General features: G+C 64.3%; 53 protein-coding genes (1 of these 53 cut by a window edge). 32 read left to right on the top strand and 21 right to left on the bottom strand.

The genetic code is table 11. The features are described from left to right. A protein-coding gene (locus ACS5Q0_RS17170) for a fumarylacetoacetate hydrolase family protein (RefSeq protein WP_473127869.1) crosses the window boundary here: on the bottom strand, positions 1-537 show its 5' portion. It extends 483 nt beyond the left edge of the window; the window shows 537 of its 1020 coding nt (coding positions 1-537); it begins with the start codon at positions 535-537; its stop codon lies beyond the left edge, outside the window. 74 nt (positions 538-611) lie between these two features. On the opposite strand from ACS5Q0_RS17170, the gene ACS5Q0_RS17165 reads away from it, so the two are divergent. Beyond that, positions 612-1700: a TRAP transporter substrate-binding protein gene (locus ACS5Q0_RS17165; RefSeq protein WP_473127909.1), complete on the top strand. Its 1089-nt coding sequence runs from the start codon at positions 612-614 to the stop codon at positions 1698-1700. A gap of 77 nt (positions 1701-1777) precedes the next feature. On the opposite strand, the gene hmgA is transcribed toward ACS5Q0_RS17165, so the two are convergent. Next, positions 1778-3145, bottom strand: coding sequence for a homogentisate 1,2-dioxygenase (gene hmgA / locus ACS5Q0_RS17160; protein WP_473127868.1), 1368 nt, complete (start codon positions 3143-3145; stop codon positions 1778-1780). A gap of 94 nt (positions 3146-3239) precedes the next feature. Here hmgA and ACS5Q0_RS17155 point away from each other — a divergent pair, with 94 nt between their 5' ends. The 5 genes from ACS5Q0_RS17155 to ACS5Q0_RS17135 all read left to right on the top strand — a co-directional run bounded on the left by ACS5Q0_RS17155 (position 3240) and on the right by ACS5Q0_RS17135 (position 7600). Continuing rightward, on the top strand, positions 3240-3740 hold the full coding sequence (locus ACS5Q0_RS17155; protein ID WP_473127867.1) for a MarR family winged helix-turn-helix transcriptional regulator: 501 nt from the start codon (positions 3240-3242) through the stop codon (positions 3738-3740). Continuing rightward, positions 3737-4363 carry a maleylacetoacetate isomerase gene (gene maiA, locus ACS5Q0_RS17150; RefSeq protein WP_473127866.1) on the top strand — a complete coding sequence of 209 codons (627 nt, stop codon included), beginning with the start codon at positions 3737-3739 and terminating at the stop codon, positions 4361-4363. Before ACS5Q0_RS17155 ends, maiA begins: the two co-directional genes overlap by 4 nt. Before the next feature lie 87 nt (positions 4364-4450). Next, positions 4451-5566 carry a 4-hydroxyphenylpyruvate dioxygenase gene (hppD, locus tag ACS5Q0_RS17145; RefSeq protein ID WP_473127865.1) on the top strand — a complete coding sequence of 372 codons (1116 nt, stop codon included), beginning with the start codon at positions 4451-4453 and terminating at the stop codon, positions 5564-5566. Between the two features lie 503 nt (positions 5567-6069). Then, complete coding sequence (locus ACS5Q0_RS17140; protein ID WP_473127864.1) at positions 6070-7317, top strand: porin; 1248 nt, start codon at positions 6070-6072, stop codon at positions 7315-7317. Between the two features lie 109 nt (positions 7318-7426). Beyond that, the gene (locus tag ACS5Q0_RS17135) at positions 7427-7600 is read left to right on the top strand and encodes a hypothetical protein (RefSeq protein ID WP_473127863.1); all 174 of its coding nucleotides are present in this window, start codon (positions 7427-7429) and stop codon (positions 7598-7600) included. Positions 7601-7757: 157 nt separating this feature from the next. Here ACS5Q0_RS17135 and ACS5Q0_RS17130 read toward each other — a convergent pair whose 3' ends face one another. Next, the gene (locus ACS5Q0_RS17130; protein ID WP_473127862.1) at positions 7758-9794 is read right to left on the bottom strand and encodes a lytic transglycosylase domain-containing protein; all 2037 of its coding nucleotides are present in this window, start codon (positions 9792-9794) and stop codon (positions 7758-7760) included. A gap of 182 nt (positions 9795-9976) precedes the next feature. Here ACS5Q0_RS17130 and dapA point away from each other — a divergent pair, with 182 nt between their 5' ends. Genes dapA through ACS5Q0_RS17115 form a run of 3 tightly spaced genes read left to right on the top strand, consistent with a single transcriptional unit; the run spans position 9977 to position 11921 of the window. Beyond that, positions 9977-10861: a 4-hydroxy-tetrahydrodipicolinate synthase gene (gene dapA, locus ACS5Q0_RS17125; protein WP_473127861.1), complete on the top strand. Its 885-nt coding sequence runs from the start codon at positions 9977-9979 to the stop codon at positions 10859-10861. 7 nt (positions 10862-10868) lie between these two features. Further along, complete coding sequence (gene smpB / locus ACS5Q0_RS17120) at positions 10869-11342, top strand: SsrA-binding protein SmpB (protein WP_414471563.1); 474 nt, start codon at positions 10869-10871, stop codon at positions 11340-11342. 48 nt (positions 11343-11390) lie between these two features. Continuing rightward, positions 11391-11921 (top strand): glycine cleavage system transcriptional repressor, encoded by a 531-nt coding sequence (locus ACS5Q0_RS17115; RefSeq protein ID WP_473127860.1) that lies wholly within the window; start codon positions 11391-11393, stop codon positions 11919-11921. A gap of 67 nt (positions 11922-11988) precedes the next feature. Here ACS5Q0_RS17115 and ACS5Q0_RS17110 read toward each other — a convergent pair whose 3' ends face one another. Both ACS5Q0_RS17110 and pyrE read right to left on the bottom strand, forming a co-directional pair. Continuing rightward, positions 11989-12645 (bottom strand): LabA-like NYN domain-containing protein, encoded by a 657-nt coding sequence (locus ACS5Q0_RS17110; RefSeq protein ID WP_473127859.1) that lies wholly within the window; start codon positions 12643-12645, stop codon positions 11989-11991. A gap of 241 nt (positions 12646-12886) precedes the next feature. After that, positions 12887-13471: an orotate phosphoribosyltransferase gene (gene pyrE / locus ACS5Q0_RS17105; RefSeq protein WP_473127858.1), complete on the bottom strand. Its 585-nt coding sequence runs from the start codon at positions 13469-13471 to the stop codon at positions 12887-12889. Between the two features lie 301 nt (positions 13472-13772). Here pyrE and ACS5Q0_RS17100 point away from each other — a divergent pair, with 301 nt between their 5' ends. Beyond that, positions 13773-14594 carry a LuxR C-terminal-related transcriptional regulator gene (locus ACS5Q0_RS17100; protein WP_473127857.1) on the top strand — a complete coding sequence of 274 codons (822 nt, stop codon included), beginning with the start codon at positions 13773-13775 and terminating at the stop codon, positions 14592-14594. A 42-nt stretch (positions 14595-14636) separates the two neighbouring features. Here the strand turns inward: ACS5Q0_RS17100 and ACS5Q0_RS17095 are convergent, their stop codons facing one another. The 3 genes from ACS5Q0_RS17095 to rpoZ all read right to left on the bottom strand — a co-directional run bounded on the left by ACS5Q0_RS17095 (position 14637) and on the right by rpoZ (position 18104). Continuing rightward, the gene (locus ACS5Q0_RS17095) at positions 14637-15335 is read right to left on the bottom strand and encodes a gamma-glutamyl-gamma-aminobutyrate hydrolase family protein (RefSeq protein WP_473127856.1); all 699 of its coding nucleotides are present in this window, start codon (positions 15333-15335) and stop codon (positions 14637-14639) included. 6 nt (positions 15336-15341) lie between these two features. After that, complete coding sequence (locus ACS5Q0_RS17090) at positions 15342-17513, bottom strand: RelA/SpoT family protein (RefSeq protein ID WP_473127855.1); 2172 nt, start codon at positions 17511-17513, stop codon at positions 15342-15344. 186 nt (positions 17514-17699) lie between these two features. Further along, a complete protein-coding gene (rpoZ, locus tag ACS5Q0_RS17085; protein ID WP_473127854.1) occupies positions 17700-18104 on the bottom strand; it encodes a DNA-directed RNA polymerase subunit omega in 405 nt (134 codons plus the stop codon). Between the two features lie 409 nt (positions 18105-18513). Here rpoZ and fabD point away from each other — a divergent pair, with 409 nt between their 5' ends. The 8 genes from fabD to gmk all read left to right on the top strand — a co-directional run bounded on the left by fabD (position 18514) and on the right by gmk (position 25226). After that, positions 18514-19461, top strand: coding sequence for an ACP S-malonyltransferase (gene fabD / locus ACS5Q0_RS17080; protein WP_473127853.1), 948 nt, complete (start codon positions 18514-18516; stop codon positions 19459-19461). A gap of 13 nt (positions 19462-19474) precedes the next feature. Beyond that, positions 19475-20212, top strand: coding sequence for a 3-oxoacyl-[acyl-carrier-protein] reductase (gene fabG / locus ACS5Q0_RS17075; protein ID WP_473127852.1), 738 nt, complete (start codon positions 19475-19477; stop codon positions 20210-20212). A gap of 78 nt (positions 20213-20290) precedes the next feature. Continuing rightward, a complete protein-coding gene (locus tag ACS5Q0_RS17070) occupies positions 20291-20455 on the top strand; it encodes a hypothetical protein (RefSeq protein WP_473127851.1) in 165 nt (54 codons plus the stop codon). Next, positions 20448-20684 (top strand): acyl carrier protein, encoded by a 237-nt coding sequence (locus tag ACS5Q0_RS17065; protein WP_009764365.1) that lies wholly within the window; start codon positions 20448-20450, stop codon positions 20682-20684. The genes ACS5Q0_RS17070 and ACS5Q0_RS17065 overlap by 8 nt, the downstream gene beginning before the upstream one ends. A gap of 66 nt (positions 20685-20750) precedes the next feature. Then, positions 20751-22013 carry a beta-ketoacyl-ACP synthase II gene (fabF, locus tag ACS5Q0_RS17060; RefSeq protein ID WP_473127850.1) on the top strand — a complete coding sequence of 421 codons (1263 nt, stop codon included), beginning with the start codon at positions 20751-20753 and terminating at the stop codon, positions 22011-22013. Positions 22014-22109: 96 nt separating this feature from the next. Next, on the top strand, positions 22110-23516 hold the full coding sequence (gene mltG, locus ACS5Q0_RS17055; protein WP_473127849.1) for an endolytic transglycosylase MltG: 1407 nt from the start codon (positions 22110-22112) through the stop codon (positions 23514-23516). A gap of 167 nt (positions 23517-23683) precedes the next feature. Beyond that, entirely contained in the window at positions 23684-24571 is an 888-nt protein-coding gene (locus ACS5Q0_RS17050) for a YicC/YloC family endoribonuclease (RefSeq protein ID WP_473127848.1), read from the top strand. A 4-nt stretch (positions 24572-24575) separates the two neighbouring features. Further along, complete coding sequence (gene gmk, locus ACS5Q0_RS17045; protein ID WP_473127847.1) at positions 24576-25226, top strand: guanylate kinase; 651 nt, start codon at positions 24576-24578, stop codon at positions 25224-25226. A gap of 87 nt (positions 25227-25313) precedes the next feature. Here the strand turns inward: gmk and rsmA are convergent, their stop codons facing one another. The 5 genes from rsmA to lptF are packed head-to-tail and all read right to left on the bottom strand — an operon-like array spanning position 25314 to position 31957. Beyond that, complete coding sequence (gene rsmA, locus ACS5Q0_RS17040) at positions 25314-26171, bottom strand: 16S rRNA (adenine(1518)-N(6)/adenine(1519)-N(6))-dimethyltransferase RsmA (RefSeq protein WP_473127846.1); 858 nt, start codon at positions 26169-26171, stop codon at positions 25314-25316. After that, entirely contained in the window at positions 26168-27184 is a 1017-nt protein-coding gene (gene pdxA / locus ACS5Q0_RS17035; RefSeq protein ID WP_473127845.1) for a 4-hydroxythreonine-4-phosphate dehydrogenase PdxA, read from the bottom strand. The genes rsmA and pdxA overlap by 4 nt, the downstream gene beginning before the upstream one ends. After that, positions 27184-29670, bottom strand: a complete 2487-nt coding sequence (locus ACS5Q0_RS17030) for an LPS-assembly protein LptD (RefSeq protein WP_473127844.1) — start codon at positions 29668-29670, stop codon at positions 27184-27186. The genes pdxA and ACS5Q0_RS17030 overlap by 1 nt, the downstream gene beginning before the upstream one ends. A gap of 38 nt (positions 29671-29708) precedes the next feature. Next, the gene (gene lptG, locus ACS5Q0_RS17025; RefSeq protein ID WP_473127843.1) at positions 29709-30794 is read right to left on the bottom strand and encodes an LPS export ABC transporter permease LptG; all 1086 of its coding nucleotides are present in this window, start codon (positions 30792-30794) and stop codon (positions 29709-29711) included. 2 nt (positions 30795-30796) lie between these two features. Further along, positions 30797-31957, bottom strand: coding sequence for an LPS export ABC transporter permease LptF (lptF, locus tag ACS5Q0_RS17020; RefSeq protein WP_473127842.1), 1161 nt, complete (start codon positions 31955-31957; stop codon positions 30797-30799). Positions 31958-32145: 188 nt separating this feature from the next. On the opposite strand from lptF, the gene ACS5Q0_RS17015 reads away from it, so the two are divergent. The 5 genes from ACS5Q0_RS17015 (at position 32146) to ACS5Q0_RS16995 (ending at position 36709) form a co-directional block, all read left to right on the top strand. After that, positions 32146-33639 carry a leucyl aminopeptidase gene (locus ACS5Q0_RS17015; protein ID WP_473127841.1) on the top strand — a complete coding sequence of 498 codons (1494 nt, stop codon included), beginning with the start codon at positions 32146-32148 and terminating at the stop codon, positions 33637-33639. A 61-nt stretch (positions 33640-33700) separates the two neighbouring features. Continuing rightward, entirely contained in the window at positions 33701-34153 is a 453-nt protein-coding gene (locus ACS5Q0_RS17010) for a DNA polymerase III subunit chi (RefSeq protein WP_473127840.1), read from the top strand. 84 nt (positions 34154-34237) lie between these two features. After that, positions 34238-35803, top strand: a complete 1566-nt coding sequence (locus ACS5Q0_RS17005; RefSeq protein ID WP_473127839.1) for a S10 family peptidase — start codon at positions 34238-34240, stop codon at positions 35801-35803. Between the two features lie 3 nt (positions 35804-35806). Continuing rightward, on the top strand, positions 35807-36187 hold the full coding sequence (locus tag ACS5Q0_RS17000; RefSeq protein WP_473127838.1) for a hypothetical protein: 381 nt from the start codon (positions 35807-35809) through the stop codon (positions 36185-36187). Positions 36188-36199: 12 nt separating this feature from the next. Continuing rightward, entirely contained in the window at positions 36200-36709 is a 510-nt protein-coding gene (locus ACS5Q0_RS16995; RefSeq protein ID WP_473127837.1) for a hypothetical protein, read from the top strand. 7 nt (positions 36710-36716) lie between these two features. On the opposite strand, the gene ACS5Q0_RS16990 is transcribed toward ACS5Q0_RS16995, so the two are convergent. Together ACS5Q0_RS16990 and ACS5Q0_RS16985 are read right to left on the bottom strand one after the other, a co-directional pair. Beyond that, entirely contained in the window at positions 36717-37952 is a 1236-nt protein-coding gene (locus tag ACS5Q0_RS16990; RefSeq protein WP_473127836.1) for an MFS transporter, read from the bottom strand. 2 nt (positions 37953-37954) lie between these two features. Next, the gene (locus ACS5Q0_RS16985) at positions 37955-39832 is read right to left on the bottom strand and encodes an ABC-F family ATP-binding cassette domain-containing protein (protein ID WP_473127835.1); all 1878 of its coding nucleotides are present in this window, start codon (positions 39830-39832) and stop codon (positions 37955-37957) included. A gap of 124 nt (positions 39833-39956) precedes the next feature. On the opposite strand from ACS5Q0_RS16985, the gene ACS5Q0_RS16980 reads away from it, so the two are divergent. From ACS5Q0_RS16980 to ACS5Q0_RS16970, 3 genes are all read left to right on the top strand, one after another. Then, complete coding sequence (locus ACS5Q0_RS16980) at positions 39957-41318, top strand: nucleotide sugar dehydrogenase (RefSeq protein WP_473127834.1); 1362 nt, start codon at positions 39957-39959, stop codon at positions 41316-41318. A 75-nt stretch (positions 41319-41393) separates the two neighbouring features. After that, positions 41394-42080, top strand: coding sequence for a Crp/Fnr family transcriptional regulator (locus ACS5Q0_RS16975; protein ID WP_473127833.1), 687 nt, complete (start codon positions 41394-41396; stop codon positions 42078-42080). Positions 42081-42180: 100 nt separating this feature from the next. Next, positions 42181-42537, top strand: a complete 357-nt coding sequence (locus ACS5Q0_RS16970) for a VOC family protein (protein ID WP_473127832.1) — start codon at positions 42181-42183, stop codon at positions 42535-42537. 57 nt (positions 42538-42594) lie between these two features. Here ACS5Q0_RS16970 and ACS5Q0_RS16965 read toward each other — a convergent pair whose 3' ends face one another. Beyond that, positions 42595-43275: a TetR/AcrR family transcriptional regulator gene (locus tag ACS5Q0_RS16965; RefSeq protein WP_473127831.1), complete on the bottom strand. Its 681-nt coding sequence runs from the start codon at positions 43273-43275 to the stop codon at positions 42595-42597. Between the two features lie 141 nt (positions 43276-43416). Between ACS5Q0_RS16965 and ACS5Q0_RS16960 the strand changes: the two genes are divergently transcribed. Together ACS5Q0_RS16960 and ACS5Q0_RS16955 are read left to right on the top strand one after the other, a co-directional pair. Further along, a complete protein-coding gene (locus ACS5Q0_RS16960; RefSeq protein ID WP_473127830.1) occupies positions 43417-44631 on the top strand; it encodes an HlyD family secretion protein in 1215 nt (404 codons plus the stop codon). A 17-nt stretch (positions 44632-44648) separates the two neighbouring features. Beyond that, entirely contained in the window at positions 44649-46241 is a 1593-nt protein-coding gene (locus ACS5Q0_RS16955) for a DHA2 family efflux MFS transporter permease subunit (protein WP_473127829.1), read from the top strand. A 194-nt stretch (positions 46242-46435) separates the two neighbouring features. Here ACS5Q0_RS16955 and ACS5Q0_RS16950 read toward each other — a convergent pair whose 3' ends face one another. From ACS5Q0_RS16950 to ACS5Q0_RS16935, 4 genes are all read right to left on the bottom strand, one after another. Next, positions 46436-46930, bottom strand: a complete 495-nt coding sequence (locus ACS5Q0_RS16950) for a DUF2267 domain-containing protein (RefSeq protein WP_473127828.1) — start codon at positions 46928-46930, stop codon at positions 46436-46438. A gap of 304 nt (positions 46931-47234) precedes the next feature. Beyond that, complete coding sequence (locus ACS5Q0_RS16945; RefSeq protein ID WP_473127827.1) at positions 47235-48329, bottom strand: HlyD family secretion protein; 1095 nt, start codon at positions 48327-48329, stop codon at positions 47235-47237. A 20-nt stretch (positions 48330-48349) separates the two neighbouring features. Then, a complete protein-coding gene (locus tag ACS5Q0_RS16940; protein ID WP_473127826.1) occupies positions 48350-49918 on the bottom strand; it encodes an MFS transporter in 1569 nt (522 codons plus the stop codon). A gap of 154 nt (positions 49919-50072) precedes the next feature. Beyond that, positions 50073-50501 (bottom strand): MarR family winged helix-turn-helix transcriptional regulator, encoded by a 429-nt coding sequence (locus tag ACS5Q0_RS16935; RefSeq protein ID WP_473127825.1) that lies wholly within the window; start codon positions 50499-50501, stop codon positions 50073-50075. 226 nt (positions 50502-50727) lie between these two features. Between ACS5Q0_RS16935 and ACS5Q0_RS16930 the strand changes: the two genes are divergently transcribed. From ACS5Q0_RS16930 to ACS5Q0_RS16920, 3 genes are read left to right on the top strand one after another with little or no spacing between them, the layout of a single operon-like run. Continuing rightward, positions 50728-51897: an ABC transporter ATP-binding protein gene (locus tag ACS5Q0_RS16930; RefSeq protein ID WP_473127824.1), complete on the top strand. Its 1170-nt coding sequence runs from the start codon at positions 50728-50730 to the stop codon at positions 51895-51897. A gap of 2 nt (positions 51898-51899) precedes the next feature. Next, the gene (locus ACS5Q0_RS16925) at positions 51900-52805 is read left to right on the top strand and encodes an ABC transporter permease (RefSeq protein ID WP_473127823.1); all 906 of its coding nucleotides are present in this window, start codon (positions 51900-51902) and stop codon (positions 52803-52805) included. Then, positions 52802-53602 (top strand): ABC transporter permease, encoded by an 801-nt coding sequence (locus ACS5Q0_RS16920; protein WP_473127822.1) that lies wholly within the window; start codon positions 52802-52804, stop codon positions 53600-53602. Before ACS5Q0_RS16925 ends, ACS5Q0_RS16920 begins: the two co-directional genes overlap by 4 nt. Positions 53603-53804: 202 nt before the next feature. On the opposite strand, the gene ACS5Q0_RS16915 is transcribed toward ACS5Q0_RS16920, so the two are convergent. Continuing rightward, positions 53805-55604, bottom strand: coding sequence for an AsmA family protein (locus ACS5Q0_RS16915; protein WP_473127821.1), 1800 nt, complete (start codon positions 55602-55604; stop codon positions 53805-53807). Positions 55605-55801: 197 nt separating this feature from the next. Here ACS5Q0_RS16915 and ACS5Q0_RS16910 point away from each other — a divergent pair. Continuing rightward, positions 55802-55924 (top strand): CoA-transferase (locus tag ACS5Q0_RS16910; protein ID WP_473126343.1); only part of this gene is annotated, 123 nt, incomplete at its 3' end.

Here is a 55924-nt window from a genome sequence, read left to right as displayed (position 1 = left end):
TTCACCGGGGATGAGGTTTCTCAGGGAGACGTCGTTGACCAGAACGACGAGGCGGATGGCCTGTGCCGCTTCCTCCCGGGTCGCGCCCATGGGCACGTCCGCCGTGATCACGGCGATCTCCGCCTCGAAATCGATGCCGTGCGCTTCGTCGAGGGCGGGAATCGGATCACGCGGCCCGAGAAAGGAATCCGAGCCGCCCTGGTACATGAGCGGATCGGTCCAGAAGGAGGCCGGCATCTCCGCTCCCCGGGCTTTGCGCACCAGCTCTACGTGATTCACATAGGCCGATCCGTCCGCCCACTGGTAAGAGCGGGGCAGGGGTGAAGCGCAGTCATGCTCGTGAAACCGGAAAGTGGGCACGGACCCGTGTTCGAGCTGTTCCGCGAGATCGCGCAGGCGTGGCTCGACTTTTTCCCAATCGTCGAGGGCTTGCTGAAGCGTCGGAACAATGAAAAATGCGTCCGTCGCGCGGGTCAGGTCCCTCGAGACGATTACGAGCCGGCCGTCACGGCCCTGTTTGAGCGAGGAAAGCTTCATAGCCACCTACCTGGTTGTTCGTGGTTTATGGAGCTTGCAACGAAAGAGTCTGCTGGGAAACGCCAATGACAACGATGAAGAGAAGAAATTTCCTGACGGGGGCCGGCCTTGCGGCTGCGGCCACGACGGTGGCGGCTCCCGCCATTGCGCAATCGATGCCGGAGATCCGTTGGCGTCTCACCTCGAGCTTCCCCAAGTCGCTCGACACGATTTTCGGCACGGCTCAGACCTTCGCCAAGTACATGGCGGACGCGACCGACGGCAAGTTCCAGATCCAGGTCTTTGCCCCGGGCGAGATCGTGGGCGGCCTCCAGGCGATGGACGCGGTGGAGAACGGCTCGGTCGAATGCGCCCACACGCCGACCTATTATTACATCGGCCGTGAGCCGGCGCTCGGCGTCGCCACCGGCCTGCCGTTCAGCCTCAATGCGCGCCAGTCGCACGCCTGGTGGCACTTCGCCGGCGGCAAGGAGATCATCAACGAGATCCTGGCGAAATACAATTGCACCTCGCTGGTCTGCGGCAATTCCGGCGCTCAGATGGGCGGTTTCTTCCGCAAGGAAATCAACTCCGTCGACGACCTGAAGGGCCTCAAGTTCCGCATCGGCGGTCTCGGCGGCCAGGTGCTCGCCAAACTCGGCGTCGTTCCGCAGCAGATCGCGCCGGGCGACGTCTATCCGGCGCTGGAGCGCGGCACGCTCGACGCGGCGGAGTTCGTCGGCCCCTACGACGACGAGAAGCTCGGCTTCCTGAAGGTCGCGAAGTACTACTACGCTCCCGGCTTCTGGGAGGGCGGCGCCATGCTGCACCTCGTCATCAACAAGCAGAAGTGGGACGAGCTGCCCAAGCACTATCAGGCCATCATGTCCAACGCCGCCGAGGCCGCGAACAACTGGATGCTGGCGAAGTACGACGCCGTGAACGGCCAGGCTCTGCGCCGGATGGTCGGCGGGGGCGCGGAGCTGCGCACCTTCTCGCAGGCCATCATGGAGGCCTCGCTCAAGGCCGCCAACGAGCTCTATGAAGAGCTCTCCGCGAAGAACGCCAACTTCAAGAAGGCCTACGACTCGATGGTCGCGTATCGCAACGATGTCCTGCCCTGGTGGCAGCTCAATGAATACGCCTTCGACACCTTCATGATCCGCACGCGCGGCCGGTCGTAAGTCTCGAAAGACTTGGACGCGACAGTGAGGCCGGCGCTCTGCGCCGGCCTTTTCGTTGTGCGGGGTCACGATGTCTCTCACTTCGGCGCGCACACGTTCGGATCGAAGTGCTTCTTCAAGTCTTTCCAGCAATCGATGTAATTGTCCTGACGCGTCGGCGATTGCGCTGCGTATTTCGTGACGCGCTGCGGGAAGCGCGTCTCGAACATGAAGGCCATGGTGCCGGTGAGCTTCACGGGCTGCAGCGCGACGTTGCTCGCATGCTCGAAGGCGACGGCGTCCGGCCCGTGCGGAAGCATCTGGTTGTGAAGCGACATGCCGCCCGGAACGAAGCCTTCGGGCTTCGCGTCGTAGACGCCGTAGATCAGTCCCATGAACTCCGACATCAGGTTGCGGTGATACCAGGGCGGGCGGAAGGTGTTTTCGGCCACCGCCCAGCGTTCGGGGAAGATCACGAAATCGACATTGGCCGTGCCGGGCGTCTCGGACGGAGCGGTGAGCACGGTGAATATCGACGGATCGGGATGGTCGAACAGGATCGCGCCGACGGGCGAGAAATGGCGCAGGTCGTATTTGCAGGGCGCGTAATTGCCGTGCCAGGCCACCACGTCGAGCGGCGACTGGTCGATCTGCGTGCGGTAGAGTTCTCCGCCCCATTTCACGAAGAGGTCGGAGGGGACCTCCTTGTCCTCGTAGGCTGCCACGGGGGTGAGGAAGTCGCGCGGGTTGGCGAGGCAATTGGCGCCGATGGGGCCGCGGTCGGGGAGGGTGAAGGAGCCGCCGTAGTTCTCGCACACATACGCGCGCGCGGAGCCATCGAGGAGCTCGACCTTGAAGATCACCCCCCGCGGAATGATGCAGATCTCGCCGGGCGCGATGTCGATCAAACCGAACTCGGTGCAAAAGCGCAGGCGCCCCTGCTGCGCCACGACGAGGTATTCGCCGTCTGCATTGAAGAAATACTCGTTGTCCATGGAGCGCGTGACGAGGAGCACATGCGCCGCCATGCCGACCTGGGTGTCGGCATCGCCCGCCGTCGTCATGGTGCGCAGGCCGGTGACGAAGGTCAGGGCTTCGTCCGGGATCGGCGTCGGATCCCAGCGGAGCTGGCCGATGGGGAGGTCGCTTTCGTCGCGGGCGGCGGGCGCGGTCCGCATGAGGCCCTTGTCGACCTTCACGTAGCGGCCCGAATGCTTCACCGAGGGCCTGATGCGGTAGAGCCAGGAGCGCTGGTTCGTCGCCTGAGGCGCGGTGAAGGGCGAGCCGGAGAGCTGCTCGGCATAGAGGCCGTAATTGATCTTCTGCGGGGAGTTGCGCCCGAGGGGGAGGGCCCCCCCTAGGGCCTCGGTCTCGAAGGAATTGCCGAAGCCGGACATGTAGCCGGGCACGATGGCGCTTCGGTGGGATTCTTGGGATTCGAAGCCAGAGACATTCCGAACGTTCATGATCGCTCTCCCTGGAATGGAACCGATCGATGGAATGGATATTGACCATTCGGCCGGTAAATCTAGTTGCTCATGCAACGAATTGTTTTCAGCCATGGCTCAGCAATCCGCAGCGAAGACGCAGAAGATCTCCAGCGCCACGGTCGCCCTGGAGCACTTCCTGCCGTACCGCCTTCACGTGCTGGCGAGCTTGGCCTCGAACGCGCTGGCGCAGATCTATGCCGAGCGCTTCGGGCTCTCGATCCCCGCCTGGCGGGTGATCACGACCCTCGGCCAGCACGAGCTCCGGACGGCCCGGGACATCGCGGCCCATGCCGTCATGCACAAATCCACCGTGTCGCGGGCCGTCGCATCCCTGGAGAGGCGCGGGCTGATCGCCCGCCGCCCCAACGAGGACGACCGACGCGAAGAATTGCTCGAGCTGACCGAAGAGGGGCGGGAGATCTACGAGGCCCTGGCTCCCGAGGCCCTCGCCTTCGAGGAGCGCTTCGTGTCCGTGCTCACGGAGGAGGAGCAGAGGCTCCTCGTCTCCCTCATCGACCGCCTGAGCGGCCACGCGCGGCAATTGACGCCCGAAGAGGAGGCGGAAGAATGAAGCTCTACACCTATTTCCGCTCGTCCGCGGCCTACCGGGTCAGGATTGCCCTCAACCTCAAGGGCGTTCCTTATGAAGCGGTGCCGGTGAACCTTCTCAAGGGCGAGCAGCGGGATGCGGTCTACGGCGCCGTCAACCCGCAGAGGCGTCTGCCGGCCCTGGATCTCGGCGGTCCGGTTCTCATCCAGTCCCCCGCCATTCTCGAATATCTCGACGAGGTCTATCCGGAGCCGCCCCTGCTGCCGGAGGATCCGTTGAGCCGCGCCAAGGTGCGCGCCGTCGCCGCGATCGTCGGCTGCGATATCCATCCGCTGAACAATCTCGGGCCCCTGCGCTACCTCAAGAATGTCCTGGGGCACGACCAGGCTGCGGTGGATGCCTGGTACGCCCATTGGGTTCGTGACGGCTTCGATGCCGTCGAGGCCCTCATCGAGCCTGGTCCTTATTGCTTCGGCTCGCAGGTCACGCTCGCCGATCTCTATCTCGTGCCGCAGGTCTTCAATGCCCGGCGCTTCAACATCCCGCTCGATGCCTATCCGAAGATTGTCGCGGCGGACGCGGCCTGCGCCGAGCTCCGCGCCTTTCAGGAGGCCGCGCCGGAGCAGCAGCCGGACGCGGTCTGAGGAAATGGCGCATGGCCGCTCGCAGCCTTGCGCAGGGTGAAGACGAGCAGGCTCCCGAGGGTCTGCGTCCACAACAGGAGGAAAGCCATGGGACCGTTCCCGCACGACGCACCGCCGCCGGCCATCAGCGACGACAACCCGATGGGAACCGACGGCTTCGAGTTCGTGGAGTTCTGCCATCCCGACCCTCAGGCGCTCGACAGGCTGTTCAAGACCATGGGATTCAGCCTGGTCGCCAAGCACCGTTCGAAGAACGTGATGCTCTACCGGCAGGGCGACATCAACTTCATCGTCAACGCGCAGCCCGGCTCCTTCGCCGAGCGTTTCGCCAGCCAGCACGGCCCCTCGGCCCCGGCCATGGCGTTCCGCGTGGTCGATGCGAAATATGCCTATGATCGCGCGATCTCCATGGGCGCCAAGCCCGTGCAGACGGAGAGGGCCCCGAACGAACTCGAGATTCCGGCCATCGAGGGCATCGGCGGTTTGCAGATCTACTTCGTCGACCGCTACGGCGCGAAGGGCTCGATCTACGATGTCGATTTCGAATGGTTGGCCGAGAAGGACCCGAAGCCCGAGGGCGTCGGCCTCTACTACATCGATCACCTGACCCACAACGTCTATCGCGGAAGGCTGAACGAATGGGCGGGCTTCTACGAGCGCCTCTTCAACTTCCGTCAGATTCGCTACTTCGACATCGAGGGCAAGCTCACGGGCCTGCATTCGCGCGCCATGACGAGCCCGGACGGCAAGATCCGCATTCCGATCAACGAGGACGCGGGCGAAACCGGGCAGATCGAGGAGTATCTGCAGGAATACAAGGGCGAGGGCATCCAGCACGTGGCTTTGGGCTCGCACGATCTCTACGAATCCATCGAGACCCTGATCGCGAACGGACTCGCGTTCATGCCTGCGCCGAACGACATCTATTATTCTCGCGTCGACAAGCGCCTGCCGAACCATGAGGAGCCGATCGAGCGGCTTCGGAAGAACGGCATCCTCATCGATGGCGAGGGCGTCGTGGAGGGCGGCTTCACCAAAGTGCTGCTTCAGCGCTTCGGCAAAACCGCCATCGGCCCGATCTTCTTCGAGTTCATCCAACGCAAGGGCGACGAGGGATTCGGCGAAGGCAACTTCAAGGCGCTCTTCGAATCCATCGAGGAGGACCAGATTCGCCGCGGCGTCCTGAAGCCGAGCGCCGCCTGAGACGGTCGGCATCGACGCGATTCTCCGGAGGTCGGGCATGTCCCGGCCTTCTCGATTGGGGCGGGAGAGGTCCGGCTTCGCCCCAATTGTGGACAGACTTATTCACAGGCTCACCCCTTCGTGATCCCGCAAAATAGGATTGCAGGACTAAGGTCACTCATGCCTCGCTGCGAGCGATAACCCTTGAAAATTAAGGGTTTGTTAGGGTTTGGCTTCAAAGTTTTACGAATGGTAAACGGCCGGAAACGAAAACGTTGCCTTTGTGCAACATGCCCATGAAAAGCCCTCCGGGTTGCCCAGTTTGTGCCTTCATTCGGTTGCTTGGCGGATCGCTCTGGCTAATGTGGCTCCAGCGACGGGGGCACCCCAGTCGTCATTTGATGAGTTCTAGCCAATAGGCGGACCATCAGGTCACTAGGGGAAAAGGGAGGTGTTTGGGGCTTCGGCCTTCAAAGCACAAAAACCCGACCCCCCAAGGGTCTCGAAAACTTTGGAGGTTTACCATGAAGCTCGTTAAGAGCCTTCTCCTCGGATCGGCTGCTGGTCTTGCTGCTGTTGCCGGGGCTCAGGCTGCTGACCTTCCCGTGAAGAAGGCTGCTCCTGTTGAGTACGTTCGCGTCTGCTCCACCTACGGTGCAGGCTTCTTCTACATCCCCGGCACGGAAACCTGCCTCCGCGTCGGCGGCCGCGTCCGCGCTGAGTACCGCTATTTCGAGCCGGCTACCCGCGCCAGCGACGCGATCGGCTTCCGCGCTCGTGGCCGCATCCAGCTCGACGCCCGCACGGCGACGGCTTACGGCCTGCTGCGCACGTTCGTCCGCTTCGAGATCACCCGCGACACGGGCTCTTACAACGGCGTTCCCGGCGTGATCACTCAGACGCCCAACGTCGACCAGGCCTTCGTGCAGTTCGGTGGTCTGACCGCCGGTCGCGCCCAGACCTTCTTCGACAACGGCGACATCGATTCTCAGGCTTTCGGCACGATCCGCTGGTCGGATCAGCCGAACGTCAACCTGCTGGCCTACACCTTCTCGTTCGGCAACGGCTTCTCGGCCTCGCTGTCGCTCGAAGAAGGCCGCCCCGCTGGTACGGCGTTTGGTGCTGAGACTGCCTTCGTCGCCGCCGGTCAGCGCGCTCCTGACGTCGTCGCGAACATCCGCTATGCTGGCACCTGGGGTTCGGCTCAGCTGTCGGGTGCTGTTCATCAGCTCCGCAGCGCTGCTCTCCCCGGCACCATTCCGGTGATCATTCCGGACACCGATTACGGCTTCGCCGTTTCGGGCCAGTTCAACTTCAACCTCCCGATGCTCGGCGCTGGCGACACCTTCTGGCTCGCTGGAACCTATGCTGACGGCGCTCTCGGCTATCTCGGCTTCGGTGGCTCCTCCAGCATCCGTGGCGTTTCCGGCTCGGTCGTCGATGCCTTCATCGACGAGAACGGCGAGATCGACACCGGCCGCGGCTGGCAGATCGCAGCTGGTCTGCGTCACTACTGGACCCCTGAGATCCGTCAGAACGTGTTCGGTTCGTACGCTAGCGTGAACTACGGCGGCGAAGTCGGCGACATCTTCGACTTCAACGAGTGGCGCGTCGGCACGAACGTGCTGTGGTCGCCGGTCTCCGGTCTGACCCTCGGCGCTGAAGTGATCTACGCGAACATCGATACGAATGCTCCCGTGGTCATCGATGGCCGCCTGCGCGACAACCGCAGCGCTTGGGAAGGCCGTCTGCGCGTTCAGCGTGACTTCTAATCGGTTCAACCCGATTGGTTAGAGGAAACCCCGGTGGAAACATCGGGGTTTTCTTTTTGCATTGGTGCCTGTGCGTCGAGAGGAACTGCAGACCCGGTTCGTGCATCTCATGATGCGCTCCGCACGGCGGCACTGCAGAGAAACTCCGTTTGCCGCTCCCGCACCTGAGCCGGGGATCGTCACGGCCATCCACATCTTGAAGCTGCTGCGCCATCACGGGGCCGATGCCCAGCGCAGGGACGGCATGACGGCGACGGTGCTCGTGCTTCTTCAACGTCCCTGACGTCTGAAGACCCTCTCCCTCCATCATGGCCACATTCGCTGTGGCCAGCCACATTGGGGATGCGATGCACTCAGGTTATGCGGAAAGCCACGCCCCCGGCGCGGTCCATCGGGTCTGATCCGAGATCGGGCATGCAGGTGGGATTGCTCAGTTCACCTCAATAGGCGGTCTTCGTCGCATCTGCCGTTGCGGCCGCTCCCGGTACGGCCTTCTCCTTCAGCCGCGCCCGGTAGACCTGCAGGTTCTCCATGACCCGCTGCACGTAGTTTCGGGTTTCGTAGAACGGAATCCTCTCGACCCAGTCGATCATGTCCACCTGAGGCTGGCGTGGATCGCCATAGGCCTGGATCCACTTCTTCACATTGCCGCCGCCTGCGTTGTAGGAGGCGAAAGCGAGAATGTAGGAGCCTTTCCAGTCCTCCATCAGCTCTCCGAGATGGGCGGAGCCGATCTTCGCGTTGTAGGAGGGGTCCTCCACCAGACGGTTCAGGTCGAAGCCGACGCCGAAGCGCTCCGCCGTGCGCTTGGCGGTCGCGGGCATGAGCTGCATGAGCCCGCGTGCTCCCGCGCTCGAAACCGCCTTGGGATTGAACGCGCTTTCCTGGCGCGCGATGGCATAGACCATGGCCGGCTCCACCTCGTCGCCGACCGGATCGAAGTTCGGGATGGCCGCGACGGGATAGGCGTGCTGATCGAGCGGGAAGCCCCGTTGCAGAGCGATCTTGCCCACCGCCAGGACCGCGCGTGGATTCTGCTGTGAGGTGGCGAGCGCGGCGAGGGCGTCGAGCTGCCCGGAATCGTTCAGAACCTGGGCGAGATCGCTGTAGAGACCGATCGCCAGCTCCGGCTCTCCCGCCTGATTCAGGAGGCGCACGGCGCGCACCGGAACGAGCGCCTCGAAAGCCTTGCGCTCCTCGTCCTTCAGCGGCGCGACGGAGCGCAGGGATACACCCTCGCCCAGCTTCTCGCGGGCGAGCTGGCCGTAATAGGTGGTCGGATAACCGGCGGCCCGGGCGTAGAAGTTCTTGGCGTCTGCGGGGGCATCCGCAGCTTCCGCCGCGCGGGCCTGCCAATAGGCGGCGCGCGACAGGGAAATGGGCGTGGAGGCGGTTTGCGAAGCCGTGGCGAAATGCTTCGCCGCCGTGGCCGGATCGTTCAGGAAGCGAAGCGCGATCCAGCCGGCATGGAACTCCGCCTCGATCTGCTCCGCTGGGGATTCCGCCGAGTGGTGGCTCGCCACCATGTAGGCGGTCTTGGCGTCGCCTTCGTCGAGGAGTTCCCGGGTGACCCGGCGCTGCTCGGCCCACCACTCGTCGCCATCCACCCGAAGCTCGTGATCGCGGGGAGCCTGCATGATGATTTTGGCCGCCTCCGCCATTTTGTTCGCCCGGCGCTGGAACAGAGCGCGGGAGAACAGATAGGATGGATCGTTCCTCAGCGAGGCGGGGACCGCGGCGAAGGCCTTGTCGGCCTTCTTCTTGCCCTGGAACACACCCATGCGCGCATTGACCAGAGTGACATAGTCCTTGCCGGCCAGGTCGGCGGCGCGCTGGGCCGCGCCCCAGTTCTCCTTCAGGAGATGACGCTCCATGCGGTAGCGGTGATCGGCCCGGGTGAGGAGGTCCGGGAAGCGATCGAGGATGCGGCGCTCGGTCTCGCTCCCGAAGGTATCCTCCCGCCAAGCATAGCGGATCAGATCCGCTGCTTCCTTGTCGAGGCCGTCGCCCTTGAGGGCGAGGCCGAGCGCGATGCGCCCCGCCGGGGTGACGGGCGGCTGCTTGTCGAAAAAGGCGCGGATCTGTTCGTTCGAGCGGCGCTCGGCCAGGAAGGTGCCCTCAAGCCGTCGGCGGAGCTGCGACGTCATCGGCCAATCGGGAAAATTGCGGCGGAAGGCCATGATCCGCTCATAGCCGAGGGGGAGGCCGGTGCGGATGGCGAACCATTCCGCTACGGCCTGGGCCGCCGGATCCGTGAGCTTCGATTGCAGGATGGCCGCCTCCACCGGATCGTTGGCTCGGTAGGCCTTGAAGATCAGAGGCAGCTGTTCCAGGTCTCCCATGGTCATGGAGAGGGGCCTGAAGCTCTCCAGGACGGTGGTTGCAGGCGATCCGGCCGGCATCTCGCCGGCGCGAACGGGGAGGGCGGACAGTTGGATCACGGCGACGGACGCCAGAAGACCTATCGATCGGCGCATTGTGAGGTTCACCCGCTAACCCCCCTTTCGTCGCCTCCAGTTATGACGACGTTTCTCTTGAGGAAACACCAAGTGCCGGGCTAGGACAACACCTCAAAGGTTCGTTTGCGCCCATGAGCCGCAGCCCTTATGTGTAACCGACTGGCCCGCTTCAGATTTGCCGCTTCTATTCGAGGACTAACATGACCCGCTTCAAAGGCTCCATCACGGCTCTGGTGACCCCCTTCAAGGATGGCGCCGTGGATGAGGCCACCTTCAGGGCCTTCATCAACTGGCAGATCGAACAGGGGACCAGCGGCCTGGTTCCGGTCGGAACGACGGGGGAGAGCCCGACGCTCAGCCACAAGGAGCACGACCGGGTCGTCGAGATCTGCGTCGACGAGGTGAAGGGCAGGGTGCCCGTGATCGCTGGCGCAGGCTCCAACAGCACGGAGGAGGCCATCGGCTTCTCCAAGCACGCCGAGAAGGTCGGCGCCGACGCGGTGCTGATCGTCACGCCCTATTACAACAAGCCGACGCAGGAAGGCCTCTATCAGCACTTCAAGGCGATCAACGATGCGATCGGCATTCCGATCATCATCTACAACATCCCCGGCCGCTCCGTCATCGACATGTCGGTCGAGACGATGGCCCGCCTGTTCGAGCTCAAGAACATCGTCGGCGTGAAGGACGCGACCGCGAATATTGCTCGGGTCAGCCAGCAGCGCCAGGTCATGGGGCCTGACTTCATCCAGCTCTCGGGCGAGGATGCGACGGCCCTCGGCTTCATGGCTCACGGCGGCCACGGCTGCATTTCCGTCACCTCCAACGTGGCGCCGCGGCTTTGCGCCGACATGCAGGAAGCCTGCCTGAAGGGCGATTATGCGACCGCCCTGAAGCTGCAGGATCGCCTCATGCCGCTCCACACCAACCTCTTCCTCGAGACCAACCCGTCGCCCGTGAAATATGCCGCTTCCATCCTCGGCCTGATGCAGGCCGATGTGCGCCTGCCGCTCATTCCCGTATCCGAGGGCACGAAGCAGGCGGTGCGGTCGGCCATGGCCCATGCGGGCCTGATCAGCGCTTGAAGATCCGATGTCGAAAGCTCCCAAGAGTGCCAACCGCGTTGTCGCCGACAATCGGAAGGCGAGGTTCAATTACGAGATCGTCGATACCTACGAGGCGGGCATCGCGCTCACCGGCACGGAGGTGAAATCCCTGCGCACCGGCAAGGCCACCATCGGTGAGGCCTATGCCGGTCCGTCGGGCGAGGAGTTCTTCCTCTTCAACGCCTATATCCCGGAATACCTGCAGGCGAACCGCTTCAACCACGAGACGCGCCGCCCGCGTCGCCTGCTGCTGCACAAGCGCCAGATCGACAAGCTCATCGGCGCGACCCAGCGCGAGGGCTTCACCGTGATTCCGCTCAAGATCTATTTCAACGATCGCGGGCGGGCGAAGGTGGAGCTCGGCCTCGGCCGGGGCAAGAAACTCCATGACAAACGCGAGACGGACAAGCAGCGCACCTGGAACCGCGAGAAGGCGCGCTTGATGCGCGAGAAGGGCTGACAGAACGTCGGAGCGCTCTAGTTCCCGCCTGCCAGGGGAGGAATTGGTATGGCGTCCGTCGCTCTTGTTTCCGTTCTCGGTCCCGACCGTGTCGGGCTCGTTGCCGCGATCGCGGAGCACCTGTTCAATGTCGGCGTGAACCTGAGGGATACGACCTTCACGGCCCTGGGGTCCGGAGCGGAGTTCGTGGCTTTGTGCGAGCTGCCTTCCGGCTTGGAGGCGGGCGAGATCGAAGCGGGTCTCAGGCAGCTTCCGGAACTCGCCGGGGCCGAGATTCGCGCCGTGCCTTACGCATTCGATCCCAGTCCGGGTCCCGCGGGCAGCGTTACGCATCGCATCACGATCAGCGGCGGCGATCAGCTCGGCCTCGTGGCGCGGCTCGCCGAGGTGTTCAAGCAATACGAAGCCAACATCGTGCGGCTGGAAGCCCGCAGGCTCGGGAGCGAGGAAGGCGGGCTCTACGTGACCCGGTTCGCCGTGTTCATTCCGGAACACCAGGTCAATCCATGCCTGGCGACCGTCAGCAACACCGCCGGTGCGCTCGGCCTGGAGTGCGAGGTCGGGGCCGGAACGCTTTAAGAGCCGTTAGACATGAAAATGGCCGGGGATCCCGGCCATTGTTGCAATCCCCGCGGCAGCGGAAAACTCACAGATCGAACTCGTCGTCCTGGCCCTGGCGAATGCCGTAGCGGCTCTCCAGCGCTCCGTTCCGCGGCTGCTGCTGGTGCTGCGGGCGAGGACGGTCGTTGCCTTCTCCGCCCACGCGCTGCGGCCGATCCGACGGATCACGGCCGATACGGGAGGCGAGCTGCGAAAGATCGAGGAACTCATCCGCCTGGCGGCGGAGCTCGTCGGCGACCATCGGGGGCTGCGTGGTGATGGTGGAGACCACGGACACGCGAACGCCCCGGCGCTGCATGGCCTCGACCAGGGAGCGGAAATCCCCGTCGCCGGAGAACAGCACCATGTGATCGATGTAGGGCGACAGCTCGAGCGCATCGATCGCGAGCTCGATGTCCATGTTGCCCTTCACCTTGCGGCGGCCGGCGGAGTCCACGAACTCCTTGGTGGGCTTTGTCACGACCCGATAGCCGTTGTAATCGAGCCAGTCGATCAACGGGCGGATAGAAGAGTATTCCTGATCTTCAACAAGCGCCGTGTAGTAGAACGCACGCACAAGCGTGCCCCGGCCTTGGAATTCCTTCAGAAGACGCTTGTAGTCGATATCGAACCCAAGTGTCTTTGTCGTAGCGTAAAGGTTCGCTCCGTCAATGAAGAGTGCGATCCGCTGCTGGCCTGACATAAGTATTCTCTTTTTGTGTCTGCCTGGGCGGCATAACAACCCAATCGGTCGCAGCGACATCTATTATTTATGCGTACAATTCAATTGCGCAACAAGAACAGGACGTGCCCGAGAACAGGCTGTTATCAACCCTTTGGACGAGTAAAAACCACAAGCTCGAATACTTAATGGTGAGTAAAAGAAAAGAGTCAAGGTGGCGGAAAGGGGGCAGTCAAGCCTTCTACTGAAAAATCAACAATTTTTACGATTTGAGGCTTCGACTGCCGGGCTTGATCGCGGGAAGAGCGGCGAGTTCCGGCGGCAGCTTGTCGGGGTCGTAGGCCGGGATGTCGAGCTGGACCAGGGACACGAGCGGAACGCCGAGATCCGCCTTGCCGCCGGAGCGGTCGATCAGGCAGGCTGCGCCCAGGATCTTCCCCGGGTATTCCCTGAGAGCCGTCAGGCATTCCCGCGACGAGAGGCCGGTCGTGACGATGTCTTCCACCATCACGATGCGGGCGCCGTCCGGAATCGTGAAGCCCCTTCGCAGGGTGAAGACGCCGTTCTCTCGCTCCACGAAGATCGCCTTGGCTCCGAGATGCCGGGCCGTTTCGTACCCCGGAACGATGCCGCCCACGGCCGGGGAGACCACGTAATCGACGGTCCCGAACGTCTGTCTGATCTTGTCGGCGAGAGCCCGGCAGACCCGCTCCGTGCGGGCCGGATCCTGGAACACGAACATCTTCTGCAGGAAGACCGGGCTGTGCAGGCCCGAGGAGAGGATGAAGTGCCCTTCGAGCAAGGCACCGGCAGAGCGGAATTCATCGAGAACGTCGTTCGGGGTCATGGCTCAATCTCCTGCGTCAGCGCTGTGTGGCAGGTGAGTTGCCGAGAAGCAAGGGCGTTCGCGCTCGTAAAAACAAGGGACCGCGCCTCGGCGGATGCAGCTCTTGTGCGGGGACACCCTTGAAAAACGATATGACGTTCCATGTACGGACCTCATGGAACCGATCTCGCGAAGCCCGACGGGTCGGAAACGTAAAGCGCATGCATTTGAGAAGCACAGACGGGAAACGATCGCACGGGTGACGAGGTCTGTACGTCGACGGGCCTACGCCATTCATGCTGATCGGATGAGGACAAGTACGATGAAAACACGAATTGTTAAGCTCTCTGCGGGATCAGGCGCCGGCGAGCCTGGCAGCATCCAGGCGACCAAGACATCCTTCGTCATGAGCGCCCGCGCCCAGAACGACGGCCCCGGCGATCGTTCACCGGCCCGTCACGGCCAGGTGGCGGGAAATATCGGGTCGGGAGAGCACTTCCGCACAGGGCAGGTCGTGACGCTCCTGGTCGAGGCGAATGGTCTGTTCGGGGACGGGCTGAAGCGGATCCTGGAGGGAACGGCCTATTCTCCGGTCCTCTCCGTCGCCAATCTCGACGACGTCCGGCCCCTGCTGGGAGCGGGGCGCGCGGCGCTTCTCCTGATCCTGGATCCGGGAAAGGATTGTTGGGAAACATGCCGGCAGGTGCGAGCGTTCCTGGGGCGAAACCCATCCGCCCGGATCGTCATGTTCGTCGAGCGCTACGATCTGCAGCAGATGCTGGTCGCCTTCGATGCAGGGATGGCGGCGTGTCTCACGAAGGCAACCTCCCGCGAAGCCCTCGTCAAGATGCTGGACCTCGTCATGCTGGGAGAGGCGTGTGTTCCGGCGACGGTTCTCACCGAACTTCGGGAGCCGAGCTACCTGCGCAGCCATGACAGGAGAAAGGGGCTGTCGACCCGCGAAAGGGCCGTTCTCGAATGCCTGACGGAGGGGGCCTCGAACAAGGTCATCGCCCGCAAGCTCGACATCACCGAGGCGACGGTCAAGGTTCACATCAAATCCATCCTGCGCAAGGTTCAGGCCAAGAACCGCACGCAGGCCGCGCTTTGGGCCTCGACGCACATTCTCACGAAGCGATCGTGACCGGAGCGGTCCAGACCGGGCCGCTTCCGGAGGCGAGGGGCCTCAGCTCTTTGCCGCGGCTTGGATGAACGCCTCGAAGATCGCGTTGCCGGGATGCTCCTGCTTCGCGAACAGCTCCTGGTGCCATTGCACCCCGAGTGCGAACCGGCGGGACGGGACTTCGATGGCCTCGACGACGCCATCCTCCGCATGGGCGCTCGCCACCACGCGGTCCGAAAGCTCGATGACGGCTTCCCGATGGAAGGTGTTCACCGAAAGATCGCACCGGCCGAGAATCCGGGCGAACTGTGTCTCTTTGGCGATGGCGACGGGATGCAGATGATCGCGCTTGTCGTGCTCCAGAATATGCGGTCCCATGGCGCGCACATCCGGCGACAGGCGGCAGCCGTGAAGGCCGGCGAGAACCTGCATGCCATTGCAGATGCCGAGCACCGGCTTGTCGCGTTCGAGGAAGCCCCGCATAAGTGCGAGTTCGACGTCGAGCCGCTCGGAAGGCGGGGCCTTGGAAACCTGACCGTCGGCAAACCACTCGTCCGGAAAAGCGAACCGGCCGCCCACGTCCATGAAACCGTCGAACTCGTCCACCACGGCCTCGACCATGTCCATGACATAGGGAATGCCGAAGGGCATGCCGCCCGCACGATGAACGGCGACGAAGTAGTTCTTCGTCATGTCGTAGCGCGTGCCGTCGACGCTGGTGTTCTCGTCCATGATGACGGCGATGCGCGGCTTAACGGACACGGGCGATCATCCGGTCACGCGGTCGACGCGGCTCACCACGCGCTTGGCGCGGAGTTCCGCGATGATCGCATTGAGATGCTTCAGATCCCAGACGGTCAGATCGATGGTGACATCGGTGAAGTCCTGCGTGCGCCGCTTCATGTTGACGTTGTCGATGTTGCCGTCGTGGTCCGCGATGACCTGAGCGATCTGAGCCAGCGAGCCCGGTTCGTTGATCGATTGCAGTTTGATGCGGGCCGGAAATCGTTGGGGGGAGCCGGATTCGAGATCCCAGCGCACGTCGATCCAGCGGTCCGGCTCGTTGTCGAAATCGGCGAGCGAGGGGGACTGGATGGGATAGATGGTGACGCCTTCGCCGGGGGTCAGGATGCCGACGATGCGATCGCCCGGCACGGCGCCGCCTTCCGAGGCGAAGCGGATCGGCATGTCCTTGTTGAGGCCGCGAATCGGGATGCCGTCCGTCTGTTCGCCGTTCGGCCGCGCGCCGGCGCCGTCCGGCTGGCCCAGGCCCTTGCCGTCCGTTCCGGTGCGGCGCTCCTCCTTGTAGTCGGGGTAGACCGCGCGGACCACGTCACCGGAGAACATCTCGCCCCGGCCCACCGCCGCCAGCACGTCCTCCACGGAGACGCGCGCCAGCCGGGGCAGGGCGCCCTTGAGCTTCTCGTCCGAGAAGGTCTTGCCCGCGCGCTCGAAGGCGCGCTCCAGGATCTGATGGCCGAGGCCCGTATACTGGCGCCTCACGGCCGCGCGGGTGGCGCGCCGGATCGAAGCGCGGGCCTTGCCGGTGACCACGAGGGATTCCCAGGCCGCGGGCGGCGTCTGCCCTTCGGCGCGGACGATCTCCACCTCGTCGCCGTTCTGCAGTTCGGTGAGCAGCGGCGACATGCGTCCATTGATCTTGCAGCCGACAGCCGTGTTGCCGACATCCGTGTGCACCGCATAGGCGAAATCGATCGGCGTCGCGCCGCGCGGAAGGGCGATGAGACGGCCCTTGGGCGTGAAGCAGAAGACCTGATCGTGAAAGAGTTCGAGCTTCGTATGCTCCAGGAACTCTTCCGGATTGTCGCCTTCCGCGAGGAGATCGATCGTGCGTCGCAGCCATTGATAGGCGCGGCTTTCGGTTGCCAGGCGCGAATTGTCGTTCACGCCTTCCTTGTAGAGGGCATGGGCGGCGATTCCGTACTCGGCGACCTGATCCATCTCCTCGGTGCGGATCTGAAGCTCGACGCGCTGGCTGCCGGGGCCGATCACGGTGGTGTGGATCGACCGGTAGTCGTTCTGTTTGGGCGTCGAGATGTAGTCCTTGTAGCGGCCCGGCACCATGGGCCAGCTCGTATGCACGATTCCGAGCGCGCGATAGCATTCGTCGAGGGTGCCGACGATGATGCGGAAGGCGAAGATATCCGACAATTGCTCGAAGGAGACTGATTTGCGCTCCATCTTGCGCCAGATCGAATAGGGGCGCTTCTGACGGCCCGTCACCTGCGCGTTGATGCCCTGGGCCCTCAGCTTGGTGGTGAGCGTCCGCTCGATTTCCTCGACGAGCTTTTCGCTCTTGGCCGTCAGTTCGTGCAGGTGCCGGTTGATGGCCTCATAGGCTTCCGGATCGAGGTTCTGGAAGGCCAGCTCCTCCAGTTCCTCACGCATCTCCTGGATACCCATGCGCCCGGCGAGAGGCGCGTAGATCTCCAGGGTTTCCTGGGCGATGCGCTGGCGCTTCTCCGGAGGCATGAAGCCGAGGGTGCGCATGTTGTGCAGGCGGTCGGCGAGCTTGACGAGAAGCACGCGCACATCGTCGGCGATGGCGAGCAGCAGCTTGCGGAAGTTCTCTCCCTGGGCGGCGCGCTTCGAGACGAGGTCGAGGCGCTTGATCTTCGTCAGACCGTCGACGAGAGACCCGATCTGCGCGCCGAAGGTCTTGTTGATCTCCTCAAGCGTCGCCTCGGTGTCTTCCACCGTGTCGTGGAGCACGGCGGCGGCGATGGTCGCCTCGTCGAGCTTCATGTCGGTGAGGATCGCGGCGACTTCGAGGGGATGGCCGAAGAACAGGTCGCCGGACGCGCGCTTCTGGTTGCCATGCGCCATCATGGCATACACGTAAGCACGGTTGAGCAGCGCCTCGTCAGCCGAGGGGTTGTAGCGCTTGACCCGCTCGACAAGTTCATACTGGCGCATCATGCGGCCGCCATCTCCTCAAAATCGGACTATCGGGCTGAAATCGAACAATACTAAAGAATATTGTACCAGGACTTCTGACCGCAAGCTGAATACCTTGCCGCAGGCGGCAAATCCCCGCCGTGGTTAAGGGGAACAAAAAAGCCCGGCTGGGGGCCGGGCTTTTCGGAAAAATACAGGATCGAACCGTTATTCGCGCTCGTCGTCGTCCGAGCTGTTGTTGCTCGGGGGAACGAGGCCTTCCAGGCCGCGAAGCAGGTCGTCCTCGCTCATGCGGTCGAACTGGACGTCGGTGTCGTTGTCGGCTCCCGAGGCGGCGGCCGTGTTGCCCAGCATGGGAACGGCTTCGGCTTCCGGCTCGTCCACCTCGACGTATTTCTGCATGGAGTGGATGAGCTGCTCCTTCAGGTCGTCGGGAGCGATGGTCTCGTCCGCGATCTCGCGGAGAGCAACGACGGGGTTCTTGTCACGGTCGCGGTCGACGGTGAGCGGCGAGCCCGACGAAATCAGGCGGGCGCGATGGCTGGCCAGCAGCACGAGCTCAAACCGGTTATCGACCTTGTCGATGCAGTCTTCGACGGTCACGCGAGCCATGCAGGGGCTCCTTCTACAGGTTCAAAAGAATATCGGAAGGGTGACCGGATACAACGGATGCCCCAGGAACACAAGAGGACGCGTTCCGAAACAGGGGCTTAAACCCATGACCTCCGGTGAAGTGCGGAGTCGCAAGTCCTCCCGATCCTGATTAAATAATGTTGTAACGTATAATGTGAGGGTCTCATGGGAAACCGGTTCCGTTTTCTGCGCAGCGTCGTGCGCTGGGGCAGGCGCGTCTGGGGTAGGCTCTTTTCCAGCGGATCGAGGATCGACCGCAGGCTTTTGAAGGGATGGCGGCAGCACATCTGAACCCGGATTAGGCCCTCGAACGAGCCCTTTGCCTTGACTCCGGGGCCTGCGGGTGCCAGTTCCGCGCGGATTCGACGCAATAAAGGTTCCGCTCCCGATGAAGCGCGCATTCATATTCCCGGGTCAGGGAAGCCAGGCCGTGGGCATGGGCAAGGCCCTCGCCGACACCTTTCCCCAGGCCAAAGCCGTGTTCGACGAGGTGGACGAGGCTCTCTCGCAGAAGCTCTCCACCCTCATGTGGGAAGGTCCCGCCGAGGAGTTGACCCTGACCGCGAACACCCAGCCCGCCCTGATGGCCGTGAGTCTCGCCGCCATGCGGGTTCTGGAAGCCGAAGCCGGGCTCGACCTTAAGCAACACGCTGCCTTCGTCGCCGGGCACTCGCTCGGCGAATATTCGGCGCTCGCCGCCGCCGGCAGCCTCTCGGTCGCAGATACGGCCCGTCTCCTACGGATTCGCGGCAACGCCATGCAGAATGCCGTACCGGTGGGGCAGGGCGCCATGGCGGCCCTGCTCGGCCTCGAATACGAGACGGCTCTCGAGGTCGCCCGCGAAGCGGCTCAGGGCGACGTCTGCGACGCGGCCAACGACAACGGCGGCGCTCAGGTCGTGGTTTCCGGCCACAAGGCCGCCGTCGAGCGCGCGGTGACGATTGCCCAGCAGAAGGGCGCCAAGCGCGCCGTGATGCTGGCCGTGTCCGCCCCCTTCCATTGCGCTCTCATGCAGCCCGCCGCCGACGCCATGCGCGAGGCCCTGGCCGGAGTGACCGTGAAAGCCCCCGTCGTCCCGGTGGTGGCCAACGTGGAAGCTGCCCCGATCACCGATCCCGATGCGATCCGCGATGCCCTGGTCCGTCAGGTAACCGGCACGGTCCGCTGGCGCGAATGCGTGGCCTATATGGCCGCTCAGGGCGTCGAAGCCTTTTACGAGGTCGGATCGGGCAAGGTCCTGACCGGGCTCGTGAAACGTATCGCTGCGGGCGCTTCCGCCAGCGCCATCGGCACCCCCGAGGATGTCGCCGCCTTCAAAGCTACCCTGCAAGGATAAGAGGAGAGCCTTCATGTTCGATCTGACTGGCCGCAAGGCTCTCGTGACCGGCGCCACCGGCGGCATCGGCGGCGCCATCGCCCGCGCGCTGCATGCCCGGGGCGCGACCGTGACCCTCTCCGGCACCCGCCGCGCCGCCCTCGACGAGCTGGCCTCCGCTCTCGGCGAGCGGGTCCATGTGGTCGAGGCCAACCTGGCCGACAAGGATTCGGTCGAGGCCCTCGTTCCCGCTGCGGAAGCGGCGATGGAGGGGCTCGACATCCTCGTGAACAACGCGGGCGTGACCAAGGACAACCTGTTCATGCGCATGAAGGACGAGGAATGGGACACGGTGATCGCCGTGAACCTGACGGCGGCCTTCCGCCTTTCCCGCGCCGCCGTGAAGGGCATGATGCGCCGCCGCTATGGCCGTATCGTCAATATCGGCTCCGTGGTGGGCTCGACCGGCAATCCGGGGCAGGGCAATTACGCCGCTTCGAAAGCCGGCCTCATCGGCATGACCAAGGCGCTCGCCGCCGAGGTCGCGAGCCGCAACATCACCGTGAACCTTGTCGCTCCGGGCTTCATCGAGTCACCCATGACGGATGTGCTCAACGACAAGCAGCGCGAGGGGATCCTGAGCACCATTCCCATGGGTCGGCTGGGCCAGGGCGATGAAATCGCGTCTTCGGTCGTATATCTCGCGTCGAGCGAAGCCGGCTACGTGACGGGGCACACCTTGCACGTGAACGGCGGAATGGCGATGTTCTAAAGGCACTTAGCGGGGGCTGCGGAAACTGTTCGCAGGCGCCGCTCGCCTCTCGCCAGACAGGATAAGCTTGTGTTAAGCATGAGCCCGATCACGCCAAAGGGGTTGACCGGCGCACAAAAATGCGGCTTTGCACGGCGCAAGGTAGCCGTTTCAGCGTTGTCAGCTGAGCAGCTGATCCGATTTCGATTTTTAATCCGCCCAATTCCTGAGGCGGCAGCCACTGAGGAAGAAAACGATGAGTGACGTCGCTGATCGCGTGAAGAAGATTGTTGTCGAGCACCTGGGCGTTGAGGCCGACAAGGTGACGGACAACGCGAACTTCATCGACGACCTGGGCGCCGACAGCCTCGACACGGTCGAGCTGGTCATGGCTTTCGAAGAAGAGTTCAACGTCGAGATCCCGGACGATGCCGCCGAGACCATCGTCACGGTCGGCGACGCCATCCGCTTCCTCGAGAAGAACGCCGCCTAAGTTTTTGACGGGCGTCGGGTGAGCCACCCGACGCCCGATTTTTATTTAACGATAGGGTAGAACGTTATGCGCCGGGTTGTTGTTACAGGTCTTGGCATGGTCACGCCGCTGGGCAGCGGTGTCGATGCCACGTGGTCCCGCCTCCTGGAGGGGCAAAGCGGCGCGAAGAAGATCACGGATTTCCAGGTCGACGATCTCGCCTGCCAGATCGCGTGCCGGATCCCGCTCGGCGACGGCAGCAACGGCACGTTCAACGCCGACGAGTGGATGGAACCCAAGGAGCAGCGCAAGGTCGATCCCTTCATCGTCTATGCGATGGCGGCCTCGACGCAGGCCCTCCGCGATGCGGGCTGGGCCCCGAAGACTTACGAGGAGCAATGCGCCACCGGCGTGCTGATCGGCTCCGGCATCGGCGGCATCGGCGGCATCTACGAGGCCTCGGCAACACTGATCGAGCGCGGCCCGCGCCGCATCTCGCCGTTCTTCATTCCCGGCCGGCTGATCAATCTCGCCGGCGGCTACGTATCCATCGAGCACGGCCTCAAGGGCCCGAACCATGCCGTGGTCACGGCCTGCTCCACGGGCGCCCATGCCATCGGCGACGCAGCCCGCCTGATCGCCCTCGGCGATGCCGAGGTGATGGTGGCCGGCGGCACGGAATCGCCCGTCAATCGCCTGTCCATCGCGGGCTTCGCCGCCTGCCGGGCGCTTTCGACCAATTTCAACGACAATCCCGAGAAGGCTTCCCGCCCCTATGACAAGGACCGTGACGGCTTCGTCATGGGCGAGGGCGCGGGCGTCGTCGTGCTGGAGGAGTACGAGCACGCCAAGGCTCGAGGCGCGAAGATCTATGGCGAGGTCATCGGCTATGGCCTGTCGGGCGACGCCTATCACATCACCTCCCCCTCGGAGGACGGCGACGGCGCCTATCGCTGCATGTCCGCTGCGGTCAAGCGCGCGGGAATCAAGGTTTCCGAGATCGATTACGTGAATGCCCACGGCACCTCGACGCCGCTCGGCGACGAGATCGAGCTCAAGGCGATCGAGCGCATCATGGGCGACACGGCGGGCAAGCTCACCATGTCGTCGACCAAGTCGGCCATCGGCCATTTGCTGGGCGCGGCGGGCGCTGTCGAGGCGATCTACTCGCTTCTCGCCATGCGCGACGGCGTCGTTCCGCCCACCATCAACCTCGACAATCCGTCTGTCGAAACGCCTATCGACCTCGTGCCCAAGGTGGCCAAGCGCAAGGAAGTCAATGTAGCCTTGTCGAACTCCTTCGGCTTCGGTGGGACGAACGCTTCCCTGATCTTCCGCCGTGTCGGCTGAGGACAACGCTTCTGCGTTACGGCTTTTCGCCATAATCCCCGCTAGGGTGTCGGACGAGTCGGGGAGGGCCCGGCCGGCACCAGAAAAGCATCGTGAATGTTCGGACGTAAAAAGAAACGCACCCTGATTTCTGAGCATGAAGCCGAGCTTCAAGGGCAGGAACAGCCGCGCCTGGCGCCACGCTCCCCGAGCGAGGCGCTGAAACCGACACTCGCGCCGCCTCCACCGCCGCGGATCCGCCGCCGCCGCGGAGGCATGCTGTCGCTCATGAGCGGCCTGATGACGCTGATCGTGGCCCTGGCTCTGGCGGGGATCTTCGGCTTCATGATGCTGGAGCGGGAGGTGACGGCCAAAGGCCCGCTTCAAAACGACAAGGTCGTCCTCATTCCGCGCAATACCGGCACGAGCGAGATCGCCGAAATCCTGAAGGAAGAGGGCGTCATCAACCAGCCGCTGCTGTTCGAAACCTATGCGCTCGTCAACCGCCAGCGCGGTCAGCTCAAGGCCGGCGAGTTCCAGTTCAAGGCGGGCGCGAGCATCCAGGACGCCATCGACACGCTCGTCCAGGGCAAGGCTATCCTGCACGCCGTCACGGTTCCCGAGGGGCTCACGAGCGATCAGATCATTGCGCGGCTCTACGAGAACGAGATTCTCTCCGGCGACATCGCCGAAACCCCGCGCGAGGGAACCCTGCTCCCCGACACCTACAAGTTCGAGCGCGGCACGACGCGTCAGCAGATCATCAGCACCATGCAGGCGGCCCAGCGGCAGGTGCTCAACCAGATCTGGCAGCGCCGCTCCTCGGAACTGCCGATCCGGTCACCGCAGGAGCTCGTGATCCTCGCCTCCATCGTGGAGAAGGAAACCGGCCGCGCGGACGAGCGCACCCGCGTCGCGGGCGTGTTCATCAACCGCCTCATGAAGCGCATGAAGCTCCAGTCCGACCCCACCATCGTCTATGGGCTGGTCGGCGGCAAAGGCACCCTGGGCCGCGGAATCCTCCGCAGCGAGATCGAGACGGCGACGCCCTACAACACCTATGTGATCGAGGGCCTGCCACCCGGACCCATCGCCAATCCCGGACGGGCGGCGCTCGAGGCCGTGGCCAATCCGTCGCGAACCAAGGATCTCTATTTCGTCGCCGACGGTTCGGGCGGCCACGCCTTCGCCGAGACCTACGAGCAGCACCAGCGCAACGTGAGCCGCTGGCGCCAGATCGAAAAGAACAAGCCTGCGACCGACAGCGATGCGGTCGACCGGGTCGTTGACCCGGATGCTCCCGCTCAGCCTTCGGCTCCAGGACAATCCGGTGCGGTTGACGACGGCCTGTCCTCGCTGCGCGGCACGGCCAGCGCGCTGCCGGCCGGTGGTCGCGCCGTGGCCCCCAACGGCAAGCGGGTCCGGGGCTTCGATGCGAGCGAGGGGACTGACAAGGATCCGCTCAAGAACAAGACCTTCGACCTGACGAACCCGAAGAACGTTCCGAGCCTCGCGCAGCCCTGACCGCCCCGATGGGGGGCAGCGATCGGCTTTGCTCGGCGTGTCTTTTCAGGCACCCATCATCCGGATCGCCCGAAGGTCCGCACCCGCGAATAAGCGGATCCACTTTTGCGCGCGATGCGCTATGGTCGCGCCGATTTTCGTTTTGAAAGACGCCTGAGGTTCAGTGCATGTCGATTGCAAGCATGACCGGCTTTGCCCGCGAAGCCGGTGTGACCGGTCCTTATCAATGGGCCTGGGAGCTCAAGACCGTCAATGGACGGGGGCTCGAGGTGCGGGTGAGGACGCCCTCCGGGCTCGACGCCATCGGCGAGGAGGCTCGCGGTCAGATTCTCAAGGCGCTCACCCGCGGGCAGGGGCAGCTCAACCTCGCGATTTCCAGGACATCCTCGGCCCCCAAGCTCCGGGTCAATCAGGAGGTGCTGCAATCCCTGCTTTCCGCGGTCGGCAGCCTGTCCTTGCCGGACAATGTGAAGCCGGCCTCGCTCGATGGGCTCCTCTCCGTCCGCGGCGTCGTGGAACTCGACGAGGACGTGGTCGATCCGGGGCAGGACGCGACTCTGGCGGGCGCGCTCAAGGGCGGCATCGCCAATCTGATCCAGGCGCTGAAATCCGCTCGGCTGAACGAGGGCCAGGCGCTTGCCGTCGTCCTGAACCAACAGCTCGATGCGATTGCCGCGCTCGTGAATGACGCGGAGGCATGCCCGGCGCGCCAGCCGGACGCCATTCGAGCGCGTCTCGAAGCGCAGATCGCGGAGCTCATCGACGGCAAGGCGGCCCTCGACCCGGCCCGGCTTCATCAGGAGGCGGTGCTCATTGCGGCCCGCGCCGACATCCGTGAGGAGATCGACCGCCTGCGCGCCCATGTGGAGTCCGCCCGCGGCCTGTTGCAGGAGGGCGGCCCGGTCGGACGCCGGCTCGATTTCCTGGCGCAGGAGTTCGGCCGCGAGGCCAACACTCTGTGTGCAAAGGCCAATGATGTGTCTCTGTCCAGGATTGGTCTTGAATTGAAGGCCGTAATCGAGCAATTCCGCGAGCAGGTTCAGAACGTGGAGTGATGCGGTGAGCCAAGATTCGAAGCCCCTGGTCGGACGTCGCGGCCTCATCCTGATTCTGTCCTCGCCCTCGGGCGCCGGAAAGACCACGCTCACGCGCAGCCTCGTGGAAGATCGCGCCGGCGCCCTTTCCATCTCCGTCACCACGCGCCCCAAGCGGCCGTCGGAGATCGAGGGAAAGCACTATTACTTCATCAGCGTGGACGAGTTCCAGGCGATGCGCGAGCGCGACGAACTCCTGGAATGGGCCGAGGTGCACGGGAATTTCTACGGCACCCCGCGCAAACCCGTCGAGAAGACCCTCGCCGCCGGCCAGGACATGATCTTCGACATCGACTATCAGGGCACCCGCCAGGTCCGGCAGAAGCTGCCGGACGATGTGGTGACCGTGTTCATCCTTCCGCCGAGCTTCAGGGAGCTGAAGGCCCGTCTGGAACGCCGGGCCGAGGATTCTTCCGAGGTCATCGCCAAGCGCCTCGCCAATGCCCGCGTCGAGATGGAGCGCTGGGTCGAGTACGATTATGTGATCGTCAACGAGGATCTGGGCCAATCCTTCGAGAGCCTGAAGGCCATCCAGGCCGCGGAACGCCTCAAGCGGGACCGGCTCGTGGGACTTCAGGAATTCGTCGAAGGCCTGTTGTCAGAGAAGGTCGATTAGAAAGCTCATCGGCGAAGCGGATCCGCTTCGCCGATCAATGCGGCCAAGTGAAGGGAAAGAGCTGCTCCCGCGCAGGCGGAAACGGTGCTAGGCCCCGCCCCGTGTGGCGTCGAAGGCGTTGGCCAAGGCCACATAGCCTTCCACCGGCACGTTCTCGGCGCGGATCGTTTCCGTGAGGTTCGCAGCCGCGATCAGGGCTGCCGGGTCAGACGTGATCGCCTTCAGGCTCTGGCGCAGCATCTTGCGCCGCTGGCCGAAAGCCGCGCGCGTGACCACTTCCAGCGCACCGATCCGGCAGGGCAGAGGCGAGGGCTTCGGCGTGAGATGCACGATGCTCGAGGTGATCTTCGGCGGCGGCACGAAGGCCGAGGGCGGCACGTCGAAGAGGATGCGCGCGTCGGTCCGCCAGCCGCAGAGCACGCCGAGGCGTCCGTAATCCTTCGGGTCATCAGGTGTGGCGACGATCCGTTCGGCGACTTCGCGCTGGAACATGAGCGTCAGAGAGGCCCACCAAGGCGGCCATGCTCCCCCGGTCAGCCAGCCGGTGAGAAGCGCCGTACCCACGTTGTATGGCAGGTTGGAAATGATGCGCACGAGCCCTTCGCCGACCATCGGCCGGGGGTCGAATTCGAGCGCGTCCGCTTCGATGACCTCCAGGCGGCCCGGATAATGATCGGCGATCTCGGCCAGGGCGGGCAGGCAGCGGCTGTCGCGCTCGATCGCGACGACTTTCTTCGCTCCGGCGGCCAGGATGGCGCGGGTGAGGCCTCCCGGGCCGGGACCGACCTCGATGACCGTGGCATCCTCCAGCGGCCCGGCCGAGCGGGCGATGCGGCTCGTCAGGTTGAGATCGAACAGGAAGTTCTGGCCGAGCGATTTCTTGGCCATGAGCCCGTGGGTCCGGACGACCTCACGCAAGGGCGGAAGGGTGTCGATCTGGCTCATGGCGTTGTGGTCCCCGCGCCGAGACGCGCCGCCAGCCTGATGGCGGCGATCAGACTGTCCGGCCGCGCAATGCCCTTGCCTGCGATGTCGAAGGCTGTCCCATGATCGGGAGACGTGCGGACGAAGGGCAGTCCGAGCGTCACGTTCACGGCCTCGTCGAAGGCGATGGTCTTGATCGGGATGAGGGCCTGATCGTGATACATGGCAAGTGCCGCATCGTAACCCTTCCGGGCCCGCGGGTGAAACATGGTGTCCGCCGGAAGCGGGCCCGAGGCCGCGATCCCCTCGGCTTTCAACGTCGCGATCGCCGGAGCGATGACGGCGCCGTCTTCCTTGCCCATGGCGCCGCTTTCGCCCGCATGCGGGTTGAGGCCCGCAAGGGCGAGGCGTGGATGGGTGATCCCGAACCGATCCTTCAGTTCCCGCGCCACGATACGTCCCGTGGCCACGATCAGCTCGCTCGTCAGAGCCGCAGGCACGGCCGAGAGGGGAATGTGAACCGTCACCGGCACCACGGCGAGCTCTTCGCTCCAGAGCATCATCACCGGGTGATAGGCGTTCCCGTCCCGGCCTGCGAGGGCGGCCAGGAATTCCGTATGCCCGGGGTGGCGGAACCCCGCGTCGTAGAGCACGTGCTTCGCAATCGGATTGGTGACCACGGCGCCGGCTGCGCCGTTGCGAACAAGGTCCACTGCCGTCTCGATCGCCTCGATGACGGAGGGGGCCGATGCGGGGTCGGGTTTGCCCGCCTCGGCCGATACAGCCGCCTTCAGCGGGATGACGGGCAGAGCCTGCGGGAAGGCCGATATGGCCCCTGAGGCATCCACTCTCGCCACGGGCACAATCCACCCCAGGCTCTTGGCCAGACGCTCGAGATAGGCCGGATCTGCGAGGACGGCGAAGGGGGGCAGCGCGTCCCGCTCGCGCTGAAGCCAGGCCCGCAAGGTCAGTTCGGGCCCGATGCCGGCGGGGTCGCCTTGGGTCAGAAGGAGAGGGCGCACAGGGCCCGTCACTATCTCGCTACACCTTCTTCGGCGGGGTTGCCGTCGAGGTTCTGGGTGATCGAAGCAGCACCGAGGGTCCTCAGCTCCAGGCTCAGCATCACCGTATGGCTCTGGTCTTTCTCACCCGAACTGGTGGTCAGAGACCGCGGCCTCATGATGTACCGGACCGAGAAGGTCGTGCATTCGTCGATATAACCCACACCAAGCGACATGGAACTCACATAGGCACGCTCCACCGGCTGCGTCAGGTATCGGTCGAGATCCACGAGCACCGAGCCTGAAATGCGCCAGTTCGGGGTAATGTTCCAGGTTGCCGAGCCAAGGAAGCCCTCACGGCGCTGCAGGAAGCCGATTTCCGGCTGGGCTCCATACCGCGCATAGGTCAGCGAGGTCGAGAGCGGCAGATAGGGGTCGAAACTGGCGCGGATGCCTGCTTCGATCCTGTTGACGCCGAAGTCCTCCTGGTCGAACCGGGCGCGAGTCACGAACGAGAAGTTCTTGTTCGGAGCGAGCTGGATGCGGCCCACATAGTCGGAAGCGCGCGTGTCGAGGCCGGAATCGAGGCCCACATTGGCCAAGTCGGGCTGACGGAACGAGTTGCGGCCGGCGACCTGATAAGACTGGCCAAAGAGCACGTTGGCGTAGAAATCGTTGGCGCCGGTGACCGTGTACTGAATTCCGAGATTGGCGCGAACGCCGCCTTCCGCGCGGTCGTAGCCGGAGAACTTGTCCCAATCGAACAGAGACGTGTCGTCGAAGATGAGGCTTTGGGCATCCTCGTTGGGAAGATTGCCGATCCTGGTCTCGTTGGGACGGGCGATGATCTGCGCGATAGGTTCGATCACTTGGCGTCCCGAGGTGCCGATATCGGCCACGAAGGGATAGCGGTAGTCGATCCCCACGGCCGGCATGGCGCGGAACAGGTAGTCGTTGTCGCCCGCGAGATAGTTGCGCAGATAGGGGTTCTGATAGCCTTCGAAATCCGGGGCGATCCAGAAATTGTCGGCGCGGAGATAAACGAAGGGCGTCCAGACCTGACCGACGGGGTCGATGAACTCACGGCGCCAGGAGGCCATGACGGACGCGCGCGACATGGATCCGCTGGTTCCGCGCACGAGACAGTCCGCCGGCTCGAAGATCCGGCAGGTCTGGAAGATTCCGTACCGGGCCTTGTTCGCCTGCGACAGCGGCTCGAACTGGGCTGCCTCGCGGGAGAGGCTGGTCACGTTCACGTTGAGGGCGAACTCGCCGCCGACGCTCGATGGCGTGATCCGCTTGTCGTAGTCGAGAACTGGGTGAACGACGGGCTGCTGCTTCTGCCAGTCCTGCGTGGACAGGCCTTGGAAATAGTATCCGCGCACGTCGAAGAAGGACCGGTCTCCTTGCCCCTGCAAATAAAGGGTCGAGACCGCCTCCTTCAGATAAAGCGAGGTGAGGCTCTCGTTGCGGATGTGGTAATTGTCAAGGAACCACTTGTCCGAGACGAGAGTGATGTCCCAGCCCCATTTCCAGCGCTCGTTCAGGTAGAACATACCTGCCGATTCGAGCGATCCGCGCCAGTCGCGATCGCCCGCGCCGCGCGGGCTGGACAGGAATACATCCGGATCCTGCTGCGAAATGCCCGCAACGCGAATGTTGTAGGATCCCGTCTCGAGCCGATGCCGCCACTCCGCCTCGCCGAGAAGGCCCTGGCGGGACAGGAAGGTCGGAGCGACCGTCAGGTCGTAATTCGGGGCGATGGCCCAGAAGAACGGAATCGATGCGCCGATGCCGAGAGTGTTCGAGGTCACGTAGCGGGGCGAGAGGAAGCCAGTCTTGCGCTTGACGGTCGGATCAGGCGTCCAGAAATAGGGCAGATAGGCCACGGGCAGGCCGAGGATCTCGAGGGTCGCATCCTCGTAATAGATCGTCTGCTCGCTGTTGTTGTGAATGATCTTCGCGGCCTTGACCTGCCAGAGCGGCGGGCGCTCCGGATGCTCCTTACAGGGCTCGCAGGCTGTGTAGGTGCCGCGCTCGAAGGTCGTCGTCTCGCCCTCCGCGCGCTCTGCCCGCGGCGAGGAGAATCGGGTCGTGATCGGCCGGCCGTTCTCGACCGTCGTCTGAACCACCCGTAGGGAATCGATGAAGCCGTTCTTGAAGTCGTCCGTCAGTTCGAAACGGTCGCCCGTGACGACCGCGCCGCTGGCATCGGTGAGGCGGGCATTGCCTTCGGCATAGACGCGGCCGGTGTTCCGGTCATAGGTGACCCGGTCGGCCTGAAGCGTTCTGCCCTGATAATTCATCTGGACGTCGCCGGCGGCCGAAATGGTGTTCTTGTCGTTGTCGTAAACGATTTCCTTAGCGTCAACGAACAGCCGATCCTGGTTCGGATTGGACTGCAGCCGCGAGCTGATGGCGTCGTTGAGCGACTGGGCAAGCGCAGGCGTCGATCCAACGGCGTAGAAAAATGCCGTTGCGACCGCAAACGTTGCGATCGTTGCCTTGAGCCGCTGCATGCCCACTCCTCAACCCACTTCTTATTATGAGGACAGGCTCAGCCATCCTCTTGGTATAATAACGCCAAGGTTCCTAAAAGACTGCCTACTACAGCAGGGAGCCAGGCCGCAACAACCGAGCTGATGATCCCGGAGGCTCCAAGCTCCGCCATTAGCTCGGTGGCGACATAAAGCATGAACCCGGCGGCGACGCCACCCAGAACCATCATCGCTACACCGCCAAATCGAAAGAATCTTAACGACACCGATGCCGCTACGAAAACCATGGCGATGAAGAGCAGGGGGCGGGCCAGGAGAGAGTCGTAATGGAGCCGGTAGGCGGTGGTGTTGATCGCCGCCCGCTCCATCCTGTCGATGGTCTCCCGAAGGTCCCAGAAGGGCACGGAATCAGGGGCGATGAAGCTCTGCCTGAGCTGAGACGGCTGAAGATGGGAGGCGATCAGGTAGCGATCGTGATTCTCCGGCTCCTCGGTGGCCGAAAGGACGCGGGCGCTTTTCAGCTCCCAGAAGCCCTCGTGAAGCGTGGCCTCCTTGGCCTCGATTCGATGGGTGAATCTGCCCTCCAGATCGAACGTGTAAACGGTCACGCCGACCAGCGTCGCGGTGTCCGTGCGGGAGCCGTCCGCGCGGAAGATGGCATGCCCGTCCTGGCTCTTTTGCCGCAGCCAGATGATTTTGCCCGAGGCCTGGGTCGTCCGCGAGAAGATCCTGGTTTCCAGGGTCGCCGCCTGTTGTTTCAGGTTGGCGGAAACCGGGTTGTAGACCGTGACGGATCCGACGCCGATGAGCAGGGCCACGAGCAGCCCCGGCTGCAGGAACTGCCAAGCGGAGATCCCGGCGGCGCGGGCCACCACCAGTTCGAGCTTGCGGCTGAGCTGCAGGAGCGCGGCCATGCTGCCGAAGAGCACGGCGAAGGGCATGACCTGCTCGGCGATGGCCGGCGTGCGGAACAGGGTCAGCCGGGCGATAAGGCCCGGCGTCGCGCTCTCGGCGTCGCCCGCGCGGCGCATCAGCTCCACGAAATCGATGGTGTAGACGAGGGCGAACACTGTGGCGAAGACGATGAAGATCGTCTTGATGAACTGTCGGGCGAAGTAAAGTCCGAGCGTGCGGCCGATCAGCATGCTCAAGCCCCCAGAGTGGCCGCTTTACGCGACGGGCGCAGGCCCCGGAAGGCCGAGCGGATCCGGGCGTAGACCGCTCGCACCCTCGGTCCCTGGAAGATCAGCAGCAGACAGACCGCGATCGCTCCCAGCGGAGTGCCGTAGACGGCAAGGACCGCTGTGGGCGAGCGCACCACGGCGCTGGATGCGGCAAAGCCCAGGACTCTGAGCAGAACGATCCCCACGATGGCCGTCGCGATGGCCAGGCCGCGTCCCTGCCGGGTCGTGCGGGCTTCGCCCAGGGCGGCAAAGGCCACGATCATCATGGCCAGGGGATAGAGCCAGGCGGAAAGCCGGTCGTGCAGCTCGGCCCTGAAACGGCCCGTCTGGACCTGATAGAGGGGGTCGCTCTCGTCGGGGAAGAGGAGCTGCGTGGTGCTGCGCTCGCGTGGCTTGTAGACGACCTCGCCGCCCTCCTGGTTGAAGGCGGCCAGATCCACCGCGTAGCGCTCGAAGGCGACGATGGAAGAGTCCTTGCTCTTCGGATCCTTGCGCTGCACGCTGCCCTTCTCGAGCACGAGATAGGCCTGTCCGTTCTGCTCGACGGTCTGGCCGCGCTCGGCGAGATAGACGATGGGCTTGGTCTTGTCGCGCTGGTCCTCCATGAAGATGCCGAGCAGGGCATCGCCCGACCGCTCGCGGTAATGGAACGTGATGCCGTTATCCAAGGAGATGAACTGCCCCTCCTTGGCCATGGAGGCCACGAAGTCAGCCCTGATCCGCGTGAACAGCAGGCGCAGCTCCTGGAGGCTCGCCGGCATGAGGTAGAGGGAAATCATCCCCACGATGAGACTGATGAAGACCGCGAGCGCGATGAAGGGGCGCAGCAGGCGCTGCGGGGCCATTCCGCCTGCGCTCATGACGATCAGCTCGGAATCGCCGTTCAGCTTGTTCAGGGTATAGATCGTCGCCATGAACAGGGCGACCGGGGCGATGACACTGATGAGAGCCGGCAGGGACAGGCCCGTGACCGTCAGGAAGATGAAAATCGTCTGGCCCTTGCCGGTCAGGAGGTCGAGTTCGCGCAGGGCCTGCGTGATCCAGATGACTCCCGTCAGGGCGATCAGGCAGGCCGTGAAGGCGCTGAATGCGATTTTCAGGATGTAACGTTCGAGAAGTGTCATGAAGCCCTTCAGCCCCCGGGCGGGAAGGTCCTGGGTACCCTGCCGGTTCGTCTTAAGGCAAGACGGCTGTTTTCAACAGCCTGAGATTGCGCCTATTTCACGGCGGGGCCCGGGATGCCCTATATGATGGCGGTTACCAAGAGCGAGCCGCTCCGAATCCGGCTCTCATGTCACAGCAAGAGGGTTTCATGGCCGACAGCTTCAAGATCGACTTTCAGCCGCACGGCAAGGTCGAGTCCGGCGATCTCGTCATCTTCGTCGGGGACGATCTCCAGCCCATGCCGGCGGTTGCCAAGCAGATCGGCGCGAAGGCTGTCGATCTCGTCGCCAAGGCGGCGGCGGCGGAGAACTTCAAGGGCAAGCCGAAATCCGCCATGACGATCGTGGTGCCCAACGGCCTCTCCGTCGACCGGCTGATCGTGATCGGCGTCGGGGGCGAGAAGGACCGGGCGGACGTGGATTTCGTGCAGCTGGGGGGCGTGATCTCCGGCAAGGCCAACGGGAAGACCGCGACCGTCATGGTCGATCTGCCCGGAATCGAGGTTTCACCCGAGGCGGTGGCCGATATCGCCCTGGGCGTTCAGCTGCGCCGCTACAGCTTCGACCACTACAAGACGAAGAAGAAGGACGATGAGCAGCGGAAGGGCGTGACCCGTCTCGTCCTGAGCGTGGCCGATCCTGCCGCCGTCAAGAAGGTCTACAAGTCCCGCGAGAGCGTGTTGCAGGGAATCACGCTGGCGCGCGATCTCGTCAACGAACCGCCGAACGTGCTCGGGCCCCAGGAATTCGCGGCCCGCGCCCAGGAGCTCACGAAGCTGGGCGTGGACGTCGAGATTCTCGACGACAAGGCCATGAGGAAGCTCGGCATGGGCGCTCTTCTGGGCGTCGCGCAGGGCTCGGCCCGGGGCGGGCGCGTGGCCGTCATGCGCTGGAACGGCGGCAAGGCCAGCGACAAGCCCATCGCCTTCATCGGCAAGGGTGTGGTGTTCGACACCGGCGGCATCTCGATCAAGCCTGCGGCCGGCATGGAGGACATGAAGGGCGACATGGCCGGCGCTGCCTGCGTCGTCGGCCTCTTGCATGCGCTGGCGAGCCGCAAGGCGAAGGCGAACGTGGTCGGGGCCATCGGCCTCGTGGAGAACATGCCCGACGGCAACGCCCAGCGTCCCGGCGACATCGTCACAACCCTGTCGGGACAGACTATCGAGATCATCAACACGGATGCGGAAGGGCGTCTCGTTCTGGCCGACGTGCTCTGGTACGTTCAGGACCGGTTCAAGCCCAAATTCATGGTCGATCTCGCGACCCTGACCGGAGCGATCCTCGTGGCGCTGGGGCAGGAATATGCGGGCCTGTTCTCCAACAACGACGAACTGGCCGATCGCCTGACCGCGGCCGGCAGGGCAACGGGCGAGCGTGTGTGGCGCATGCCCATCGGCCCGGAATTCGACAAGTTGATCGAATCCAAGTTCGCCGACATGAAGAACACGGGCGGCCGCTTCGGCGGATCGAGCTCCGCGGCCGCTCTGCTCCAGCGCTTCGTCAACGATGTGCCCTGGGCGCATCTCGACATCGCGGGCACGGCCATGGGCTCCCCGCAGACCGAGATCAGCCGGGGATGGGCTTCGGGCTGGGGCGTGCGCCTGCTCGACCGCCTCGTGCGCGACCACTACGAGGGATAAGGTGCGCAGGGACCTCGCGTTGTCCGCAAACATTGTGAACTGCAACGGAATGTAGGCGCCGATGGCCGAGGTCCTCTTCTATCATCTTCAGCAGCAGCCGCTCGAAGCGGTGCTGCCCACGCTTCTCATGAAAACCCTGGAGCGGGGCTGGCGCGCCGTGGTGCAGGTGACCACCGAAGAGCGCATGGCTGCGCTCGACGACCATCTCTGGACCTTTTCCGACGAGAGCTTCCTGCCGCATGGCACGGACCGCGAGGCCCACGCGGCGGATCAGCCGATCCTGATCACCTTGAGCGGCGACAACCCCAACGGGGCGGCGATTCGCTTTCTGGCGGAGGGAGCGGACCTGCCGAACGACATCGCCTCCTACCAGCGCCTCGCAATCCTGTTCGACGGCAACGACCGGCAGGCGCTCGCCGTCGCGCGCGACCAGTGGCGCGCGGTGAAGGAGGGCGGGCATGATGCGACCTACTGGCAGCAGGACGATCACGGCCGCTGGCAGCGCAAGGCTTGAGGCGAACACGATGTGTTCATCCCCCGGCGCCTTGCAACCACCGGCCCGCTCTCCAGTTTCCCGAAGGCCACAAGGATGACCGCCATGCTTCGAGCCTTCCGACTGCCCGCCGCAGCCTCCCTCTGCCTGTCGCTTGCCCTGCCTCTCCCCGCGAACGCGCAGGAGCAGCAGCACCAGGCACAGCAACAGCAGCAGGGCGGGCAGCAGGAAGGGCGCAGGCCCCGGCCGGATACCCCGGCGCCGAGCCTGCCACCGGAATCGGTGACGCGTCATACCCTCGATCTTCCGGGACGGACGCTCCAGTTCACCGCCACGGCGGGACATCTGACGCTCACGGACCAGCAGGGCGCGCCGCAGGCCGAGATCGGGTTCGTGGCCTATGTGAAGGATGGCGCCGATGCCGCGACCCGGCCCGTCACCTTCGCGGTGAACGGCGGGCCGGGCGCATCCTCCGCGTATTTGCATCTTCTCGCCATCGGCCCGTGGCTTCTCCCTCTCGATGGGCCGACCATCAGCCCATCGGCCCCGACCTCCCTCGTGCCCAATGCCGAAACCTGGCTCGATTTCACGGATCTCGTCTTCATCGATCCTCCGGGCACCGGCTACAGCCGCGTGATCGGGGGCGATCAGGTGCGGGAGCGGTTCTATTCCGTGCAGGGCGACATCGACGGGCTGGCGGCGTTCGTCATGCGCTGGCTCAAGGAGAAGAACCGGCTCACCTCGCCGAAATTCTTCGCGGGCGAGAGCTATGGCGGTTTCCGTGGACCGCTTCTGGCGCAGAAGCTCCAGAGCGACCAGGGCATCGGCTTCAGCGGGTTGGTTCTCATCTCGCCGGTTCTCGATTTCGACTGGCTCGAAGGCGGTCCCGGCGCGCCATGGACGGACGCGTCGCGTTTGCCGTCGCTCGCGGCCGCCGCGCTGTCGCGAAAGGGGCCGGTTTCCCGAGAGAAACTCCGGGACGCCGAGGCTTACGCCGCGGGCGAGTACCTCACCGATCTCGTGCGCGGACTTCAGGACAAGGAAGCCGTGGAGCGCGTCAGCCGGCGAGTGGCGGAGTTGAGCGGCCTCGATCCGGAACTGGTCCGGCGTCTGGCGGGCCGCATCGACATGCGCACGATCCAGAAGGAGCTGCGGCGCGGCGCGTCGGAGATCGTCAGCGCCTATGACACGAATGTGGCCGCGGCCGACCCGAACCCGACGAGCCAGTTCCCCCGTTTCGAGGATCCGGTGCTCGATGCGATGACCGCACCCCTGTCGAGCGCCATCATTCATCATCTGACCGATACCCTGAACTACAAGGCCGAAGGGCGCTACAACCTGCTGAACGGCGCGCTCAGCGGGTCCTGGCGTTGGGGCAACGGGCGGACAGGGCCGGAAAATCTCGAGGAGCTGCGGCAGGCTCTGGCCCTCGACGGCAAGATGCGCGTGCTCGTCACGCACGGCTTCACGGATCTCGTGACGCCGTATTACGCATCGCAGCTTCTCCTCGATCAGCTCCCCGATCTCGGTCCCCAGAAGCGTGTGGCTTTGAGTGTTTACGAGGGCGGCCACATGTTCTATTCGCGACAGGCGTCGCGGCAGGCGTTCCGCACGGACGTGCAGCGACTCTTCGAAGAAGCCCTGCAGGCCAGGGCCGCCAATGGGGATTGATCGATGCGCCTGAAGGTTCTGTCATGCGCGGCACTCGCCGCCCTGGGGCTGTCCGCCTGCAACAGCACGAGTTCCGTGCCGCAGGTCGCCGCGCCTGTGGCGTCGGCTCCTGTGGCCACTGCTCCGTCGGGCCCCACCTTCGACGGGCCTCTGCTCGGTCCCGATGGACGCTGCACCGGCCCGTCCACGAGCACGGCAACCGCCATCGACCTCGGCATCAGCGAATGCGATCTCGTCCGCCTCAAGGGCAAGCCCGCGACGGATGTGCTCGTCGGCGAAAGCGGCAAGGGCCAGCGCGAGGTGCAGGTGCTCTACGCGGAGCCCGGCGGACGCGAGCTGTATTTCTTCGTGAACAACAGGCTGGATCGGATGGTGAAGCCGTAAGGCGGGCCTGTCATGCGTCTGGTCGGGATCCTGACTTTGGGCCTCATTACGCTGCCTCTTTGCGTCAATGCCGAGGAGCGTGAACTTGTGCGGCTCGATGGCCAATGGATTCATTATGCGAACGGTCGGTTTGGGACGAGATTGGACGTGCCGGCGTCCTTGTTCAGACCCGTGGACTCACGGCCTGCTAACGGCGGTGGTTGGATTTTCAGGGCACAGGACGGGGCCCAAATTCACATTTTCGGCAGCTACAGCGCCACAACGGTTACGAAGAGTTTCGCCGAGTACAAGACCTGGATAGTGAATGGCCTGCAGAAGCGTGGAACGACTATCACCTACAAGGCGCAGGGCACGGACTGGCTTGTCGCTTCCGGCATCAATGGAAGCGACATCTTTTACATGAAGATTATCGAAGGCTGCGATGCCACCCACGAAATGTGGATTACCTATCCGAGCGCTAGCAAGCGCACTTACGATCCGTTGATCGGACGCTTGGTCCGTTCGCTTCGATGCACACATTAGACGCCGCTCAAGTCGACGACGTTTTTCCGCGCAGCCGCCCGCGAAGGGGCAGCAGGCCGATCAGAGTCAGAACGGCGAAGGCCGCGCCGGTCAGGAATGTGCCCTGCGGGCCGACCTTGTCCCACAGAGCGCCTGCGATCACGCTCGCCGCCAGAAGCGCGAGGCCCGTCACGAGGTTGAACATGCCGAAGGCCGTGCCGCGCAGTTCCGGCGGCGCGCTGTCGGCGACGAGGGTCGAAAGCAATCCCTGCGTGAAGCCCATGTGAGCACCCCAGAACACCACGCCGAGGGCGATGCCACCGAGGCCGGGCGCGAAGGCGAGCACCAGATCGGCGGCAACGAGAAGGCCCAGCCCGATGATGAGGATCGTGATGCGGTCCATGCGGTCGGAGAGGGCCCCCGCCGGATAGGCGGAGAGGGCATAGACCACGTTCATGATGACGAGCACGATCGGCACCAGGGCCACCGGCACGCCGGAGGATTGCGCGCGCAGGATGAGAAAGGCCTCGCTGAAGCGCGCGAGGGTGAAGACGGTGGCGACCGCCACCACCCACCAATAGGTTGCGCCCAGCCGCACGAGTTCGGACGGGTGCAGGGGCATGCGCACTCGCCGGAGGCCCTCGGGGCGCTCAGGCTCCCGGACAGCTAACAGGATCAGGGCGAGGGAGAGGAAGGCGGGAATCACGGCGACCCAGAAGACGGTCGTGAAGTGATCGGCGGTCAGCCACATGAGGCCGATGGCCAGGAACGGGCCGATGAAGGCGCCGACCGTATCGAGGGATTGGCGCAGTCCGAAGCTCGCGCCGCGCAGATGCTCGGGGCTGATGTCGGCGATCAGCGCGTCGCGCGGCGCGCCGCGAATGCCCTTGCCGATGCGATCGACGAAGCGCGCGGTGACGAGCCAGCCCACGGACGGGGCGAGCGGAAAGATGGGCTTGGTAAAGGCGGCGAGGCCGTAGCCGAGGGCCGCGAGCAGCTTGCGCTTGCCAAGCCAGTCGCTGATGGCGCCGGAGAAGACCTTGGTGATGGAGGCCGTCGCTTCCGCGATGCCTTCGATGATGCCCACCGTCAGCGCCGACGTGCCGAGCACCGTCACGAGATAGACCGGCAGGAGCGCATGGATCATCTCGGACGAGATATCCATCAGCAGCGAGACGAAACCGAGCGCCCAGATGCCGGTAGGGATCTCTCGCCAGAGAGCTGTCCGTCCGACCTTGGATTCGGGGCTCGTTTCGTCCTGCATGATCAGGCGCTCGCTTCTTCGATCTCTCCGCTCACGCTCAGCCACTCTTCTTCCAGCGAGGCGAGCGTTTCGGCTGCCTCGGCGCGCATCTTCGAAAGCTCCGTTGCTTTCGCGGAATCCTTCAGGAAGGCCGTCCCGTCCGCAAGCGCCGCATCCACCTTGCCGATGACCTCGGTGAGCTTCGCCATGCGGGCCTCGATGGCCTCCAGCTTCTTGCGCAGAGGCGCGAGCGCCGCGCGCCTTTCTGCGGCGGCGCGACGCTCGTCGGTTTTGGATGCGGTCGGAGCCTGTGTCCTGTCAATCTGCTTCTGCGGATCGAGATCGCCCGACAGCACGAGCTGACGGTAATCGTCCATGTCGCCGTCGAAGGGCTTCACGGTGCCGTTCCCGACGATCCAGAGGCGTTCGGCGCAGGCCTCGATCAGGAAGCGGTCGTGGCTGACGAGGATCACGGCGCCGGTATAGTCGTTGATAGCTTCCATCAGCGCGGTGCGGCTGTCGATATCGAGGTGGTTGGTCGGCTCGTCGAGGATGAGAAGGTGCGGGCCGTTGAACGCGGCCAGTCCCATGAGAAGGCGCGCCTTCTCGCCGCCGGAAAGGGCGGATACGGGCGTATCGGCCTTCGCGCCGGGAAAGCCGATCTGTGCCGTGCGGGCGCGGATCTTGGCGACGGGCACGTCCGGCATGCGCTCGGCGACATGGTCGTAGGCCGTCGCCTTGGGATTGAGCTCGTCGAGCTGATGCTGGGCGAAATAGGCGACGTCCATGCGCGAGGGCGTGCGCATCCCGCCCTTCATCGGCTCCAGCCTACCGCCGATGAGCTTGCAGAAGGTGGACTTGCCGTTGCCGTTGGAGCCGAGGAGCGCGATCCGGTCGTCCGGCGAGATCGTGAGGTTCAGGCGATCGAGCACGATGCGCTCGCCGTAGCCGACCGCCCCGCTTTCTACGGTGATCAGCGGCGGTGCAGCGGGGCGCTCGGGCCCCGGCAGGTTGAAGGGCAGCACATCCTCTTCGATGATGGTGGAGACGGGTTCAAGCTTGGCGAGCCGCTTCACGCGCGACTGGGCCTGACGCGCCTTCGAGGCCTTGGCCTTGAAGCGGTCCACGAAGGCCTGGAGGTGCTTGCGCTCGGCCTCCTGCTTGGCCGCCATCTTCGCCGTCAGTTCGCGCTTCTCCGCATATTGCCTGGCAAAGGACGTATAGCCGCCGCGATAGATGGTCAGTTTGCCGCGGTCGAGATGCAGGATGTGATTGACGCAGGTATCGAGCAGCTCGCGGTCGTGGCTGATGATGAGGACCGTGTGCGGATAACGCCCCAGGTAATCGTAGAGCCAGAGCGTGCCCTCGAGGTCGAGATAGTTCGTCGGCTCGTCGAGGAGCAGAAGGTCCGGTTCGGTGAACAGCACGGCGGCGAGCGCCACGCGCATGCGCCACCCGCCTGAGAAATCCGCGCAGGGGCGCTCCTGGGCCTCCGCATCGAAGCCGAGGCCGTGAAGGATTGCGGCGGCCCGGGCGGGTGCGGAATGGGCCCCGATATCGGTGAGCCGCATCTCGATCTCGGCGCGGCGGATGCCGTCCGCCGTCTGGGCCTCGGCGAGGAGAGCAGTGCGCTCCTTGTCGGCGGCCAGCACCACGTCGATCAGGCGTTCCGGCCCGCCCGGCGCCTCCTGGGCCACCGCGCCGATGCGCATGCCCCGGGGCAGGGTGATGGTGCCGCTTTCGGTCGCCAGATCGCCCTGGATGATCTTGAACAGGGTGGTCTTGCCTGCGCCATTGCGGCCGACGAGCCCCACCTTGCTGCCCGTGGGCAGGTTGAAGGTGGCGTGGTCGAGGATCACGCGGTCGCCGATACGGTAGGTCAGGTCATTGACGTGGAGCATGTCGCCTTTTGGCCCGTGACGATGGCTCTGGCAAGGTGCCTGCGATGGGGAAAGCGAGCTTGGGCTTTTCGGCCGGGTGAATTAGGTATGAGCCTGATAGCGACTAATGGGCAATGGAGCTCCGATGCCGAGTGCCGAGACGAGAGGTGAGACGCAGGCTTCCGCACCAGAGGAGCTGCTGGAGCGGCTGCGCCGCCGCCAGGCCAGGCTGGGCATCATCGGCCTGGGCTATGTCGGCCTGCCACTCGCGCTCACCGCCGCGCGCGTCGGCTTCGAGGTGCTCGGCTTCGACATCAACCCGGCCTATGTCGCGCGCCTCAACCGCGGCGACAGCTACATCCAGCACATTCCCGCCGCCGCTGTCGCCGATGCCGTCGCCGCGGGCCGGCTTGCCGCCACCGCCGATTTCAGCCGCCTGGACGAGCCCGACGCCCTGCTCATCTGCGTGCCGACCCCGCTCACCCGCCACCGCGAGCCCGACCTGTCCTATGTCGAGGCCACCGGCCGCGCCATCGCCGCGCGGCTGCGCCCCGGCCAGCTCGTCGTGCTCGAATCGACCACCTATCCCGGCACCACCGATGAGGTGCTCAAGCCGCTCCTGGAGGCAAGCGGCCTGACCAGCGGACGCGACTTCTTCCTGGCGTTCTCGCCCGAGCGCGAGGATCCGGGCAATCCGGCGTTTGCCACCGCGGCGATCCCGAAGGTGGTGGGTGGCGACGGCCCGGCCGCGCTGGCGCTGGCGCAGGCGCTCTACGGCCAGCTCGTGGTCGCGACCGTGCCGGTGTCCTCGACGGCGGCGGCCGAGGCGGTCAAGCTGACCGAGAACATCTTCCGGGCGGTCAACATCGCACTGGTGAACGAGCTCAAGGTGGTCTACGCGGCGATGGGCATCGACGTGTGGGAGGTGATCGAGGCGGCCAAGACCAAGCCGTTCGGGTTCATGCCGTTCTACCCCGGGCCGGGCCTGGGCGGGCACTGCATTCCGGTGGATCCGTTCTACCTGACCTGGAAGGCGCGCGAATACGACATCACCACGCGCTTCATCGAGCTGGCCGGGCAGGTCAACGCGCACATGCCGTATTACGTGGTCGAGCGCCTGGCGGAAGCGGTCGACCGGAGCGGGCGGCCGCTGAGCGGCGCGCGCGTTCTGGTGCTGGGGGTGGCGTACAAGAAGAACGTGGACGACTTGCGCGAGAGCCCGTCGCTGAAGCTGATCGAGCTGATCGAGGCGCGCGGCGCACGCGTCGACTACCACGATCCCCACATTCCCCAACTCCCTACAACGCGAAAACACGGTGAGCTGGCAGGCCGCCGCTCGGTCCCGCTCACGGCCGAGACTCTGGCGTCTTACGATGCCGTCCTGATCGCCACCGACCACGACAACGTGGACTACCGCATGGTCGCCGAAAATGCGCGGCTTGTGGTCGATACACGCAATAGCCTCGCGAAGGCGGGGCTGGCGAATGACCGGACGGTCAAAGCCTGATAAGCTGGGCCTCAGGCCTGGACCGTCCGAGAATGTGACATAGTTATGTCCGGGGTTCGCTGTCGGGGAAAAAGCATGGCGCGGCTTGCCAATGTTCATCTGTTCAAGGGGCTAGATATCGATCTGGCTCCCTTCGAGGCACGTTCCAACTGGCGCCGCTTCGATCCGGACGAGGTTCTGGTCGATTTCGACGAGCTCTCCACGGATGTCTATTTTCTCCTGGCCGGTGAGGTGCGCGTTCTCATGCGCACGGCCTCGGGCAGGGAAGTCATCCTCAACGAGATGAAGCCGGGCGAGGTCTTCGGCGAGCTCGCGGCCCTCGACGGCATCAAGCGCTCGGCGAATGTGACGGCTCTCACCCGAGGCGAGGCCTGCGTGATGCCGGCATCGGTGTTCAAGGAACTGCTCTTCGCGAACCGTCCCGTCGCGGAACGGCTCTTCTGCCTCATGGCATCCCGCCTGCGCGAATTGAACGCCAAGTTCATGGAGCAGACGGTACTCGACCTGAGGCACCGGCTCTATTCGGAGCTGCTGCGCCTCTCGGTGCCGCGCGGCGACAAGGGCGTCGAACGGGTCATCACCCCGCCGCCCTTCCACCACATCGTCGCGGCCCGCATCGGTTGCCGCCGCGAGCAGATCACCCGTGAATTCTCGATGCTGACCCAAGAAGGACTGATCGAGCGGACGAGAGGGGCCCTGATCCTGCGTCAGCCCGAGGTCCTGAAAGCCCGTGTCGCCGAGGCCATGAGGGCTGATCACTAGCGCATCCTTCGCGCTGAAAACCGGGTCCACTTTTCACTGACGTGGCTCCCCGGGTCGCCAGTGCGGCCCGCTGGGCCCTACGATGCGCTAGGAGGGCAGAATGGCAGTAAAACGAATCGTTCCCAACATCGCGACGCAGCAGCCCGAGGCCGCTCGCGCTTTCTACGGTGACTTTCTAGGTCTGGAAGTCGTTATGGACCATGGCTGGCTTGTGACCTTCGCCATGCCGCAGCTTCAGGCCTTGCCACAGGTCGGCATTGCGAGCCAAGGAGGCTCCGGCACTCCCGTCCCCGATCTTTCGATCGAGGTGGACGATCTCGACGAGATGCTCGAGCGCGCTGAGGCAGCGGGGCTGGCGATCGAATACGGACCGCGAGAGGAACCCTGGGGCGTCAGGCGCTTCTTCGTCCGTGACCCGTTCGGCCGGCTCGTCAACATCCTTATCCATATGCACTGAGTGGAGCCACGTCGCTTCGAGTGGATCTGGACCTGGAGCTGACGTCCCGTGTGGGAATCAGCTCTTTCCTGCGTCCGGTCCATAGGCGGCGAAGAACACGCGCACGGCGTTCTCCACATTCTTTCTGATCTCGTCCTGCGTCGGCGGGCCGCTGACGGCAAAGAGCAGGCGGCGCAGGATTCCCGAAACGCAAAGGTCGAGGAAATGCTGCGCGGCGATGCCGGTGTCGTCAATCGACAGGCGTTCGGCTTGAACCTGACGGTCGAAATAGGCCGCGAGGCGGGCGGCGCCCTGGCAGGGGCCGGCTTCATAGAAGGCTTGGCCCAGGGCAGGAAACTTGTCGGCGGCCCCGATGATCATTCGGATGGAGGAAATATGCTCCGGCTTGCCGACGAGGCTCAGGTAGGTATGGCCGAGCCGCGTCAGCACGGAACGCACGTCCGGATCGTCGGCATCAAGCTTGAAGAGAACCTCGGCCAAGCCCTGCTTTTCTTCCGTCGTCAGGGCGGCGAACAGGCTCTCCTTGCTGTCGAAGTACACATAGAGCGTGCCCTTGGAAACGCCGGCCGCCTTCGCGATTTCGCCCATGCTGGCGCCGTCGAAGCCGCTGGCCAGGAAAACCCGGCGCGCACCCTCCAAAATCTGGCGACGCTTGGCACTCTCCGGCCCTTCCTCCGTTGATGCGGAGAGGCTGGGTACGGCTGCTTCGGCGCGAGCGATGTCTTTAAGGTCGCTCATGTGCGTTTTGTCACCTCCCGGCTATTGACCGAACGGTTCGGTCAAATCATATGTGATCCACTTAGTCATTATAGTTCAATGCCGCAAGAACGGATCGAAACTTTCGGTCGGGGCGGTTCGCGTTGTCGGAAAGAGGGTTCGATGGCTTATCGGGACGAATTCGAGAAGGGCGGACAGGGCATGTCCGAGCCCGTCGTGGATCGACAGCCCGCCCAAGCTCAGAAAGCGGAACAGGCGGCCGAGACGGGGCAGGGCGCCCCGGACCGGAACGCGGCTGCGCCCGCCAGGGCCAAATCCCGCAAGAAGCCGGTGATCGTCGCCATTCTGCTGGGCGCCCTGGCGTTCGGCGGCTACGAAGGCCATCACTGGTGGACGGACGGCCGCTTCATGGTTTCAACCGATGACGCCTACGTCCAGGCCGACATCACGATCCTCTCGGCCAAGGTTTCCGGCTACGTTTCCTCGGTGGCGGTCACCAACAACCAGAGTGTCAAGGCGGGCGATCTGATCGCCAAGATCGACGACGGGGATTACCGCTTTGCCCTGCAAGGGGCCAAGGACAAGCTCGCCACCCAGGAGAGCGCCATCGAGCGCATCGGCCGTCAGATCGAGGCGGGCCGCGCCTCCGTGGCCCAGGCCGAGGCGCAGATCGCGGCAGCCCAGGCCCAGTTCGAGCGGGCCGAGAGCGACTATGCGCGCCAGCAGCAGCTCGCCCGGTCCGACTATACCAGCCGCGCTTCGCTCGAGAACGCCAAGGCTGCCCGGGACAGCGCCCAGGCGAATGTCCAGAGCGCGCAGGCGGCCCTCGCTGCCGCCAAGGCGAATGTCGATGTCCTCGGAGCACAGCAGAACGAGGCCCGACGCGTCGCGGCAGAGCTGCAGACCTCGGTCGACAAGGCGGAGCGCGATCTGTCCTTCACGGAAATCCGCGCGCCGGCCGATGGCGTGATCGGCAACAAGGCCGTGGAGGTCGGGACCTTCGTGCAGCCGGGTGCACGCCTGGCCGCCCTTGTTCCGCTGAGCAGCGTCCATGTGGATGCCAATTTCAAGGAAACGCAGCTCGCTTATCTCCAGCCGGGCCAGAAGGTGAAGATCGAGGTCGATGCCTTCCCCGATGCGGACATCGTGGGCACTGTGGAGAGCGTCTCGCCGGCCTCCGGCGCCGTGTTCAGCCTGCTGCCGCCCGAGAACGCTACCGGCAACTTCACCAAGATCGTCCAGCGCGTGCCCGTGCGTGTGGCCGTGAGCCCCGAGGTCGCTCAGCAGGGCTTGCTGCGCCCCGGTCTCTCCGTCGTCGTCGATGTCGATACGCGGACCTCGGCTGAGCCGCAGAAGACGGCCAGCGCCAACCGGTAAGACCAGAGCAGGACGACATGGCCGCTTCCGCTGCCGTCACAAGCATGAAGGCCGGCGCGCCGGCCGCAAGGCCCGCACCGGTGAGCGCGCGCAGGACCTTTGCGTTCTTCTGCATGGTCTTCGGCATGTTCATGGCGATCCTGGACATCCAGATCGTGTCGGCTTCGCTGTCCGAGATCCAGGCGGGCCTGTCCGCATCCTCCGACGAAATCTCCTGGGTCCAGACGAGCTATCTGATCGCGGAAGTGATCATGATCCCGCTGTCGGGCACGCTCTCGCGGGTGCTCTCCACACGTTGGATGTTCGTCATCTCGGCGGGCGGTTTCACGATCATGAGCTTCCTGTGCGCGACCGCCACCAATATCGACCAGATGATCATCTACCGCGCGCTGCAGGGGTTCATCGGCGGCGGAATGATCCCGACCGTGTTCGCATCGGCGTTCACGGTCTTCCCGCCGGAGAAGCGGCCCGTGATCTCCCCGATCATCGGCCTCGTGGCGACGCTTGCGCCCACCATCGGACCGACGCTGGGCGGCTATCTGACGGACCTGTTCTCGTGGCACTGGCTGTTCCTCGTGAACATCGTGCCGGGCATCCTGGTCACGATCTCCACCTACCTTCTGGTCGATTTCGACGAGCCCAATCTCGAGCTCTTCAAGAGCTTCGACTGGGCCGGCCTCGGCTTCATGGCGGCGTTTCTCGGCAGCCTCGAATACGTGCTCGAAGAGGGGCCGACCAACGACTGGTTCCAGGACGAGGCGGTGCTGATCCTCACTATCGTCTGCGTCGTTGGAGCGGTGGGCTTCTTCTATCGGGCCTTCACGGCCAAGCACCCAATCGTGGATCTGCGCGCCTTCGCCGACCGCAACTTCCTGGCGGGCTCATCCTTCAGCTTCGTCATGGGCATCGGTCTCTACGGCCTGACCTATCTCTACCCGGTTTATCTCGGCCGCGTGCGGGGCTATTCCTCCCTGCAGATCGGCGAGACCATGTTCGTGTCGGGCGCGACCATGTTCTTCATGGCGCCTGTCGCGGGCATCCTGTCGCGCAAGATGGACCCTCGCGTCATGATGGGCATCGGCTTCGCGGCCTTCGCCTTCGGCACGTGGATGATGAGCGGGCTCACCAAGGACTGGGATTTCTGGGAGCTTTTCCTGCCCCAGATCTTCCGTGGCGTGGGCCTCATGATCTGCATGGTGCCCATCAACAACATCGCGCTCGGCACGCTGCCGCCGGAGCGCATCAAGAATGCTTCGGGTCTCTACAATCTCACCCGTAATCTGGGTGGCGCGGTCGGTCTCGCGCTCATCAACACGGTTCTCAACGACCGGCTGGATCTTCATCTCCAGCGGCTGCGCGAGAGCGTGAACTGGGGCCGCTCGACGGCGGTCGAGACGCTGAATTCCATGACCCTGAAGTTTCAGTCCCTCGGCACCGATGCCGGCACGGCGGCGATCAAGAACCTGTCCAACATGGTCCGGCGCGAGGCCATGGTCATGTCTTTCGCGGATGTGTTCCTGCTGCTGACCGTGCTGTTCTTAGGCTTGATCTTCGCCTTGCCCTTCATCAAGAAGCCGCGCGCGGCTCCCGCCGGAGCCGGGGGGCATTAGAGCATCGGACCCAAAAGTGGACTTGCACTTTTGGGACCCATCCGATGCTTTCTCCTGAGACTCATGGTCCGAGTTTACGCCCGTCGTTAGGTCGCCGTTCCATGAATCATGGGCGCGCCATGAGGGAACCTCCCGAGGCGGGAGGGATGGCTACGGGACACCACGATCTCGCTGCCGTGACGGCGTCCGTCGGCTCACGCTTCGCGGGAGAGACGGGCTTCGTCGACCTCGATCTCGACACGGGTCCGGTCGCTGAGCGCGTCTCTCTCGGGCCAGATCGCCCGAACATCCTCCGGCAATGCGTGCCGCACCTTCTCCACCTGTCCCTCGGGGAGATGCCGCGTCAGGACGGTGAAGACGGCGCGGCACGCATCCTCCGGATCGACAGGGCGGGTGGAGCTCAAGTCTTCGCCGACGCGCCGGAGAAAGTCGCCCAGCGAGCGGTAGCGTGCCGGGGCCGCCGCAGGCTGCCAGCGGTCATAGAGCAATCCGCGCACGAGAAGGGGCAGCTCCGCGCCGAGATGGGCTGTGAGTTCCAAGGGAATCCGGTCGCGCAGCGCCCGCAGAACGGAGCCCAGAACATGCCAGGCGACGTGCCGGTCGGTGCCGAGCGGCTCCATGATTTCGTTGAGCCAGGTATTCGTCGTGTGAAGGGTTTTATCGAAAACGTCGAGACCGGTTGCACTCATGGTGAACCTCCATGTCGCAATCGCCGGCAGATCCGTGCGGCTGCCGGCGTCAACCCGTGCGAGGCCTAAGTTTCCGCGCTGGAGTTGGAGTTCTGCGTTTCGGCGGAGGGGACCGGACCCTTGGAGCGCTTCAAGCCGCCGCTGACGGTTGGGCTTTGCTTTATGTCGGGCATCTGGAAACTCCTTCTGCCGATGATCCCGCAACGGCGCAGTCAATCGGTTGTTCCAGCGTGACCGCTTGAAAGGAGTCGGAGCGCAGCCCGACACGTTGCTTCGCGTCAGGGACTGCCTTCGTCCATCGCCGTCACCGCTCCGCGGCCTGGGCCTGCGGAGTGGCTCCGGTCGCGTGTACATCCGCGGTTGCGGTCGAGGTATCGGCGCTCACGATCACCGACATGCCGGGTGCGAGGCGCTCAGCGAGGGGCTGGTCCGGATCGATGGCGATGCGCACGGGCACGCGCTGGGCGACCTTCGTGAAGTTGCCGGTGGCGTTGTCGGCCCTGAGCACGCTGAATTCCGAGCCGGCCGCCGGGGAGAAGCGCTCGATATGTCCGGTGAGCTCGGCATGCTGGAGAGCGTCCACGGTGAAGGTGACGGGCTGGCCGACCTTCATTCCGGCAAGCTGCGTTTCCTTGAAGTTGGCGATGACCCAGATCTTCTCCGGCACGAGCGCCATGAGCTGCGTGCCGGCCGCCACGTACTGGCCCACGCGCGCGCCGACCTCGCCGAGACGGCCGTCCTGCGGCGCGACGATGCGGGTGTTCTGAAGGTCGATCTCGGCCAGGTGAACCGCGGCCTCGGCGCTCTGCACGGCCGCTTCGAGCGATTGGCGATTGACGAGGGTCGAGGTTAGATCCTGGCGCGCGACTTCCTGCGCGGCCTCGGCCTGATGCAGGGCCGCCGTCGCCTGATCGAGAGAGGCGCGCGCCTGATCGGCCTGGCTCTGGGTCGTCACGCCGCGCTCCAGCAGAGGCTCGATGCGCTTCCAGTTCGCCTCCGCGGCCGTCAGGGCCGCCCGCGCGCTGTCGACCTGCGCTTCGCTCGACGCGATGCGGGCTTCATCCGACCGGCGCTTCTGTTCCGAATTGGCGAGAGCCGCCTGTTGGCTGGAAAGCGTCGCTTTCGCCTGCTGCAGCTTCTGCTCGAAGATCCGGTCGTCGATCTTCACCAGCACCTGTCCGGCTTTCACGTGCTGGAAATCCTGCACGGGGACTTCCGCTAGATAGCCTGCGAGCTGCGGACTGATGATCGTGACCTGTCCGCGCACATAGGCATTCTCGGTGGTCTGCACCGTGCTCGTGAACGGCGGCAGGCGCCAGGCATAGAGAACCAGAACGACCCCGGCGAGGCCGAGGAGCAGAGCGGCGATGGAAACGGCGGATCGGAAGAGTTTCAACATGTGGGTCAATCGGATGGTCGTTAACCGGCGGAGGGTTGAGGAGCAGGGGAAAGCCGCCTGCCGATGGCGATGACTGCGAGGTGAATCGTCAGCATCGCCAGGGCGACGCCTGACAGGATGGAAATCACGAGGAAGGCATCGTTGTAGGCCAGGACATAAGCCTCCTTCGTCGCCTGCTGGCTGAGCAGCGCCAGGCCTTCGGCATTCAGAAGTGACTTGTCCGTCAGGACGCGGCCATACGCGCCGGACAGCTGGCTGATGCGCTGGGCGACGACAGGATTCGTGAGCGTGATGTGCTCCACCAGGGCGGCCGAGTGAAACTTCTCACGCCACGTGACGAAGGTGCCGAGCACCGCCGATCCGAGCGCGCCGCCGAGGCTTTGGGTCGCCAGAAAGACGACGATGAAGCTGAGAATGTAGTTCGGCCCCTTCTGCAGCGCCGACACCATGCCGGCCGCCATGGCGGGAGGGAGAAAGAGCGTGCCGGCCGTCGCGATGAGCGCCTGGCTGACATACATCTCCGCCGGCCGGGTCAGGTTGGTGGCTTGGCTGTCCATATAGGCGCCGACGGTCAGGCAGCAGAGGGCGACCATGTGGAACAGGGGCTCGCGCCCCGTCTTGAGGAACGCGGCGCAGGCCACGCCGCCGGCCATGCTGCCGGCCAGGATGACCCAGGCGAGGGTGCTCAGCTGCTCGTTCTGCAACCCCAACGCCTGGAAGAAGGCATAGGCGCCGCTGGTCTGCTCTGAGAGCGCGAACCGGAACAGCAGGAGGACGCCCGCGAAGTGAAGCGTCTGCTTGCTGGTGAGCCAACGGATGTCGAGGAACGGGCTTTCGCGGTTGAGCTCGATGAGAACGGCCACGGTCAGGGCAGCGATCGCGCACGCGAACATGACGCCGAGCCACGGAACCTCGAACCACCAGTAGAACCGGCCGACGGTCAGGCCCATGGCCGTCAGGCCGAAACCCAGGGCGAGGAAGATGTAGCTCACGACGTCGAGCCAATGCAGCACCTTGGCGCGGGGAGGAGCCGTCAGCGGCAGCGTATACACCCCGGCAAAGGCCATCATGGCCAATCCGGCCTCGAGCAGATAAAGGCCGTGCCATTGGCCGATGTCCAGCAGGCTCGGCGCGATCAGACGGGCGATCGGCGCGCCGAGAGTCGTGTTCGTCAGCGCGAGGCTCAGCCCGAGGCTGAGCTTCTTCGCCTGAGGCAGGGGCTCCAGCATGTAGAAGAAGGCGAGCGACGACATGGGCGAGGCGACGATGCCGCTGAAGAAACGGACGATCAGCGCCGATTGCATGTCGCTGACGAAAAGATGCATCGCCGCGACGAGCACGAAGCCCAGGATCCCGAGCTCGGCGAACCGGCGCAATCCGTACTGGTTCCTGACCTTGATGAGAATGACGGAGAGGCTGACATTCGGCGCCAGATAGGCAGCGACCAGCCACATGGACTCATTCGTCGTCGCGCCGAGGCTGCCCTGGATCTGAGGCAGGTTTGCCGTGATCAGGTTCATGCCTAGGCCCTGGGTCAGGGACAGGAGCACCGAGGTGAGAAAGTAAAGGGCTGCGCGGTGCGCAGGCATGGGAGCAGGCGCCGCCGGAGGGGAGGGCGACGCCTGCGGCTCCTGACGCTCGGAAGGTTCCGGCGGGGGCACAGCCTCGGAATCCTCGACTTCAGGCAACGAAGGTTCAAATCTGCGATTGCTGGGAACCGCTGTCATAGGAAACGCACCACCGTCAGCTTGCGGCTTCGATGTTCCGAGCCATGGCATGGAAAACGCGGATGGCCGCCTTGAGGTCGGCATCGCTGACATCCTTCAGCACGTCGCTGCGGAAGTCCTTGACGAGATTGTTGACGTGAGCGGCCTGCTCCTGGCCTGCCGCGGTCAGGGCGACCTGCTTGGCCCGCCGGTCTCCGTCGACGGGCTGTCGCTCGATCAGGCCTTGCTTCTCCAGTCCGTCGAGGAGGGGCACCAGCGTGGGCCCCTCGATCTCGAGAGCATCCGCAAGCTCAGTCTGGTTCATGCAGTCCTTCTTGCCGAGGAACATCAGCGTGCGGGCGCGGGGCAGGGTCAGTCCCTCGGCGCGGACGCGCGCGTCGAACAGGGTCCGCATCTTCCGGCTGACCTTCCACAGTTCCTCGGAGAACGTCATCTTTGCCGTCATGGTCGCGCTTCGTTAGGGCTCATATTGATAGGGTGCTAATAATATGGGTACTTTATAAGCCCTCGGCCGCCGCATTTCAAGCTCCCAGATGCGGGTTCGCAGGCTGTTCCGTGCCGCCCGACTCCCGTCCCGATGGTGAAAATCCGGTTTTTAAGTTGTTGTTCTTGCGCGCCGAACATCATAGCTTGCGCGGATCTTTCCAACCAAAGGTCGAAGTATAAACATCTTGCCTCCTCCAGTCCGCCAATCCGCTTCCGTCGGCGCCGTGCGCCGCACCTTCGCTCCCTGGGCCGATCCCGATGCCAAGCCGCTGATCCGCTTCGAGAACGTGACGAAGCGCTTCGGCGACGCCGTGGCGGTGGATCACCTGACGCTGAATATCTTCGAGGGCGAGTTCTTCTGCCTCCTCGGCCCCTCCGGATGCGGCAAGACGACCCTCATGCGGATGCTCGCCGGATTCGAGTTTCCGACCGAGGGCGTCATCACCCTGGCGGGTCAGAGCCTGGAAGGCGTGCCGCCCTATCGCCGTCCCGTGAACATGATGTTCCAGTCCTACGCGCTCTTCCCGCATATGAGCGTGGAGAAGAACATCGCCTTCGGCCTGAAGCAGGACGGATTGCCCAAATCCGAGATTTCCGACCGCGTGGGCGAGATGCTGCGCCTCGTGCAGCTCGAGAAGCTCGCCAAGCGCTACCCGAGCCAGCTCTCCGGTGGCCAGCGCCAGCGCGTCGCGCTCGCCCGCGCGCTCGCGAAAAGGCCGAAGGTTCTCCTGCTCGACGAGCCGCTCGGCGCCCTGGACAAGAAGCTGCGCGAGGAGACCCAGTTCGAGCTGATGGACATTCAGCACGAACTCGGCATGACCTTCGTGGTGGTGACGCATGACCAGGAGGAGGCGATGACCATGGCCGACCGCATCGCGGTCATGGATCATGGCCGCATCGTTCAGGTGGCGACGCCCGGCGAAATCTATGAGCAGCCCAAGACGCGCTTCATCGCGGAATTCGTCGGCGACGTGAACATCCTGGAAGGGCATGTGCAGGGGCAGGAGAATGGCCTCTGGCGCGTGAAGACCGCGTCTGCGGACACGCCGCTCACCATCGACGATCCCGACGAGGTGCTGCATTCTGGCCAGGCGGTCGCCATTGCCGTGCGGCCCGAGAAGATGGTCGTCCAGCGTGAGAAGCCGGGCCCCGGGGCCATGAATGTGCTCACCGGCGAAATTTGGGACATCGGCTATCTCGGCGACTGGACCGTCTACCGGATCCGGCTCGCGACCGGCGAAATCCTGCGCGTCTCGTGCGCGAACGTATCCCGCTTCGTGGAGAACCCCATCGATTGGGACGAGCAGGTCTATGTCACGTTCGCGCCCGCCGCGGCGGTCATTCTGGCGGAATAGCCATGAACGAGCGTTCCTTCACCAAAAGGCTCACCGCTGGGCTAGTGCCCGCCGTGCCGTATCTTTGGCTCGGCGTGTTCTTCCTCGTACCCTTCCTGACGGTGCTCAAGATCAGCCTGTCGGATCCGGCCGTCGCCCAGCCGCCCTACAGACCCGTTTTCGAGTGGAGCGACATCGCAGGCTTCTTCAGCGCGCTCGATCTCGAAAACTTCGAGATGCTGACGCAGGACGATCTCTATTTCCGGGCTACGCTCTCGTCGGTGCGCATCGCCGCGATCTCGACGGCGCTGCTGCTGCTCGTGGGCTTTCCCATCGCCTATGGCATGGCGCGGGCTCCCGAGCGGCATCGTTCGCTGCTGGTCGCCCTCGTCATTCTGCCGTTCTGGACGAGCTTCCTGATCCGCATCTATGCCTGGATCGCGATTCTGAAGCCTGAAGGATTGCTCACGCAGGCGCTCATGGGCGTCGGAATCGTCTCCGAACCCGTCGAGATCCTCAATACGGAATGGGCGGTCTATATCGGCATCGTCTATGCCTATCTGCCCTTCATGGTGCTGCCGCTCTACGCCACCCTGGAAAAGATGGACGACACGCTGCTGGAGGCGGCTCTCGACCTCGGCTCGCCCCCGTGGCGCTCCTTCTGGACGATCACGGTGCCGCTCGCGATGCCGGGCATCATCGCAGGGTCTCTTCTCTGCTTCATCCCGGCGGTAGGCGAGTTCGTGATCCCCGATCTGCTCGGCGGCTCGGAAACGCTCATGATCGGACGTCAGCTCTGGAGCGAGTTCTTCTCGAACCGCGACTGGCCGCTGGCCTCTTCCGTCGCCATCCTGCTCCTCATCATCCTCGTCGTGCCCATCGTGATCTATCGCGACGTCGAGGCGCGACGCATGGAGGCGCGGCCATGACCCGCCGCCTGAGTGTCTTCAACGTCACGTCCCTGGTTCTGGGCTTCGCGTTCCTCTACCTGCCGATCCTGCTGCTCGTCATCTATTCCTTCAACGGGTCGCGGCTCGTCACCGTGTGGGGCGGCTTCTCCACCCATTGGTATGGAGCGCTGTTCCGCAACGAGGCCCTCATGGAAGCGGCCTGGGTCACACTCCGGATCGCGCTGCTGTCCGCCAGCATCGCGACGGTGCTCGGCACGCTCGCTGCGCTCGCGCTGACGCGATACGGGCGCTTTCCGGGGCGAACGCTGTTCACGGGGATGATCTACGCGCCGATGGTCATGCCGGAGGTCATCACCGGCCTGTCGCTGCTGCTCTTCTTCGTGGCCATCGATCTCGACCGCGGCTTCTGGACGGTTACGCTCGCCCATACCACGCTCACCATGTGCTTCGTCACGGTCGTGGTTCAGGCGCGCCTGACGACCTTCGACCGCTCGCTGGAAGAAGCCGCGATGGATCTCGGCGCGCCTCCGCTGCGCACGTTCTTTTCCGTGACGCTGCCGCTGATCGCTCCGTCCATCGTGGCGGGGTTCCTGCTCGCCTTCACCCTGTCGCTCGACGACCTCGTGGTCGCGAGCTTCAACACGGGGCCGGGCGCGACGACGCTGCCGATCAAGATCTACAGCCAAGTCCGTCTCGGTCTCTCTCCGGAGATCAACGCAGCCTCGACGATTCTGATCGGTCTTGTGACGCTCGGCGTGATCTCGGCGACTCTGATCAGCAAGCGCTCGGCGTTGCGCTCCCAGCGCGACGCTTAGCGCATCATACAGTCCCAGAGGGCCGCGCTAGCGGCCCGAAGGGCTCCGTCAGCGAAAAGTGGCCGCCGTTCCCGGTTCGAACAATGCTTAGCGCATCGTGCGAAAAAGTGGACCCGGTTTTCCGCATGAACGATGCGCTGATCTAAAGAGTGGAGCATCGGATAAATCCCAAAAGTGCAAGTCCACTTTTGGGTCCGATGCTCTAGTGTGCACTTGCCTCCGGCGTCGGTTTGCCGGTGGGCAGGCGCGCCGGGAGCAGGGGCTTCGCGGCGCCGGATTTCTCGATGAGGGACCGGGCGTCGGGCATGACGGTGATGTCGTCCCATCCACCGTCGATATCGAACGCGATAGCGGATGATGGGGAGGCGGTGGATGACACCTCCGCCTTCAGATTGAGCGTGCGGTCCACGATCAGCACCTCGCCCTTGAGTTCCACCGTCAGGTCGGCGGATGTGAGCTTTCCTTCCGTCACCTCACCGACGCCGTCCTGAACGACGATCTGCGCCTGGGCTTCCTGGAACGGGGTCCGGCCGCCTTTCCAGTTGAGCGAGGCGAGGAGGGGGTGCTTTTCCACGCGCTTCAGGGCATCGCCCAGGGCGATGCCGACGAGTTCGCCCTCGCGTACGGTGATCGTGCTGCGCCCCTGGGCCTGCCGGACCACTTCGACCGTGTTCTTGCCCCTGCCTTCGAAGACGAACTGCCCTTTGGCCTGTCCGGTGATCCAGCGCGGCTCTCCGATGCTGCTCAGGAAAGGCGCAATCTCGATTCCGGTGAAGGTGCCCTGGCTCTTGAACTCGGTGGCTCCATTGACGGAGGCGAGCGAAAGGCGGCCCTTCAGGCTGCCGTCATGAAAGCCGGCGCGGCTGATCGACGCCTCGATTTCTCCAGGGCGGACGAGAACGCTGGCGGCCATGTCCTCGACCCGCAGCTTTCCCAGGTGTGCGGACGACGCGGACAGACGCAGATCGAGATCGCTGCCGGTCACATGGGCGAGATCGAGGGGATCCTTGCTCCAGCTGCCGGACGAGGTGCGGGCCTGCGCGAAGGGCGCGAAGAGGTCGGTCAGGTCGAGGTCGTCCGCCGCGAGCGTCCCCGTGATCACGGGCTGCTTCGTGTCGAGGCGAACCGCCATTGTGCCTTCCAGCTTGTCTTCGCCGAGCGTCACCGTCGCGGAAGGCCAGGACAGGCGCCGGCGGTCGAAGGAGAAGTCTCCCTTGACGGAAAACGCCTTGATGAGGGGGCCGAAGGGCAGTTTCATGCCGCTCCAGCGGACGAAGTCCCGCACGGACCGGGCCTCGATGGCCCCTTCGCCGGTCATGCCCGGATTGACGCCGAGCTGAGCGTCGCCCTGCAGGTTCAGGCGGGCGGACGGGCCGGTCATGGCCAGCCTGATCGGACTGATCCCACCGGAGGCGAGGCGATCGGGATGGATGGAGGCTTCCGTCAGAAACACCCGTTCGCCGCGCCACATGGCGTTTCCGTAGGCGGTCAGCGGCTCGTTCTCGCCGGTCCAGCGGATCACGAGTTCCCCTACGTCAAGATCTGCGTTCTTCAGATCGGTCCACTGGATCGTGGTTCGATTGAGGATCAGACGCCGGGCATGAAGCGCGCGGGAGCGGCTCTTGAACGCCTCACCCCAATTCAATCCCTGAATCGCCTGGGCGGAGGCCGTGATCCGGCTGTCGCTCAGGTCGAAGTCGGAGAGCTCGACCCGCCCGAACAGGAGCGGGAATATCCGGATCTCGCCGCGCAGGGTTCCGCCTTCGGCCCTGAGCGCCCGGTCCGGGAAGTACAGCGTCACGTCCTCGAACTTGACCCGGGGGATCGGCAGAACGGCGAAGGTGCTGCGGCCTTTGACCGTCAGATCCAGCCCGTAGCGCTCCCGCATATGATTGGAGAGAGCGGACGACAGCCCGTTCTCCCTCAGGGTCCAGGGAGCAGCTGCTGCTCCGACGAGGGCAACGGCGAACAGCGCGATTAGGAGGGTGACGCGGCGGGACATAGCTTTACAGTGTTAAACCTTGTGCTCCGCCCCGCAAGGGATGAAAAATATGCCTTCTGTGGGCAGCAGGGCGAATAAGCAATTGATCTCATATATCCATAGGACGGGATTGTCTAAATTGAGGCTAGGTTGCACCGTGTCGGCTTATATCGTTTCAAAGAATTGAGGGGATGGGATATGTCCGGGAGGAAGCGTTCATGAACAAAGTTTACAGCGACGCGGGTTCGGCGCTGGCGGGACTGGTGAAGGACGGGATGACGATCATGGCCGGGGGCTTTGGCCTGTGCGGCATTCCCGAAACCCTGATCGAGGCGATCCGC

This window comes from Microvirga sp. HS2 (assembly GCF_055792805.1).
Note: the sequence above shows the minus strand (reverse complement) of the source record. Positions and strands in the feature narration are given on the sequence as shown.

Excerpts from the sequence above, each read along its gene's own strand:
- ACS5Q0_RS17165 (WP_473127909.1), top strand. The coding sequence starts at position 612 with ATGAAGAGAAGAAATTTCCTGACGGGGGCCGGCCTTGCGGCTGCGGCC.
- hmgA (WP_473127868.1), bottom strand. The coding sequence starts at position 3,145 with ATGAACGTTCGGAATGTCTCTGGCTTCGAATCCCAAGAATCCCACCGA.
- ACS5Q0_RS17155 (WP_473127867.1), top strand. The coding sequence starts at position 3,240 with ATGGCTCAGCAATCCGCAGCGAAGACGCAGAAGATCTCCAGCGCCACG.
- maiA (WP_473127866.1), top strand. The coding sequence starts at position 3,737 with ATGAAGCTCTACACCTATTTCCGCTCGTCCGCGGCCTACCGGGTCAGG.
- hppD (WP_473127865.1), top strand. The coding sequence starts at position 4,451 with ATGGGACCGTTCCCGCACGACGCACCGCCGCCGGCCATCAGCGACGAC.
- ACS5Q0_RS17140 (WP_473127864.1), top strand. The coding sequence starts at position 6,070 with ATGAAGCTCGTTAAGAGCCTTCTCCTCGGATCGGCTGCTGGTCTTGCT.
- ACS5Q0_RS17135 (WP_473127863.1), top strand. The coding sequence starts at position 7,427 with ATGATGCGCTCCGCACGGCGGCACTGCAGAGAAACTCCGTTTGCCGCT.
- ACS5Q0_RS17130 (WP_473127862.1), bottom strand. The coding sequence starts at position 9,794 with ATGCGCCGATCGATAGGTCTTCTGGCGTCCGTCGCCGTGATCCAACTG.
- dapA (WP_473127861.1), top strand. The coding sequence starts at position 9,977 with ATGACCCGCTTCAAAGGCTCCATCACGGCTCTGGTGACCCCCTTCAAG.
- smpB (WP_414471563.1), top strand. The coding sequence starts at position 10,869 with ATGTCGAAAGCTCCCAAGAGTGCCAACCGCGTTGTCGCCGACAATCGG.
- ACS5Q0_RS17115 (WP_473127860.1), top strand. The coding sequence starts at position 11,391 with ATGGCGTCCGTCGCTCTTGTTTCCGTTCTCGGTCCCGACCGTGTCGGG.
- ACS5Q0_RS17110 (WP_473127859.1), bottom strand. The coding sequence starts at position 12,645 with ATGTCAGGCCAGCAGCGGATCGCACTCTTCATTGACGGAGCGAACCTT.
- pyrE (WP_473127858.1), bottom strand. The coding sequence starts at position 13,471 with ATGACCCCGAACGACGTTCTCGATGAATTCCGCTCTGCCGGTGCCTTG.
- ACS5Q0_RS17100 (WP_473127857.1), top strand. The coding sequence starts at position 13,773 with ATGAAAACACGAATTGTTAAGCTCTCTGCGGGATCAGGCGCCGGCGAG.
- ACS5Q0_RS17090 (WP_473127855.1), bottom strand. The coding sequence starts at position 17,513 with ATGATGCGCCAGTATGAACTTGTCGAGCGGGTCAAGCGCTACAACCCC.
- rpoZ (WP_473127854.1), bottom strand. The coding sequence starts at position 18,104 with ATGGCTCGCGTGACCGTCGAAGACTGCATCGACAAGGTCGATAACCGG.
- fabD (WP_473127853.1), top strand. The coding sequence starts at position 18,514 with ATGAAGCGCGCATTCATATTCCCGGGTCAGGGAAGCCAGGCCGTGGGC.
- fabG (WP_473127852.1), top strand. The coding sequence starts at position 19,475 with ATGTTCGATCTGACTGGCCGCAAGGCTCTCGTGACCGGCGCCACCGGC.
- ACS5Q0_RS17070 (WP_473127851.1), top strand. The coding sequence starts at position 20,291 with ATGAGCCCGATCACGCCAAAGGGGTTGACCGGCGCACAAAAATGCGGC.
- ACS5Q0_RS17065 (WP_009764365.1), top strand. The coding sequence starts at position 20,448 with ATGAGTGACGTCGCTGATCGCGTGAAGAAGATTGTTGTCGAGCACCTG.
- fabF (WP_473127850.1), top strand. The coding sequence starts at position 20,751 with ATGCGCCGGGTTGTTGTTACAGGTCTTGGCATGGTCACGCCGCTGGGC.
- mltG (WP_473127849.1), top strand. The coding sequence starts at position 22,110 with ATGTTCGGACGTAAAAAGAAACGCACCCTGATTTCTGAGCATGAAGCC.
- ACS5Q0_RS17050 (WP_473127848.1), top strand. The coding sequence starts at position 23,684 with ATGTCGATTGCAAGCATGACCGGCTTTGCCCGCGAAGCCGGTGTGACC.
- rsmA (WP_473127846.1), bottom strand. The coding sequence starts at position 26,171 with ATGAGCCAGATCGACACCCTTCCGCCCTTGCGTGAGGTCGTCCGGACC.
- ACS5Q0_RS17030 (WP_473127844.1), bottom strand. The coding sequence starts at position 29,670 with ATGCAGCGGCTCAAGGCAACGATCGCAACGTTTGCGGTCGCAACGGCA.
- lptG (WP_473127843.1), bottom strand. The coding sequence starts at position 30,794 with ATGCTGATCGGCCGCACGCTCGGACTTTACTTCGCCCGACAGTTCATC.
- lptF (WP_473127842.1), bottom strand. The coding sequence starts at position 31,957 with ATGACACTTCTCGAACGTTACATCCTGAAAATCGCATTCAGCGCCTTC.
- ACS5Q0_RS17015 (WP_473127841.1), top strand. The coding sequence starts at position 32,146 with ATGGCCGACAGCTTCAAGATCGACTTTCAGCCGCACGGCAAGGTCGAG.
- ACS5Q0_RS17010 (WP_473127840.1), top strand. The coding sequence starts at position 33,701 with ATGGCCGAGGTCCTCTTCTATCATCTTCAGCAGCAGCCGCTCGAAGCG.
- ACS5Q0_RS17005 (WP_473127839.1), top strand. The coding sequence starts at position 34,238 with ATGCTTCGAGCCTTCCGACTGCCCGCCGCAGCCTCCCTCTGCCTGTCG.
- ACS5Q0_RS17000 (WP_473127838.1), top strand. The coding sequence starts at position 35,807 with ATGCGCCTGAAGGTTCTGTCATGCGCGGCACTCGCCGCCCTGGGGCTG.
- ACS5Q0_RS16995 (WP_473127837.1), top strand. The coding sequence starts at position 36,200 with ATGCGTCTGGTCGGGATCCTGACTTTGGGCCTCATTACGCTGCCTCTT.
- ACS5Q0_RS16990 (WP_473127836.1), bottom strand. The coding sequence starts at position 37,952 with ATGCAGGACGAAACGAGCCCCGAATCCAAGGTCGGACGGACAGCTCTC.
- ACS5Q0_RS16985 (WP_473127835.1), bottom strand. The coding sequence starts at position 39,832 with ATGCTCCACGTCAATGACCTGACCTACCGTATCGGCGACCGCGTGATC.
- ACS5Q0_RS16980 (WP_473127834.1), top strand. The coding sequence starts at position 39,957 with ATGCCGAGTGCCGAGACGAGAGGTGAGACGCAGGCTTCCGCACCAGAG.
- ACS5Q0_RS16975 (WP_473127833.1), top strand. The coding sequence starts at position 41,394 with ATGGCGCGGCTTGCCAATGTTCATCTGTTCAAGGGGCTAGATATCGAT.
- ACS5Q0_RS16970 (WP_473127832.1), top strand. The coding sequence starts at position 42,181 with ATGGCAGTAAAACGAATCGTTCCCAACATCGCGACGCAGCAGCCCGAG.
- ACS5Q0_RS16965 (WP_473127831.1), bottom strand. The coding sequence starts at position 43,275 with ATGAGCGACCTTAAAGACATCGCTCGCGCCGAAGCAGCCGTACCCAGC.
- ACS5Q0_RS16960 (WP_473127830.1), top strand. The coding sequence starts at position 43,417 with ATGGCTTATCGGGACGAATTCGAGAAGGGCGGACAGGGCATGTCCGAG.
- ACS5Q0_RS16955 (WP_473127829.1), top strand. The coding sequence starts at position 44,649 with ATGGCCGCTTCCGCTGCCGTCACAAGCATGAAGGCCGGCGCGCCGGCC.
- ACS5Q0_RS16950 (WP_473127828.1), bottom strand. The coding sequence starts at position 46,930 with ATGAGTGCAACCGGTCTCGACGTTTTCGATAAAACCCTTCACACGACG.
- ACS5Q0_RS16945 (WP_473127827.1), bottom strand. The coding sequence starts at position 48,329 with ATGTTGAAACTCTTCCGATCCGCCGTTTCCATCGCCGCTCTGCTCCTC.
- ACS5Q0_RS16940 (WP_473127826.1), bottom strand. The coding sequence starts at position 49,918 with ATGCCTGCGCACCGCGCAGCCCTTTACTTTCTCACCTCGGTGCTCCTG.
- ACS5Q0_RS16935 (WP_473127825.1), bottom strand. The coding sequence starts at position 50,501 with ATGACGGCAAAGATGACGTTCTCCGAGGAACTGTGGAAGGTCAGCCGG.
- ACS5Q0_RS16925 (WP_473127823.1), top strand. The coding sequence starts at position 51,900 with ATGAACGAGCGTTCCTTCACCAAAAGGCTCACCGCTGGGCTAGTGCCC.
- ACS5Q0_RS16920 (WP_473127822.1), top strand. The coding sequence starts at position 52,802 with ATGACCCGCCGCCTGAGTGTCTTCAACGTCACGTCCCTGGTTCTGGGC.
- ACS5Q0_RS16915 (WP_473127821.1), bottom strand. The coding sequence starts at position 55,604 with ATGTCCCGCCGCGTCACCCTCCTAATCGCGCTGTTCGCCGTTGCCCTC.